Source organism: Rhodoplanes azumiensis (genome assembly GCF_042682915.1).
In the GTDB taxonomy this organism is placed as follows: Bacteria; Pseudomonadota; Alphaproteobacteria; order Rhizobiales; family Xanthobacteraceae; genus Rhodoplanes; species Rhodoplanes azumiensis.
On sequence record NZ_JBHUIW010000027.1, the window covers coordinates 1 to 55,894 of the forward strand.

Below are 55,894 nucleotides of genomic sequence, written 5' to 3' on the forward strand. Positions count from 1 at the left end.
CAGAAATTTCATCCGACACGCAGGCTATGCACCAACGTGAGCGAAAACCGGTCTAGCTGACAGCGATGATCACACCTTCAATCGGCACGAACCAACGTGCCAACGTTTGTAATCGGCGCTGCTTTGCCCTTCCAAAATCACCCCAGACCTCCCCGTGGTGAGGATTCTCGGGAAGTGGATTAAAGCCGACCTTGAAGTTTTCGTTCCGGAGATCACCGACGACGAATTTCACCGAACCGGTCCAACGCGGAGTCGTGACATAGCCATACGGATCGAGGCCGGCAGCCCTTATCGATTCTTCAAGATCTACAGACATCCCGCCATTTGATCCGCCGGATGGCTTGAACGCCAGCGACGAAATTCTCCGCTGTCCCGCCTTGTCAGTAACAATTTGCAATTCCGAGATGCGCCGTATGACCCCGTGGCTTGCATCGATCCCATCGTGATCATGCGGAACCACGTGGCCGTTGTCGTCACGCGGCGGCGGATTCATCGTCACAAGAAGGCTCCGATACTGCAGCTATCCATGCAACCACCGTCGTGAAATCATTAGTAAGAAACAATTCTTCGCCAACGGAACTATTTTCGACGGCCCGCCATGCGACAACGTCGTTCGGGCCTCGAACGTGTAGTTCTATGTCCGTCGAGCCGATATGCCATTCGAGTTGAAGGTCGCCGTCGCTCCCGGGCACGATCTGAGGTGGGGGCGCATTAAAACCGCACGTCGCCTCCAGAAGTCGTAACGCAAAATTCGCCGTCTCGAAGTTCACGGGCCGACCAGCGTAACCATCCCAACCGGGACAGAGAGACGTCAGGCCGTTCAGCCGTTGAACGACCTCGTCGCGCCAGCGCCTGACAGGATCAGTAATCAGCGTCCTGACAGATGCGTTCAAAGAAACGATGGTTGCTGGCGAGCATGCAACGCGCCGGCCCATGGAGGTGTTTGCTTGTGCAACGTTCACCGAACACGTCCCCAGTGATGATGGGCCGAATCAGTGGTGATTTCCGTAAACTGACGAACGATAATCTCTCGTCCACGATTTAAAAAATCAATCGCAGCGGCAATAGAATGCCCCTCCGGAGCACCCCGCGCTGTCAGTGTGAGCACGACAAAGAGCGCCCCGCTTTCGGTCACAGCCGTGTTCGCTTCGCAGATGAGCCTCCCCTGAGGCCTACCATCCGATCCTCTTATCGTCTTGCGAAATGTCGACGAGAAGTCATCCGGCTGGAACGGCTCTTGATCGATGATCCTCAACCATTCCGACGGGCGCAAATCTGCTTTGTCCACAGCAATTATGCGATTGATGTACGATATTTCACACTGGGTAATGTGAAGTGTCTTCGTATCGAATTTTTCGAAGTATTTCTCAAGAGAGAGAAGCTCGCGCTCGAAATCTGAGACGATCGTCTCGTACCTCGGGTACTGATTGTCTTGCCCCTCGATCTTTCGCCAGTTGTGAAGCAGGCGATCGTTCTGGAACTGAATTAACTGTTCCTTCCGTGGCGCCAAGAACCAGAAGCGATCATGCGACGCTCCCGTCACAATCCCGAAATTGATCCTGCCAGTCTGAGGAAGACCGAAAGTCTCGAACATAGGCGGGATCGGGGGTAACTCCTCTACAAACGGGAACTTGTCTCGAAACAAACTCCACACTTCGCCCGCGAAGATCTGCTGGTATCCTCGCGGCGTATTGTATTGAACGCCAAGAACCACCTCATTCAGAGGTGGGGTTGTAAAGTCTGGAAGATCTTCTGGCCTATTTGACACTTCTTGCTCGCCAGCCGCGATTTAGATGATCGCGTGCTCTGTCATGCGGACCCTCGATGCGACACCACGGCCCCTCACCGCCCCATCAGGCGCTGCCAGGCGGCCTTCAGGTAGCTGGAGAACAGCACCAGGGCGACCGCGACGACGATCACGGGCACCCAGAACAGCGCCAGGCCGAGCGCCACCAGGAGGATCGCGGCGACGATGGCGCCGAGCACCAGCATGCCGATGGCGACCGCGAAGGGGCCGGGCGGCTCGATCTTGGTGTAGCGGGTGCGCCCCTGCTCGTCGACCGTGATGAAGACGGCGCCCGGGAAGCCCTCGGGCTCGGTCTCGGACGCACGCGCGCCGCCGGGGCGGACCGGATCGGGCGCGCCGGGCGGGATGATCTCGGGCTCGGCGCGGGGCCGTTCGACGCGCGGTTGGTCGGGCCGGCCGGGGCGGGGATCGTCGGATCGGAAATCGCTCATGCCGAACCATGTCGGTAACGGCGCGAAGGATCGCCAGTGGCGAAACGCCGCGCAGCGGTAGATTACGGACGGCACTGTCGCGCAGTGCCGCACCAGCCACCAGCCATGACGTCGCTTATGCCCGATCAGCTCCCACCGCGCGCCGCCGGATGGCGGCCCATGGCCGAAGCCGACCTCGCCGCCGTCGTGGCGGTCGCGGCCGAGGTCCACCCCGCTTACCCGGAGGACGAGTCGGTGTTCGCCGAGCGCCTGCGGCTCGCGCCGGACGGCTGCTTCGTGCTCGCCGACCCGGCCGCGACCGACCCCGCCGCGCGCGGGCTCGCCGGCTATCTGGTCAGCCACCCGTGGCACGCCGACACGGCGCCGGCGCTCGACACCCTGCTCGGGAGCCTGCCGGAGCGGCCCGGAACCTGGTACCTGCACGACCTCGCGCTCCTGCCCGCCGCGCGCGGCAGCGGCGCCGGGGCGGCGATCGTCGAGCGGCTCGCCGCGCAAGCGCAGATGCGCGGATTCGCGACCATGTCGCTGGTCGCGGTCGGCGGCTCGTCCGGCTTCTGGAGCCGCCGAGGCTTTTCTGTCGTCACGCACCGGGCGCTCGCCGAGAAGCTGGCGAGCTACGGCGCGACGGCGCAGTTCATGCGGCGGGTTCTGTCGGACGCCCGTCCGGTGGCGTCGCCGCCGCGGGCTCGTACAGAATGTCCCGGCACACGCAGGACAGATCCATCGTGCCGGTGAGCATCATGGTGATGTCGAGCTCGCGGCGGAACAGGTCGAGCACCGTGGCGACGCCGGCCTCGCCCTTTGCGGCGAGCCCGTACAGCCAGGCGCGGCCGATCAGGCAGCCGCGGGCGCCGAGCGCCAGCGCCCGCATCACGTCCTGACCGGAGCGCACGCCGCCGTCGAACAGGATCTCGATGCGGTCGCCGACCGCACGGACGATCTCGGGCAGCGCCGTGACGGTGGCCGGCGCGCCGTCGAGCTGGCGGCCGCCATGGTTCGACACCACGATGGCGTCGGCGCCGATCCGCACCGCCTGCGCGGCGTCGGCCGGATCGAGGATGCCCTTGAGCACCAGCTTGCCGGGCCACAGGTCGCGGATCCACGCCATGTCGTCCCAGTCGAGCGTCTGGTCGAAGTGATTCGACGACCACTCGCCGGCCCCCATCAGGCCGACCTTGTCCTTCAGATAGGCCTCGATGTTGCCGAAGGTCATGCGCTTGCCGCGCAGCACGCCGAGCCCCCAGGCGGGCTTGGTGGCGAGATCGAAGGCGTTGCGCCAGGTGAGGCGCGGCGGCACCGTGAGGCCGTTCTTGAGGTCGGCATGGCGCTGGCCGCGGGTCGGCAGATCGACGGTGACGACCAGCACCGGGCATTCGGCGGCGCGGGCCCGCTCGATCATGGCGCGCGAGAAATCGCGGTCGCGCAGCACGTAGAGCTGGAACCAGAACGGCGCCGTGGTCGCCACCCGCACGTCCTCGATGGTGGCGATCGACATGGTCGACAGGCAGAACGGGATGCCGGCTTTCTCGGCCGCCCGGGCGCCGAGGATCTCGCCGTCGCCGCGGATCAGGCCGGTGAGCCCGGTCGGCGCGATGGCGACCGGCATGGCGGCGGTCTGGCCGACCAGCGTCGTCGCCATCGAGCGGCCCGAGGTGTCGACCAGGACACGCTGGCGGAAGCGGATACGGGCGAGCTCGGCCGCGTTCGCCCGCAGCGTGGTCTCGTCATAGGAGCCACTGTCGACATAGCCGAACAGGGCGCGCGGAATGCGTCGCCGCGCCAGCGTGCGCAGATCGGCCACGCAGGTGATCGGGGGCATCGCGGGCACTCCGGTCGGGCTGCGCAGGGGGTGGGCGCGGCCGGCGGGCCGGATCAGGCGAGGCTGCGGCGGCCCGTGAACTGGCCGGACTTGCGGTAGCGCCACAGATAGGACGGCACCACGGCCGCCATGGTGTGCGGCTCGATGCCGAGCCCGGCGAGCGTGCGGTTCTCGCGGATCGCCGCCTCGGAGACGACGTTGTCGGTCTTCAGGAGCTCGACCTGGTCGGGCGTCAGCGGCGGGGTGGGCAGGATCTGCAGCACCGCGCCGAGCATCTTGGCGGCCCAGAACGGCACCGGCAGCAGCAAGCGCTTGCGCTGGGTGATGTCGAGCACCAGCTGCATCAGCTCCTTGAAGGTCGCGACGTCCGGCCCGCCGATCTCGTAGACGCCGGGCGTGACGTGGCCTGCGACCGCCTTGTGCACGGCCTCGGCGACGTCGCCGCCGTAGACGGGCTGGAAGCGGGTGCGGCCGCCGCCGATCAGCGGCAGGGCCGGGGCGATGCGAGCCATCGCGGCGAAGGTGTTGAAGAAGGCGTCGTCCGGCCCGAAGATCACCGAGGGGCGCAGGATGATCGCGTCCGGCACGGCGGCCCGCACGGCCGCCTCGGCCTGGCCCTTGGTGCGGGCATAGAGGGCGGACGAGTCGGGATCGGCGCCGATCGCCGACACGTGGATCAGCCGCGCGCCCTGCGCGGCGGCAGCGCGCGCCACGTTCGCGGCCCCCTCGACATGCACGGCCTCGAACGACTGCTTGCCGTGCTCGAACAGGATGCCGACCAGGTTGATCACCACGTCGGCGTCGCGCACCGCCGCCTCGACCGATTCGGCGTTGCGCAGATTCGCCTGCACGGCGTGGATCTGGCCGACCCGGCCGAGCGGCTGCAGGTGGCCGGCGAGATCGGGGCGCCGCACCGCGATGCGCATGCGGGCGCGGTCGGGCGCCAGCGCCCGGACCACGTGCCGGCCGAGGAAGCCGGACCCGCCGAAGATGGTGACGAGGCTGTCTGAGCCGGGGGTCGAGCTGGACATCGCCATGGCGGCCGGATCTCCCGAGATTTTCGCCCCGAGCCGGCGCCGGCCCGGAGGGCTTGCGGCGTCATACGGGATGGCGGGCCGGCCGTCCAGGGGAGGCCGTCGCGCCGCGACAACCTCCGACCATGGCCACAGCCCGAGCGTCGGTCCCGCGCCCCTGCGACAGAGGCCGCCCCCGAGCCCGGAAAGCACCCCCGCGAGCCGCTCGACCGTGGCTCGCGAGGAGTCGAACGCGGCGGTCACGACGGCGCGGGCGCCGGAGCCGGGCCGACGCATGCCGCATCTGCAGAGGCCGGCGTCGATTTCCCTCACGGCGCCGTTGACAAGACGGAACCCGCTCCCTTATGTGGGCGCCCTTGGGCCCAGGTGGCGGAATTGGTAGACGCGCTGGTTTCAGGTACCAGTGGTGCAAGCCGTGGAGGTTCGAGTCCTCTCCTGGGCACCAAGCGGCCCCCCGAGCGTCTGATCTCGCGACATCCGTGATCGCTCTGTCTTCGTCGGCCGGCGCTCTGCCGGGCGGTGTCGAGCGGGTTCGGCCGCTCGCGAAGACCCTCGACCTCCCGACTTGACCCGGCCCCGACTGGGTCTCGGCCGGCCGGCGAGTGCCCACCCCGTCGACCACGATCCCCGCGCCGGACAGCGCCATCGGCAGCAGGTCGCGCGATCACATGCACGTCATCCGAGCAGCCGCTGTCCAGATCTGCATACCCTCGGCGAACGGCGATCAGTACGGCTCTCGGCGGTGGATTGATGCCGTGATCGGTCGACGAGGTGCTCCATGGTTTCCCGCAGAGACGCGATGCTGAGCGGACTCTCGCTTCTCGCCGCGAGCGCGTTCGGCGCCCCGGCGCAGGCCTTCGACGGGCCGCTGCGCGACCTGATCTACGACGCCGAGGACTTCAAGATCGCGTCGGACGCCTATGTGTTCGGCTACCCGCTCGTGACCATGGAGATGACGCGGCGGGTGATGACCAACGTGGCGGCGCCGGAGGGCACGCGCGCCCCGATGGGCCAGCTCCTCAAGATGCGGCAATACCCGGACGCGAGCTTCCGGGACGTCACGGCGCCCAACGCCGACACGCTCTACACCACGGCGTGGATCGACGTCGGCGACGAGCCGTGGGTGGTCGAGGTGCCCGACATGAAGGGGCGCTACTTCCTGCTGCCGTTCCTCGGCGACTGGACCGACGTGTTCGCCGTGCCCGGCACCCGCACCACCGGCACGCAGGCGCAGGCCTATCTGATCACCGGCCCGGGCTGGTCCGGACAGGTTCCGGCCGGGCTCACCCAGTTGAAGTCGCCGACCAGCCTGGTCTGGATGCTCGGGCGCATCTACTGCACCGGCACGCCGGAGGATTACGCCGCCGTGCATGCGCTGCAGGATCAGTTCAAGCTCTATCCGCTGTCGGCCCGCGGCAAGCCGTGGACGCCGCCGGCCGGCAAGGTCGATCCGGCGATCGACATGAAGACGCCGGTCCGCGACCAGGTGAACGGCTTGACGGCGGTCGCGTATTTCACGCTGCTCGCCGACCTGATGAAGCGCAATCCGCCCGCCGCCAAGGACGCCCCGGCGCTGGAGCGCTTCCGCCAGATCGGCCTCGTCGCCGGCCAGCCCTTCGATCCGAAGGCCGTCGACCATCGCTGGGACAGGCGGCTGCCGGAATTGTCGTTCGACCGCATCATGCTGCACTTCAAGGTCAGCGGCGGCGACGTCTCCGAGATCAACGGCTGGGGCTTCACGCTCAAGACCGGCACCTACGGCACCGACTACCTGCAACGCGCCCTGATCACGGCGATCGGGCTCGGCGCCAACCGGCCGCAGGACGCCGTCTATCCGACCTCGCTCAAGGACGCGCACGGCAAGGCCTACGAAGGGTCGAGCAGATACGTCCTGCGCTTCGCCAAGGGCGAGCTGCCGCCCGTGAAGGGCTTCTGGTCGCTGACCATGTACGACGACAAGTACTTCTTCGTCGCGAACCCGATCAACCGCTACGCGATGAGCATGCGGACGAACCCCAAGCTCGAGCCGGACGGATCGCTGGTGATCTACGTCCAGACCGAGAGCCCGGGCGCGGACAAGGAGGCGAACTGGCTGCCGGCCCCGAAGGGCAAGTTCTTCCTGATGCTTCGCCTCTACTGGCCGGACGAGAACGCCCCCTCGATCCTCGACGGCTCCTGGGTCATCCCGGCCGTGACCAAGGCGAGCTGATCGAAAGCGGCCGGGGCGCGACGGCGCCTTCCAGGGTGTGCCGTCACCCATCGCCGTGAACGCCGACGGCACCGCTGCGTCGGGCGCCGCGCCGGCGCGCGCCGTCGATCGGGAGGATCGGCTCGCCGCTCCGCTGCCCAAATCGTGGGCGCATCCATAAGCGGAGCCTATGTCAAATGTACAACTTGATATTTTACAGCGTGCCCGGGCGGGCGTAGGCGTGACGGCGAGGGCCGGCCCCCGACGGCCCGAACCGACCGGCTGGCGTGCCCGCCGTCGACCCCGATCGGGCCGCGGCTCGCAGGCCGACCCCAACGCCCGGGATCCCGATCATGCTCGACACCTTGCAGAGCCTCACCCTGGAGCGGGTGCACACGCCCGTCTACGACGAGAGCCCGCGGCCGGACGACTTCGTCGTGACGATCAATCAGCGCCGCGTCGGCCGGGTGATGAGCTCGTTCGCCGACGGCGTGTTCCGGCGCTGGTACTGGTCGATCGACGCCGCCCGGGCGCCGGAGGATCGCGGCGTCGCAATGAGCCTCGACCAGGCCAAGCGCGCGCTGGCGCAGCGCCTCACGGCCACCATGGTGGTCGGGATGCGGCCGCGCCAGGCGGAACGGAGCCTCGGCGCCGGCCGCTGACGGCGCGTGCGGCCGAACGCGACGGGTCGCTTCCCTTCCATGAAACGACGAAGCCGGCGATCCGCCGCGGCTCACCCCGATCGAGGGCCGCGGTGGCGCCGGCTTTCTTCGTGCGGACGATCGTCACGTCGCGATCGTCTGCGGACGATCGCCGTCTGACGATCGACCGGCCGCGTCTCCGCGGCCGGGATTGTCGAGCGGTTCGCCGGACCTGTGCCGTCCGGCGAACCGTTCAGGCGCGGGCGCGCACGCCGCTCTCGCGGCCGCGGACACCCTGGACGCGGCTGGTCACGACGGTCGGGGCGACCGCGGTGCGGACCGTCTCGCGGGCCACCTCGCGCGGCGCCTCGCGGCGGGCCGTCTCGGCGCGGACCGGCTCACGCACGGCGTCGCGGGCGATCTCGCGGACCGGCTCGGTGCGGCTCGGGGTGCTGCGCGCCACGACGCGCTCGACCTGGCGCGGCTGCACGCTGCTGGTGACCGGCGTCACCGGCGCGGTGCGGCCGCTGCGGGGCACCACCGGCGACACCACCGGGGTGGGCGCGGCGCGGCGCGCCTCGCCGCGGCCGACCACCGGGCTCGTGACAGGGGTCGGAGCGGCGCTGCGGGGCTCGACACGGCTCACGACGCTGCCGCGTGGCTCCACGCGGGCGGCGCGGCTCGGCGTCTCGGCCCGCATGAACAGCCCGCGCACCGGCTGGACGGGCTGCGGCTCGGGGATCTTCGGAGCGACCTTGATCGGCTGCGGCAGGCTCTCGGCGGTGACGCGGCCGCGCACCGGGGTCGGACGGGCGACCACCGGGGTGACGCGCGACGTGACGACCGTGACCTCGACCGGGGCGGCGGCCTTCACCGGCGCGGCGGCGTCGTTGGCGGGCTGGGCGATCTCGACGTCGTGCTTCAGCGACTCGATGTAGCCGCCGGCCATCCGGTAGCCGACGAAGCCGATCGCCGCGAACACCAGCACGCTCGCGATCAGGAGCCGCTGCGAGCCTTCCACGAGCGCCGCGTCCGGGGTCGCCGCCATCGCGGCGGTCGAGCCGACGGCGATGCACACGAGCATGACCGCGCCGACGGCGCGCGTCCAGAACGTCCTGTCGAATCCGCGGAAAGCCGATTCAGAGGCCATGGTCCGTCTCCAGCTGGAAAATATGCAGTACGTTACGAGGTCTCGCCCGGTGGACGGAAAAGGCCGACCGGACGCGGAAATCCTGACGAATCACATCAGGAACGATGATTAACACATTCCGATACCGTGCTTAAATTCCGTTGGTTAATGAATCATTAAATTACGCCCGAAGGTGGTAAGGACAGGGGGCTGCAGCGGGGCGCGCATGCGGCGGAGCAGCATTCCGAATTGCCGTGGCGAGTCAGGGCGTAAAGCGCCGCGTTCCGGCGCTTGTCCACAGCCTCGCGGTGCGGTGCGATCGGCGGGCGCGACGCTCGGCCGCGCCCCGCCCGTTACCGGCCCGACCGGCCGCGCGGATCGCGTGACTCAGCCCCGGATCAGCCGCGGATCAGCCGCGGCAGCAGCATCTGGTGCCGCGGGCAGAGCGAGTCGGGGTTCTGGTACGCGGCGCCCGCGAAGGCGGTGAGGTAGCTGCGCAGGCTGGTCAGGTCGACGATCTCGTCGACGAAGCCGTGCTGGGCGCACCAGGCCGGCCGCGACGTCTCGTAGTACTTCCTCGCCATCTCGTTCATCTTGTCGGCGACGGGCTGCAGCGGCTTGCCGGCGTCCTTGTCCTTGACGGCGCGCCGCGCATAGGCCGCGACCGCCGCGGTCTCGCCGTGCATGACGTAGATCTCGGTCGCCGCGGTGCCGAGCGTGAAGGCATTGTGACGGTTGGCGGTCGGCCCGCCCATCACGTAATGCGCGGCAGCCGAGCCCTTGCGCAGCACGACGAGCATCATCGGCACGTCGGTCTGCTGGATCGAGTAGATCAGCGACTGGCCGAGGCCCAAGAGCTCGGCCCGCTCGGCGACGTCGCCGACGTCGATGCCGGTCGTGTCCTGGAACCAGACGACCGGGATGCGGTCGCGGCTGCAGTGAGTCACGAACTCGCTCATCTTGATCAGGCCCTGGCGGTAGAGCTTGCCGCCGATGCCCGGGTAGTCGGCGTATTCCGGGTAGCCCCGCGGAAGCACGCCCTGCCGGTTGCCGATCACGCCGGCGAGGAAGCCGTCGATCTTGACGAGGCCGGTGAAGATCTCGGGGCCGTAGTCGGGCCGGAACTCCATCGTCTCGCTGCCGTCGACCAGCCGCGCCAGGATGTCGTCGAACGAGTAGGTCTCGCCCTGATCGAAGGGGAGCAGGTGATAGAGATCGTCGGCCGGGAACGCGGGCTCGGCCGGCGCCGCGACCCGGAAGAACTCCGGATCGTAGGCCGGCAGCATGCGCATGTACTCCTTGATGCCGTCCAGCACCCCGGTCTCCTCCTCGTAGACGCGGGTGAAGAAGCCGGTGTGCTCGAAATGCGTGGCGACGCTGCCGGGCGGCTTGGTGCGCATCTCGCGTGTCTTGGCGATCAGATCCTCGAGCACGGCGGCGTCGAAGCCGCCCTTCGGGGCCATGCCGGAGACGATGCCGACGCCGCCGACCGCCATGTTGGCGTCCTTGTGGGCGATCAGGATGGTCGGCGAGATCGCCTGATAGCCGCCGCCCGCCGGATTGGTGCCGTAGATGCCGGCGAGCACCGGGATGCCGGTCTGCTCGAGCTCGGCGTGACGATAGAACGGCGTGCCGGAGCCGCGCCGGCCCGCATAGAACTTCTCCTGATCCGGCATCTTCACGCCGCTGCAGTTGACGAGCCACACCAGCGGCACGCGCAGCCGCTTGGCGAGGTCCGTCACCTTCAGGATGTTCTCCGACTGGCCCGGGATCCAGGCGCCGGCCAGCACCTTGTTGTCGAAGCCGATCACCACGGCCCAGCGGCCGGCGATCTTGGCGAGCCCGTCGACCACGTTGGTGGTGCCTTCGGGATTGCTCTCCGGATCGTAGAGGCTGTGCAGCGGATGCCAGGTGCCGGGATCGATCAGGTAGCCGAGGCGCTGCCAGACGGTGAGGCCACCGCGCTTGTTGATCTCCTCGGTCGGGATGCCGACCTCGCGGCGCGCCGCGCGCAGCTTGGCGAGCTCCGCCTCGACGGCTTCGAGCCCGCGCCGGCTGTCCTGCGTCCGCGCGATCCGGTTCTCCTTGAGCGCCTTGCCGAACGCCGGCATCCGCTCGAAATAGGGCCGCATGGTGCACTCCTGGAGATGATCGCCGCCGGACGGCGGGACGAGGCGGGGTTGTCGTGACGAGCAATCGGCCGGCGTCGGAGCAGCGTCAAGAGCGACGCGGCAGGCCGAGCCGACCGCGGACCGACGTCTGCTACTCTGCAGCTTCCTGCGGGACGGCGGCCGACGGCTGGTTGAAGCGCGGCTTGCGCTTCTCCAGAAACGCCTGCATGCCCTCGCGCTGGCCGTCCGTCCCGAACAAGGCATGGAAGGCGCGGCGCTCGAAGCGCAGGCCTTCGGCGAGCGGCAGCTCGTGGGCGCGCTGGACCAGCTCCTTGGCCGTCATCGCGGTCGGCAGCGACATCGCGGCGATCGTCTCGGCCGCCTGCATGGCCACCGTCATCAGGTCGGCGAGCGGTACGACGCGGGAGACGAGCCCGCAACGCTCGGCCTCGGTCGCGTCCATCATCCGGCCGGTGAGCACCAGGTCCATCGCCTTGGCCTTGCCGACGGCGCGCGTCAGGCGCTGGGTGCCGCCCAGACCCGGCACGATGCCGAGCGTGATCTCGGGCTGGCCGAACTTCGCGTTGTCGGCGGCGATCACCAGGTCGCACTGCATGGCGAGCTCGCACCCGCCGCCGAGCGCGAAGCCGGCGACCGCCGCGACGGTCGGCTTGCGCGAGCGGGCGGGGCTGTCCCAGTTCGCCATGTAGTTGGCACTGAAATTGTCGATGAAGGAGCGCGGCGCCATCTCCTTGATGTCCGCACCGGCCGCGAAGGCGCGCTCCGACCCGGTGATCAGCACGCAGCCGACGCCGTCGTCCTGATCGAAGGCCGCGAAGGCGGTCCGCAGCTCCTCGGCGAGTGTCGAGTTCAGGGCGTTCAGCGCCTTCGGCCGGTTCAGCCGGATGACGCCGACGCGCCCCACGGTCTCGACGATCAAGGTCTCGTAGCACGTCATCGGGTCGCTCATCGCTTGGTCCTCGTCGTCCGCGGGCGGAGGCCGGAGCCGGGCCGCCCGCGGGGTACCGTTCGGGGGCAGGGCAGCCGCATCAACACGAGATAGAGCGACGTGGCGTCGGGTTGCGGCCGGTGCGGCGACTGCACCGGCCGCGGCCGCGTTTCCCCCGGGAACGGCCGTTTCATCGTGATCACCTCGCCGGCCTCACTCCGCCGGCACCGGATACATCGCGCCGTCGGTGCCGAGATAGCGGTCGCCGTCGTAGAAGCGCGACGCGCCGGCCTTCTGGAGCACGGCCAGCATGTGGGGCAGCGGCCGGCCCGCGCGGACGAGCCAGTCGATCAGCCGCTGCGCGCCGATGCGGTCGATCAGCTCGAACGGCCCCTTCGCCCAGGCGAAGCCCCAGCGCATGGCGCGATCGACATTGACGATGTCGTCGGAGATCTGCGGCACCAGATCGGCGGCGTAGAGCAGCGTGCCGCCCAGCACGTCGCGCACCAGCGCGCCGTCGGCATCGTCGGCGAAGAACACCGTCTCCAGCGCGGCCGAGGCGCCGTCGAGCTTGATCTTGGTCGACGGCCCCCAGCTCCCGGCTTCGGGATCGAAGACCTCCTTGAGCTTCGCGCCGTCGGCCGCCTTCTGCATCCGATAGAAGCCGCCGCCGCTCTTGCGGCCGAGCTGACCGCGGGCGAGCATCGCGGCCTCGGCGGCCGGCAGCGAGGCGGTGGCGCGGCCGGCGTCGCCCGCGGGCAACGTCCGGGCGAGGTTCTCGGCGATCGAGGAGACGACGTCGAGGCCGATCAGATCGACGAGACCGTAGAGCGCCGTGCCGGGGAAGCCGACCGGGGCGCCGAGCAGCGCGTCGATGCGGTCGATCGAGGTGCCGGCGGCGCGGTGCTTGGCGCCGAGATGCAGGCCCGACAGGATGAAATAGAGGCCGATGCGGTTGCCGATGAAGTTCGGCGTGTCCTTGGCCGTGACCAGCCCCTTCTTCAGCCCGCCGCGCAGGAAGGCGCCGAGCTTGTCACGCGCATCCGCGCGCGTCTCCGGGCCGGTGACGATCTCCAGGAGCCGCATCACCCGCACCGGATTGAAGAAGTGCGTCACCAGCATGTCGCGCCTGAGGCGCTCGGGCTCGCCGGCGACGATGGCCGAGAGCGGGATGCCGGACGTGTTGGTGGAGACGATCGAGCCGTCGCGGCGGACCGGCTCGATCGCCGCGAGCACGGCCTTCTTGGCCGGCAGGCTCTCGATCACGGCCTCGCAGATCCAGTCGCAGGCGGATAGGCGGCCGACGTCCTTGTCCATGGTGCCGACCGCGACCTTGTCGCGGAACAGCGCCTTCTCGGCGTCGTCGGCCGCCAGCGCCTCGACGCGGCCCTTGGCGGCCGCCGCGAAGCCTTCGTTCGCCTCCAGGATCAGCACGTCGCAGCCGGCCGCCGCACAGGCCGCGGCGATGCCGCTGCCCATGGTGCCGCCGCCGATCACCGCCACCGATTTGATATCTTGGCTCATGCTCGTCGTCCGGTTCGCCGGCCGCGGACGGCCGGGGGTCTGGGAACGGAGCCGGGGGTGATCCCCCGGCCCCGCAGCGCGTGTGCGCCGGTTCGGCGCGCCAGTCCAGCGCGTTCTCGGTTCGGTTTTCTACTAGTCCAGAACCTTCTTGGCCTTGTCGGGGGCGATCAGGAGGCCGACGAAGGCCAGGATCGCGATCACCTCGAAATAGACGATGACGGGCGTCGTCGAACCGCCGGCCTGGCCCATCAGCCAGGTCGCGACGAGCGGCGCCATGCCGCCGCCGAAGATGATGCCGAACTGCTTGCCGAGCGACGAGCCGGAGACCCGGATCTCGGTCGGGAACAGCTCCGCCGTGAAGGCCGCCTCGGGCGCGAACATGAGGCCGTGGATCAGGCCGATGGAGACGACGAGGCCGAGGATCAGGAACAGCGGATCCTTCATGGCGAGGATCTGGAAGAAGATCGGGAACCAGATCATCGCCAGCACGACGCCGAGAATCATGAACGGCTTGCGACCGAACTTGTCGCTCCAGAAGGCGATCAGCGGCACCATCAGCATCTCGGCGATGTTGGCGAACATCGGGCCCGACGTGACCTTGGCGGGCGACATGCCGAGCGTCTTCACGGCGTAGCCGATGACGAACACGGTCGACAGATACTGGAACGAGGAGTGGACCATGTTGGCGAGGCAGCCGAGCACGATCGCCTTCTTGTGCGAGCGCAGGGCCTGGAGAATCGGCGCCTTCTGGGTGCCGGCCTGCTCCTGCTTCTTCTTGAGCAGCAGCGATTCGTCGACCGAGTGGCGGATATAGGTGCCGATCACCACCAGCACGAAGCTGAACAGGAACGGAATGCGCCATACCCAGTCGATGAACGTGTCCTTGCCGTAGGCGCCGCTGAGGATCGCGATCAGGCCGGAGGCGACGATGATGCCGATCGGGCCGGAGGCGTTGACCCAGGAGGCGAAGAAGCCGCGCCGCTTCTGCGGGGCGTTCTCCAGCGTCAGCGACACGGCGTTCATGTACTCGCCGCCGAACGCGAAGCCCTGCAGGAAGCGCAGCACGACGAGGGCGATCGGCGCGAACAGGCCGGCCGAATCGTAGCGCGGCAGGCAGCCGATCAGGAAGGAGGCGACACCCATGATGACGAAGGTCATCATCAGCATGGCCTTGCGGCCGATCTTGTCGCCGTAGTGGCCGAACACCATGCCGCCGAGCGGACGCGCCACGAAGCCGACCGCGAAGGTGGCGTAGACGGCCATCATGCTGGCGACCGAGTCCATCTTCGGGAAGAAGAAGTGGTCGAACACCAGCGGCGCCGTGAACGCATAGATGAAGAAGTCGTAGTGCTCGATCGCCGAGCCCAGCGACGACGCGACCACCAGCCGGCGAAAGGCCGGGGTCGTCTTGGCGTCCGCGGCAGGCATGGCTCCGCCGTCCGCGGTCGCGGTTGTCTCAGACATCGCATCTACTCCGGGGTGGGGGTCGGTTAGGTCGTCGTCGGGTGAGGTCTCCGTGATGCACCCGTGGCCGTCGTCATCGCGACGGAGTCTTCTTGCGGTCGAGGAACGCCCGCATGCGGTCGTGCTTGTCCTTGGTCGCGAAGGTGAGCTGGAAACCGGCGCGCTCGCTGCGCAGCCCCGCCTCCAGCGGCACGTTCTGGCTCTCCAGAACCAGCTCCTTGGTCTTGCGCACGGCGATCGGAGCCGCCGACGCGATCAGCCCGGCGAGGCGCAGCGCCTCCGGCATCACGGCGGCGTCGTCGACCAGCCGGCTGACCAGCCCGATGGCGCGAGCCTCCTCGGCGTCGACGATTTCGCCGGTCAGCATCAGCCGCATGGCGTTGAACTTGCCGACCGCGCGCGTCAGGCGCTGCGTCGCGCCGCCGCCCGGCGTGATGCCGATCATCACCTCGGGCTGGCCGAACTTCGCCGAGCGGCCGGCCACGATGATGTCGGCATGCATGGCGAGCTCGCAGCCGCCGCCGAGCGCGAAGCCGTTGACGGCGGCGATCACCGGCAGCGGGCAGTCGGCGATGGCGCCCCACAGTCGTCCCATGTCGCGTCCGATGATCTCGACCGGGTCGGCGTCGACATATTCGGAGAGGTCGGCGCCGGCGCAGAACGCCTTGTCGTCGCCCGTGATCACGATGCAGCGGAGTGCGGTGTCGGCCGTCAGATCCCGGAACGTGGCGGCGAGCGCGCGGCGCAACGCGAGATTGAGTGCGTTTCGCACCTCCGGCCGGTTGATGCGGACGACGGCGATCGCCTCGGACGGCCGTTCGAGGAGCAGCAGGGGCTTTTCCGAATCGGTGGTCATGCGCGCACTCTCACGTCAGCGTCCCTTGAACACCGGGCGGCGCTTCTCGATCAGCGCGGCGACGGCTTCGGCGTGGTCCTCGGTCTGGTGCGACAGCGCCTGATAGGCGGCGGCCATCTCAAGCACCGTGTCGAGGCGGGCGGTCTGGGATTCGCGCAGCAGGCGCTTGGTCCAGCGCAGCGCGTGCGGCGGGTTGGCGGCGATGCGGCCGGCGATCTCGAAGGCGACCGTCATCAGCTGGTCGTGCGGCACGACGCGCGAGACGAGGCCGATCTCGCGCGCCTCGTCGGCGTCGATCGGGTCGCCCGTGAACGCCATCTCGGCGGCCCGCGCGTAGCCGACGACGCGCGGCAGCAGCCACGAGCCGCCGTCGCCCGGCACGATGCCGACCTTGACGAAGCTCTCGGCGAACACGGCGCGGTCGGACGCGATGCGGATGTCGCACATGCAGGCGAGGTCGCAGCCCGCCCCGATCGCCGGGCCGTTGACGGCGGCGATCGCCGGCACGTCGAGCTTCCACATCGCCATCGGGATGCGCTGGATGCCGACCCGGTACTGCTCGGCGATCTGCTGCGGCTCGCCGCCGAACATGCCCTTGCGGCCGTGCATGTCCTGCACGTTGCCGCCGGACGAGAACGCCTTGCCGTCGCCGGTGACGATGACGCAGCGGATGTCGAGATCGTCGTTGGCGATCCGGACCGCGTCCTCGATGGCCTTGTAGAAGCGCTCGCCCGACAGGGCGTTGCGGGTCTTGGGGTCGGCGATCTTCAGGAGCATCACGTGGTTGCTCCGCGAGACCTCGAGCGTCGCAGTCATGGTCGCGCCTTTCGTCGATGCGGTGATATCGTCCATCTTAGTCACTCCGCATCCGCGCGTCCCGGGTGTGTCGGGGCGGCGGGCCGTCGCGTGGGAGACCCGCGGCGGCCCGGCTCCGACACGGCTTCGCTCAGGCGCCGACCATCGCCAGGCCGCCGTTGGCCAGGAGGAACTGGCCGGTCATGTGCTTGGAATCGTCGGCCGCCAGGAACAGGGTCGGGCCGACCATGTCCTCGGGGGTGGCGATGCGGGCGAGCGGGGTCTGCTTCAACACCTCCTCGCGCCGGCCGTTCTTCCAGTCGTGGCGGTTCTTCAGCGCCTCGGTCTCCATGAAGGCGGCGCCGAGCGTGTTGACCCGCACCAGCGGCGCCAGCGCCCTCGCGTAGGACTTGGTCAGGCCGATGACGCCGTACTTCGCCGCGGCGTATTGCGGGGCGCGCGGCGAGCCGGCGATCACCACTTGCGAGCCGATGTTGACGATCGTGCCGCCGCGGCCACTGTCGAGCATGCGCGAGCCGATTTCGTGGATCATGAACATGGTGCCCATGATGTCGACCCGCAGCGTGTGCTCGATCACCTTCTCGTCGAACTCGCGCCACGACTTCTGATCGAGCGCCATGTCGCCGACGTTGTTGACCAGCACGTCGCAGCCGCCGAAGTCGCCGACGCAAGTCTCGGCGATCTTCAGGACGTCGGCATGCGAGCCGATGTCGCCCTTCACGGCGATCGCCTTGCGGCCCTTCGCCTCGATCTGCTTGACCACCTCTTCGGCGCCCTTGGCCGAGGAGTTGTAGTGGACGACGACGTCGGCGCCCTCGTCCGCGAAGGCGAGCGCCAGCACGGCTCCGAAGCCGCGGCCGGAGCCCGTCACGAGCACCTTCTTGTCCTGGAAACGACCCATCTCAGTGTTCCTTCTCGAAGCGTGATCTCCCGGAACCCGGCCGCGTGTGCGGCCGGGCTCGCCTCGTCTGCACGAGGCCGGGGATGATCAGCCGTGGCGTTTCACGATCTCGACGAACTCCGCGTCGGTCAGCAGGCCGCGCTTCTGCAGGGCGAGCTTTTTGACCTCGGCGAGCAGCACCGGAACCTTGTCGTCGCCGACCTTCAGGCCGAGCTCCTCGCTCTTCAGCGTGATCGACGCGGCACCGCTCTTCTTGCCGAGCACGATGCCGCGCGGCGTGTCGAGCAGCGAGGCCGCGTAGGGCTCGATGGCGTGCGGCAGGTGGAACTGCGCCGCCACCGCGCCGGTCTCGCGCACGAACAGGTTCTCGCCGACCACCGGTTTCCACGGCTCGAGCCCGTAACGGGCGATCTGCCGCAGTCGCTCCGAGGCCTTGCGGACCTTGGTGAGGTCGAGGCCGGTGTCGATGCCGTAGAGCAGTTCGAGCGCCAGCGCGATCTCCGGGATGTTGGCGTTGCCGCCCCGCTCGCCGATGCCGTCCACGGTGCCGTGGATCCACGCCGCGCCGGCGTCGATCGCCGCCACGGCGCTCGCCGTGGCGAGACCGAAGTCGTTGTGACCGTGCCAGTGGATCGGCACGTTCGGCCCGACCCATTCGCGCGACTTGCCGATCAGGAACGTCACCGCCTCGGGGGTGGCGATGCCGAGCGTGTCGACGACCGCGATCTCCTTGGCACCGACGTCGAGCGCGGTCTTGTAGACGTGCTCGAAGAAGCCGAGATCGGCGCGCGTGGAATCGACGCCGAAGAAGCAGACATGGATGCCGTTCTCGGTGGCGAACTTCACCGCGGTCTTGATCCGCTCGAGCACCTTCTCGCGGGTGACCTCGAGCGCCGCGAGCTTGGGGTCGGAGATCGGCGCCTCGATGACGCAGTATTTCAGGCCGAGCTCGATGACAGCCGCCACGTCGTCCACGAGAGCGCGGGAAAAACCCCACACCTCCGCCTTCAAGCCGGCCTTGGCGATCGCTCGGATCGCCTCCTTGTCCTCGTCCGAGACGCGCGGGAAGCCCGCCTCGATGCGGCCGACGCCGAGGCCGTCGACCATCTTCGCGATCTCGAGCTTCTGCTCGGGATCGAAGGCGGCGCCCACCGCCTGCTCGCCGTCACGCAGCGTCGTGTCGTAGAACTTCGCGGCGCGCTTCGAGCGGCCCGCGAGGGCCACCTCGTTCAGCGTGCCGGACCAGACCTTGGTGCGATCGATCATGACCGGTCCTCAGAAGCCCTGCCACGCCGGCGCGTCGACCCCGTAGGCCTCCTTCCAGGAGATCACCTTGTTGCGGAGCACGCCGATCTTCTCGATCTCGGCCTCCATCACGTCGCCCGGCTTGAGATACCAAGCCTCCGGATCGGCGCTGAACGCCGCCACGCCCGACACCGTGCCGGTGGTGAGGATGTCGCCGGCGTTGTAGCCGAGCGGCGAGAACTTGGAGAGGAGCTGCGGGATCGTCACCGACATGTGGCTCGAATTGGAGATCTGACGCTTCTCGCCGTTCACCCGCAGCTCGAGGTTCAGATTGTACGGATCCGGAATCTCGTCCGGCGTCACGATCCACGGGCCGAACGGGCAGAAGGTGTCGATCGACTTCGAGAAGCAGAAGTTCGCCGATTCCATCTCGCGGCGCTGGATGTCGCGCGCCGTGATGTCGTTGAAGATCACGTAGCCGCCGATGTAGTCGGAGGCTTCCTTCTCGGTGAAGAACTTGCCCGGCTTGGCGAGCAGGACGCACAGCTCCAGCTCGTAGTCGAGACACTTCGTCAGATGCTCCGGATAGACGACCGGGTCATCCGGGCCGATGATCGCGTCGACGTTCTGGAAGAACACGATCCACGGCTTGATCGCGGCGACCCAGTTGGAGCGGTCGCCCTCGTGGGCGTGCTCGGCGTAGTTGCCGGCCGTGTGGAAGATCTTCTTCGGCTGGATCGGCGCGCACAGCTTGACGTCGGCGAGCTTGAAGCGGCGCTTGGTCAGGCGCTTCTCGGCCTGGTCCTTCACCGGGGCGCCGAGCTCGAACAGCGTGCGCATGTCCGGCACGTCGATCACGACGACCTCGTCGCCGTCGACGGCGCCGACCAGCTGCTCGGTCCCGACCTTGAATGTGGCTAGCTTCATGCCTCGTCTCCTGATGCAGGCGTTTCCGGTGGTCCCCGACCCGCGACCGGGGGTGGTCGCGGCAGCGGCCGGGTCGCCGGCCTCGGTCGGTGATGCCGAACGATGAGAACGCTCGTGATCACGACCTCGAACCGGAGGTCGTCGTCGGGCCGGAGAGTGGAGCGGGCGGTGAGCGAGGTCCAATATGGAGTTTTGGGAACGCTATCGGACCCGATTATGCGTATGGGCACGATTACGGACGCGACGGGCGGCGCAGCACGACCGGCCGCGGCGACGGATCGGCCGAAGGCGGCGGCACCAGGCGCCGGAGCAGTCGGAATTCACGGCCGAATTCCGTCGTTCCTTCAACGATTTCCGGTACCCGGGCAGACGTCGTGGGCGTCCGTTCCGGCGGGTCGGACGGGGCGGCGAGCCCGGTTTGCGGTGCAGCATACCGAAGCCGTCGTCCATGCGCGTCGTGCGCAGCCGGACCGGCATTCCGGCAAGGCGCGCCCACCGGCGGGCGATTCGGCGGGACGCGCCGCTACCCCCTCGCTGGTTCGCGGTCCGGGCGGTGCCGCCACCTTCCGTGCCCGGGACGAAGCGTATAGGCTCCGCCCCGCATCGGGCGGCCCGGGCCTCGCCGCCGACAGGATCGACCCCACGATGAAGATCGAACCGCGCCGCCTTCTGGAGCTTCTCGCCGTGGCGCGGCACGGCTCGATCAGCGGGGCGGCCGAAGCCGTCAACATGTCCCAGCCGGCATTGTCGCAGAGCATCGCCCTGCTCGAGCGCCAGGTCGGGGTCAAGGTGCTGGAGCGCGGCCGCCAAGGCGCGCGGCTCAACGACTTCGGCGACGCGCTGGTGTTCTACGCCCAGGCGCTCGAATCGCTGCTCGGCCGCGCCGGCGAGGAGATCCGCATGCGCTCGCTGGGGCTCGAGGGCACGCTCGCCCTCGGCATCACCCCGGTGACGGCCGTCGACCTGGTGCCGCGCTGCCTCGAGCTCTTGATGCGCGAGAGCCCGAACATCGCCATCAAGGTGATCGACGGGCTCGACCAGGAGATCACCGAGATGCTGCGCACCCGCCAGCTCGACGTGCTGGTGCGCCGGCTCGGCATCGCCCCGCAATACACCGACATCGAGGAAGAGCCGCTGTTCGGCGTCGACTGGTCACTGATCGCGGCGCCCGGCCATCCGCTGGCGGAGCGCAGCTCGGTGCGGCTGAGCGAGCTCGCCGACGTGCAGTGGGTGCTGCCGGCCGGCGGCAGCGCCTTCCGCCAGCAGATGGAGCTGGTGTTCGCCTCGGTCGGCCAGACCTGGCCGGTGCGCGGCATCAGCACCAACTCGATCCTCGCCATCAAGTCGATCGTGATGAACTCGGCCTGCGTGTCGGTGATCTCGCCGCGGCTCGTCGAGGTCGAGGCGGCGGCGGGCCGCCTGAAGGTGATCCCGCTCGCGGACGTCGGCCCGCCCCGCCCGGTCGGCCTCGTCTGGCGGCGCGGCGAGAAGCTGTCGCCGGTCGCGGCGCGCTTCGCCAAGATCATCCGCACGCTCGCCCAGGAGGAGACCGAGCTGCGCCGTGCAGCCGTCGCGACCGAGCCGTGAGCCGGACCGGCGGCCCGCGCCGCGCCAAACTCACATCAGGCAGACCGTGCCGGTGCCCATGAGGCCGATGGCGCGGGCGGCGCCGCGGCTGAGGTCGATGTGGAGGCCCGGCGTGTAGGGGCCGCGGTCGTTGACCACCACCTCGACGGCCCGGCCGGTGCGCGGATTTTTCACCGTCAGCTTGGTCCCGAACGGCAGCGTGCGATGCGCCGCCGTGAAGCCGTCCGGATCGAAGCGCTGGCCGCTCGCCGTCTTGGTGCCCTGCCAGTAATAGGCCGAGCGCACCAGCTTGCCGCCGCCGCAGCGCGGATCGCCGGTGTCGCCGGCCGGCCGGGCGCGCGGCAGCGGGACGTCCGGCGGCGTCAGCGAGGCGAGCGTGAAGCCGGGCTTCGCGGCGCCGGGTTGCGCCGGGCCAGTTTGCGCCGGGCCGGCCTGAAGGTCGAGGGAGTTCGCCGGACCGGGTGCCGGAGACGACGCTTGCCCGCCGGATCGCGCCGCGGACGCGGCGAGCGCCGTGACGGGGCGCGGGCGCGGCATCGGCACGACGACCGGCAAGCCCTCGCTCGGCGTCGCCGAGGCGACCCGGGTCGCGGTCGGACCGGTGGTTCTGGAGGCCGTCCGGGCCGTGCGGTCGGCACTCTCGGTCGCTGCGGCCCCCGGCAGCACCACGCCGGCGAGCCCGACCCACAGCCCGGCGCCGCCCAGGATCCCCATCAGTGGCGCCCGGAGCCACGCTCCACCCGACGGCGACCTTCCAAAGACGATCACGCCACGCAACGCGAACGCGCGCATGCTGTCCCCCACCGGCGAAAACGCACCGGCCCCCGTTCGACTCGACCGACCGAAAAGGCCGGCCGCTCCGGCGGCCGAACCGCGGCCGCTCCCCCATGGCGTCGCCGCGCCTTGCTGGCGCGCCGTTGACCGGCATCGAGCGTGTGCTACACAGGTGGCCGAATTGAGGCTGAAAATCCTTGTCGGTCAGGCCATTGGTCCATCAGTCCAGCGGCCCGTCGACAGCCGGCCTCGCGCAGTCCCGGCGCCGCGCCGTCACGACGCCGGCCGGCTGCGGCCTCAGACACCGCGGCCCGTGGCTGTCATCGCGTCGGCGCGACCCAGCCCGCGAGCAACCGGACGACCGCGCGCAACCGGACTGGAACGACCATGACGATCCGCCTGCATCGCGGCGACCTTCCGGACCTCGCCCGCTACACCGGCGCGGTCGCCATCGACACCGAGACGATGGGCCTGAACCCGGCCCGAGACAGGCTGTGCGTGGTCCAGCTCTCCCCCGGCGACGGCACGGCCGACGTCGTCCAGATTCCGCGCGACAACCCGAACGCGCCCAATCTCGCGGCGCTGCTCGCCGACCGGCAGCGGCTGAAGATCTTCCACTTCGCCCGCTTCGACCTCGCCGTCCTCTACAAGAGCCTGGGCGTGATGCCGGGCCCCGTCTGGTGCACCAAGATCGCCTCGCGGCTGACCCGCACCTACACGGACCGCCATGGCCTCAAGGATCTCGTGAAGGACGTGCTCGGCCTCGATGTCTCGAAGCAGCAGCAGTCTTCCGACTGGGGCGCGGACGAGCTCAGCGAGGCGCAGATCGCCTATGCGGCGTCCGACGTCCTCCACCTGCACGCCCTCAAGGCCCGGCTCGAGGAGATGCTGGCGCGCGAGAACCGCACCGACCTCGCCACCGCCTGCTTCGGATTCCTGCCGGTGCGGGCGATTCTCGACCTCGCCGGCTGGTCCGAGGAGGACATCTTCGCCCATTCGTGAGAGCCGGCTCGTGCCGGCATGCCGGGCCCGATCGGACGCGGTATGCCGGTGACCGCCGTGGGACGGCCATATTCGCGGGTGACCCTGTCCGGCTCGTGATCGCCCGGACGAGCCTCCTGGGTTACAGGAACTGGGTTCCGGAGCGAGACGCTGGGGATGAACCGCCTGACCGCCGTGCCCGCACCCTACCGAGACGGCCCGCACCGGGCCGGCGCCCTCGACGGCGTGCCGGCGCGCGACCCGTCGGGCCGAGATTCGGGCCGAGATCTGTCGGGCCGGGACGCGTCGGGCCGCGGCGCGGTCGCGCGTGACGCGACGGCGCGCGAGGCGACCTCGCGCGAGGCCTCGCGGGCGCGCCTGCTGCCCAAGAACGACGCCGACCGCCGGTTCCGCCGGGCGGCCCGGCACAGCCGGATGATCCGCCTGCTGCGGATCGCGATTCCGGCCGGCATCGTGGCCGCCGGCGGCGTGCTGGTGATCGCCGTGTTCTTCAACCCGCTCAAGCCGACCGAGACGGCGATCGATCCCGGCAAGCTGGTCGTCAGCGGCTCGAAGATCACCATGGAGCTGCCGCGCCTCGCCGGCTTCACGGCCGACCAGAAGCCCTACGCCCTCACGGCGCGCGCCGCCGCCCAGGATCTGAGCCGGCCGGACCTGCTCGAGCTCACCGATCTGCGCGCCCAGGTCGACACCGACGACCAGGGCGCCGTGACCGTGACGGCCGTGAACGGCCTCTACAACTCCAAGCAGGACAACCTGAAGCTGACCGAGAACATCGTCGTGCGCACCGGCAAGGGCTTCGAGGCGAAGCTCCAGGAGGCCGTGCTGGACGTCAAGAAGGGCACCATCGTCTCCGAGGCGCCCGTCACGGTGACGCTGCCGAACGGCACCGTCGACGCCAACCGGCTCGACATCTCGGATGGCGGCTCGGTGGTTCGGTTCAGCAAGGGCGTGCTGACGGTTCTGACCATCGGGGCCGACCTCTCGACCGTGGGCTCGTCGAGCCCGGCGCCGCCGGCCGGGCCCCAGGCGAACGCCGCCCCGGCCTCACCCGCCGTCACCGGACGCAGCGGCGCCCGCGCGGGGACGCGATGACGCGGCGCCCGCACGGCCGATCCCTGACCCGGGCGCTCCGTATCAGCCTGGCGGCCGCGGCGTTCGTGGCCGCCTCGGCCGCCGCGACGCTGACCACGACGATGCTGGCGGCCGCGCCGGCGGCGGCGCAAGCGGGCGGCTCCAACACCCCGAACGCCCTGCAGGGCTTCGCCCAGAACCGCGATCAGCCGGTGAAGATCGAATCGGCCTCGCTCGAGGTGCGCGACAAGGAGAAGACGGCGACCTTCGCGGGCGATGTGCATCTGGTGCAGGGCGACGTGACGCTGAAGTGCCGGACCCTCGTCGTCTTCTACGAGCCCGATGCCGGCAAGCAGGACCAGAAGGGCGACGCCAAGCCGGCCGCCAAGCCCGCGCCGGCGCCCGCCAACAGCGCCATGGCCGGCGGTGGCGGCTCGCAACAGATCAAGCGCATCGAGGCGCGCGGCAACGTCGTGGTCACCCAGAAGGACCAGGTGGCGATCGGCGACAACGGCATCTTCGACATGAAGTCGAACACCGTCACACTGCTCGGCAACGTCGTCATCTCGCAGGGGCCGAACGCCGTGAAGGGCGACCGGCTGGTGGTCGACATGACCACAGGCGTGTCGCGCGTCGAATGCGGCAAGCCCGGCGGCCAGTGCCGCGTGCAGGCCGTGCTGATGCCGGGCAGCCAGCCGAGCGCCGGCGGCGCCACCGGAGCGGCCGCCGCGCCGGCCCCGTCGCCCGGCGGGCGCGATGCCGCCCGCGAGCCGTCGCGGCAGCGACCCGGCCCGAGCGGCCTCTACTAGGCGCGGCGTCGTGCGAGCATCACCCCCGATGGTTCGGACGCCCGGCCGGGCCGAGACCCGTGGCCGCGTTTGCGCTGGCCGTGCAACCCGCTATGGTCCCGGCGCGGACGCGGAGGGGACCCTCGTCCCGATGATGGGCTCCGAGTCGTCGAGGCACGCGTGGCCGGTTTTTTTGGCAGGTTCAAACCGAGGCCCCCGAAACAGTCGTCGCGGGGACGCGACATCACGCGCGCCGGCTGGAGCGACGAGCCGCCCCCCTCCGGACAGCAGCCGATGAGCCTCGATTCCCGCTACGACGGCTATCACGACGACGGCCAGGCGGCCGCCGAGTGGCAGCGCGAGCAGCAGAGACGCGACCACGAGGCGCGCCAGGCGGCGGCGCACGGGTACCTCGCCGTGCACGGCATCGAGAAGACCTTCGTCGGCCGCAAGGTGGTGAAGGGGGTCAGCCTCTATGTCCGGCGCGGCGAGGCGGTCGGCCTGCTCGGGCCGAACGGCGCCGGCAAGACGACCGTGTTCTACATGATCACCGGGCTGATCCGGGCGGATCGCGGCCGCATCGAGCTCGACGGCTACGACGTGACGGCGCTGCCGATGTATCAGCGCGCCCGGCTCGGCATCGGCTACCTGGCGCAGGAGCCGTCGATCTTCCGCGGCCTCAACGTCGAGGACAACATCCGGGCCGTGCTGGAGATCGTCGAGCCGAGCAAGAAGCAGCGCGAGCGCGACCTCGACTCGTTGCTGGAAGAGTTCAACATCACGCGGCTGCGCAAGTCGCCGTCGATCGCGCTGTCGGGCGGCGAGCGCCGCCGCGTCGAGATCGCCCGGGCGCTCGCCAGCCGGCCGAGCTACATGCTGCTCGACGAGCCGTTCGCCGGCATCGACCCGATTGCGGTGGGCGACATCCAGGCGCTGGTCCGCCACCTCACCCAGCGCGGCATCGGCGTGCTGATCACCGACCACAACGTCCGCGAGACCCTCGGCCTCACCGACCGCGCCTACATCATCTACTCGGGCGAGGTGCTGACCGAGGGCGCCACCGAGGACATCGTCAACAATCCCGACGTCCGCCGCCTCTATCTCGGCGAGAGCTTCCGGATGTGACGGCTTTCGGCGAGGCTCGGCGTCGCGCCGACTCGTTGATCACGAAATCGTGATACGAAAGCTGCGGTTCCGTCCCCGCCGGAGTCGCGCATCCGGACCGGGGGCACCCCGGCCAGCCCGATCGCGGTCCGACGAAAATCCGAAATTCCACGCAAAGATTCGGATGTACAGGCGCCGACAGATTGGATAAGCAAGAACCGGACCACATCCGGGGCTTTTCAACGACCGGACCGACACGACATCCGGGATTTCCATGGCGCTCTCGCAACGGCTGCAGCTTCGACAGACCCAGTCGCTGGTGATGACCCCGCAGCTGCTGCAGGCCATCAAGCTGCTGCAGCTCTCGCATCTCGACCTCTCCGCCTATGTCGAGGGCGAGCTCGAGCGCAATCCCCTGCTGGAGCGCGACAGTGGCGACGAGCCGGGCGTCCCCGAGCCGAACGGCGCCGACGCGGCCCCCGCCGTGGCCGAAGCGCCGGCCGGGCCGCGCGACGCCGCCGAGGAGTGGATGGCGGACGCCGCCGACACCAGCCGTTCGTCGATCGAGGACCGGCTCGGCGGCACCGCGCTCGACAACGTCTTTCCCGACGAGTCCGGCCCCGGCCTGTCGCGCCTCGCCGAGGAGCGCCCAGCCGGCTACTCGGAATGGTCGGCGGTCGGCAACGGCGGCCGCGACGACGACGACTACAATCTCGAGGCCTTCGTGGCGGCCGAGCCGACGCTCGCCGACCATCTCGCCGAGCAGCTCGCGCTCGCCGTGACCGACCCGGCCGAGCGGATGATCGGCCAGTACCTCTTGGACATGGTCAACGAGGCCGGGTATCTGGCCGGCGACCCGGCCGAGGTCGCCGAGAAGCTCGGCTGCCCGCCCGAGCGCGTCGAGGCCGTGCTCGCCACGCTGCAGACCTTCAACCCGTCCGGCGTGTGCGCCCGCAACCTCGCCGAATGCCTGGCGATCCAGCTGCGCGAGAACGACCGCTTCGATCCCGCCATGCAGGCGCTGGTCGCCAATCTCGACCTGCTGGCGAAGCGCGACATCGCCGGCCTCAAGCGCAAATGCGGCGTGTCGGACGAGGACATCGCCGACATGATCGCCGAGATCAGGCGGCTCGACCCGAAGCCCGGCTTGCGCTTCGGCACGACGACGGTGCAGCCCGTGGTGCCGGACGTGTTCGTCCGCCAGGCACCGGACGGCAGCTTCATCATCGAATTGAACTCCGACACGCTGCCCAAGGTGCTGGTCAACCAGACCTACTACGCGCGCGTCGCCGGCCGGGCCAAGAAGGACACCGAGAAGTCCTACCTGTCCGACTGCCTGCAGAGCGCCGCCTGGCTGGTGCGCGCCCTCGACCAGCGCGCCAAGACGATCCTCAAGGTGGCGAGCGAGATCGTCCGCCAGCAGGACGCCTTCCTGACCCACGGCGTCGAGCATCTGCGGCCGCTCAACCTGAAGACCGTCGCCGACGCGATCAGCATGCACGAGTCGACCGTCTCGCGCGTCACCGCCAACAAGTACATGGCGACCCCGCGCGGCACCTTCGAGCTGAAGTTCTTCTTCACCTCGGCGATCGCCGCCGCCGACGGCGGCGAGGCGCATTCGGCCGAGGCCGTGCGCCACCGCATCAAGCAGCTCATCGACGCCGAGACGCCCGACGACGTGCTCTCCGACGACACCATCGTCGAGAAGCTGCGCGCCGCCGGCATCGACATCGCGCGCCGCACCGTCGCCAAGTACCGCGAGGCGATGCGCATCCCCTCCTCGGTCCAGCGCCGCCGCGACAAGCAGATGAAGGCCGCGGTGGTGTAGGGCGCGCGGACCTAGGCGGTCCGCGGGGCTGATCCGGCGCAAACAAGATCCGAGCCCGCGCTATCCGCGCACCGACGGCCCAGCTAGTCTCCACGGCAGACACACATGCCGGGAGTCGCGAAAGATGCTCAGCCATGTCACGGTCGGCACCGTCGACGTTGTTCGCGCGACGGCGTTCTACGATCCGGTGCTGGCGACGCTCGGGCTCGTGCGGGTGAAGACCTTCAAGATCGGCGCCGGCTACGCGCCGGAGGGTTTTTCGGGCATCGAGCCGCCGTTCTGGATCCTGCGGCCGCAAAACCGGCAGCCGCCGAGTCCCGGCAACGGCTGCATGGTGGCGTTCGAGGCGAAGACCCGGGCCGCGGTCGACGCGTTTCACGCGGCGCTGCTGGCCCATGGCGGCACCGACGAGGGCGCCCCGGGCCTGCGGGCCCACTACCACCCGACCTTCTACGGCGCCTATGGCCGCGACCCCGAGGGCAACAAGCTCTGCTGCGTCTGCCATCGGCGGGAGCCCGCGCCCGATACGGAGTGAGCCGGCGCCTGCACCGGGTGCGGGCAGGGCGGTGCAATTCGGCCACATGGGTTGAAAATTCGTCGACGGCCTCGACCCGGCCATCCTGGCGAGCCATTCCGGCCCCATGATCGGGCGGCCGGAGCGATACGCGCGCCGGCCCGACCTTGCCGTTCAACCCGGGGAGCGATCGCGCGGTGCGACTCGCCTTCTTCGCCATATCGGTGATCCTGCACGCCCTGGTCGGGGTGATGGCGGGCTTGCCGGGGCGTGGGTTGGCAGACGCGCCGCCGCCCATCACGGTCGAGCTGGTGCGGCCCGAGGAGGCGCCGGAGCCGCCGAAACCCGACGCGCCGGCCCCGCAACAGGCCGAGACGCCGGCCGAAACGCCGACCCGGCAGGCCAAGGCGGAACCGCAGCCCGAGCCTCAAAAACCGGCCGAGCCACAGAAAGAGCCGCCGCAACAAGCGCCGCAGCAGCCGCCCGAGCCGACCGCCGCGCCCGAGCGCAAGCCCGATCCGGCGACCGGTCCAAAGCTCGCCTCCGCCGATCCGACCCGCGCCGATCCGACCGGCGCCGATCCGACCCGCGCCGTGGCGACCGCCGAGCCCGCGAGCACCGAATCCGACGGCGAGGGGTCGGGGAGCTGGTTCGACTCGCCGCTGATGAACGTCTCGGTCGGCTACCAGACGACCGAGCGCAAGGCGACGCTGACCGAGGCCGAGATCGCCGCCTTCAAGGCGCATCTGCAGGCGTGCTGGCAGCCGCCGGCCGCCCTCGCCGGCGCCCCGGCCAGCCTCAAGGTGGTGCTGCGTGTCGCCTTCCAGCCGAACGGCACGCTCGCGGGCGATCCGACGCTGCTCGCCGCTCCGGCCTCGGCCAAGGGCCCCGTGCTGATGCAGACCGCCATGGCGGCGCTCGCTCGCTGCCAGGCCACCGGCGTGCTGCCGGCCGGCAAGTACAAGGAGTGGAAGCTCCTCGACCTCGCCTTCTCGCCGGCCGGGCTGACCGGATTGCCGAAGCTGTAGGTAGACAGCACATCGACCGGGCGTGTCATTCCGGGGCGCGGACCGTGAGGTCCGCGAACCCAGAATCGAGCGACGGGCTCGGAACGAATGGCTGGATTCCGGGTTCGCGCCTCCGGCGCCCCCCACAACGACCGCGAACCATCACCCGGACGGGGTGTCCTCCTCCCCGGGCGGGACGGCGAGCACCGAGCGGTTGATCGGGAAGCGGTCGGCGAGCAGGGCCGCCTCGAAGCGGCCGGCATACTCGGACCACGAGATGCCCTGCTGGTAGCGGATCGCCGCCTCGTGCTGGCGCCGCCACAGCGCGTCGTCGGTGAGCAGCGCGATGGTGCGCTCGGCGAAGCGGTCCGGATCGGCCTCGTGATATCCGGTGATGCCGTCGAGCACGCGCTCCGGCACGGCGGCGACCGGCGCCACCACGGCCGGCACGCCGAGCGCCTGCGCCTCGGCGACCGAGAGGCAGAAGGCCTCGACCTTGTGGCCGAGATAGACGAGCACGCGGGCGGCGCGCATCGCCTCGATCAGCCCCTCGCGGGTCGCGGTCGGATGCACCCGCACCGAGGCGCGCAACTGCGGCGACGGGTCGGCCGGCAGCAGCGAGCCCCCCCACACGTCCCAGGCGTCGCGCCCGGCCGGAATGTCGTGCACGCCGTAGCAGTCGAGCACCGCGTCGGGCAGCCGCGGCAGCACCTTCTCGGCCCAGATCTCGACGAGGCGCCTGAGGTTGCGCTGCGGATTGGAGGCGAAGATGGCGCGCCGCGGCGGCGGCGCGGCGAGCGGCGCGCGGCCGCGCACGTCCTCGGGCAGCCCGAGCGGGATGAGGATCTGCGGATCGCGGCGCGGCAGGACCGGCGACCAGATGTTCACCTGGTGCAGGCTCTGCAGCACCGGCACCGGGCGATACCACCAGACGCGGCCGAGCTGCTTGTAGTGCTTGAGATGGTTGGGCTGCCACAGCACCCAGATGGCGCGTCGCTTCGGCCGCTTCACGAAGCGCAGCAGCCGCGGATGCTGGCAGGCGACATAGAGATCGCAAGACTCCGGCCGGGCGCCGGCGATCGGCCGCCACATGACGCCGTGGTCCTCCACGGGCGTCGTGCAGTTGGTGTAGACCGTCACGGCGTGGCGGCGGCGCGCCAGCTCGCGCGCCAGGCGAATGACCGACGACTCGGTGCCGCCGAGCGGCTGCGTCTCCAGATGCGTGCCGTCGTATCGGCGCGTCGTGTCGGCGATGATGATCTCGGCCATGGGGCTCGACGGCTTTTTCGTTCGCGGGGTCCGGGTCGGACCGTCGTCATAGCGCAAACCGCCGTCGGGACAAACGCACCGCACACCCGGCCCGCGGTCGCGGGCTTGCGCGCCGCCGGCCGTGCCCGCACACTTCGGGCACGATGCGCAACGTCCGGATCCGACCATGCACACCCGTTCGTTGAAGGCCTGGCAGCACGACCACGTGTTTCTCGGCGAGAGCCACGACGCCAACGAGCGCCGCACCTGGGCCGTGGTGGCGCTCACCGGCGCCATGATGGTGGCCGAGATCGTCGGCGGCACGCTGTTCGGCTCGATGGCCGTGGTGGCGGACGGCTGGCACATGGCGACCCATGCCGGGGCGCTCGCGATCGCCGCGGTCGCCTACCGGGTGGCGCGCAAGAACGCGGCGAATCCCGGCTTCACGTTCGGCACCGGCAAGATCGGCGAGCTCGCCGGCTTCGCCAGCGCCGTGGTGATGGCGATGGTCGCGCTGCTGGTCGCGTGGGAGTCGGTCGAGCGGTTGATCAGGCCGGTCGAGATCGCCTTCGGCCAGGCGATCGGCCTCGCCGTGGTCGGCCTCGCCGTCAATCTCGTCAGCGCCTGGCTGCTGTTCGACCCGCACCATCATCGTCACGATCACGGCTTTGCCGGACACGCCGGCGCGCACGACGATCATGATCATGATCATGACCACGACCATCACGACGGTGATCATGATCACGGCCACGCGCACCACACCGACAACAATCTGCGCGCCGCCTACTTCCATGTGCTGGCCGATGCGCTGACCTCTGTGCTGGCCGTCGTGGCGCTGCTCGCCGCGCGCTATCTCGGCTGGACCGTGATGGACCCGCTGATGGGGATCGTCGGCGCCGTGCTGATCACGCAGTGGTCGGTCGGCCTCCTGCGCGCCGCCGGCGGCGTGCTGGTCGATCGCGTGCCGGACGCCCGTCTGGTGAAGACCATTCGTGACAAGCTCGAGGTCGGTGACGACCGCGTCAGCGACCTGCATGTCTGGCGGGTCGGGCCGGGCCACCTGGCCGTGATCGCCGCGGTCGTCAGCGACGATCCGCAGCCACCGGCGCACTACAAGGCGCGGCTCGCCGGTCTCACGGTCCTGTCGCACGTCACCATCGAGGTGCACGGCTGCGACGCGCACGATCACGACGTCGGCGAGACGGTGCGCCGCCTCAGCGCGGCCGCCTGATCCGCACGTAGAGGGCGCCGGCGCCGCCGTGGCCGACCGCGGCGTCGAAGCCGGCCACGCAGGCGCGGAACTCCGGGAGCTGGAGCCACTGCGGAACTTGGCGACGCAGGATGCCGCGGCCCTGACCGGGCCCGAATCCCTGGCCGGATCCCTCGCCGTCGCCGCCCTTGCCGGTGATCACCAGCACGTGGCGGCAGCCCTGGCCCTGGGCCCGCATCAGGAAGCCGCGCAGCGCCGCATGCGCCTCGCTCTGGGTCATGCCGTGCAGATCGATGCGGGCCTCGATCTCGGTGGTCCCGCGCGCCAGCCGTCGCGTGTCGCGCCGGCCGATCGGAGCGAGTGGCGGCGGTTTCGGCACCGCGTGAGCGCCCGGCCTTCCTGTCGAAGCGGCGTTCGACGCACCGGATTTCGCTCGGGGCGCGGGGCGCGGCTCGGGCGTCGCCGGCGCCGCCGTCTCGGCGGGCAGCGGCGCCACCGAGGCACGGGCCGGATGCAGCGGCCGCACCGAACGGACGACACCCGACCACAGCCGGTGCTCCTCGTCGCTGAGCTTGCGCACCATGACGGCCCCGCAGGCTCAGCGTCGCTGCGCGCGTCGGCCGCCGCGCGGCTCGCCGCGTGACGGCTTCCGCTTGGCGGCCGGCTTCTCCGGCAGCGGCGGCGGGCGCAGCCGCGGCAGCGGCAGCGCGGCGGCGCGCGCGACCGGATCGAGCTCGCGCGGCACCAGCAGAGCGAAGCGCCCGGGCGCGCGGATGCGGCCGGCGATCCGCCCGGCGTCGTCGCCGGAGCCGAAATAGAGATCGGCGCGTGCCGGCCCGGTGATGGCCGAGCCGGTGTCCTGGGCGATCATGGTGCGGCGGAACGGGTCGTTCGTGCGGTTGCCGATGATCGGCAGCTCGGCCGAGATGAAGAACGGCGTGCCGTAGACGTGCAGCACGCGATCGACCGCGATCGAGCGCCCGTCGGTGAGCGGAATGCCCTGGCCGCCGAGCGGCCCCTGGGTCACGTCGAGCCCGACGATGCGGAAGAACACGAAGGCGCGGTTCTGCCGACGCACCTCGGTCGCCTCGTCGGGGTTGGCGCGCATCCAGTCGCGGATGCGCGCCATCGACATCTCCTCGCGCGGGATGTGGCCACGCTCGATCAGCACGCGGCCGACCGGCGTGTAGGGAAAGCCGTTGTGGCCGTCGTAATTGACGCGCAGGAGCGTGCCGTCCTCCAGCCGCACCCGGGCCGAGCCCTGGATCTGGATGGTGAGGAGATCGGCCGGATCCTTCAGCCAGGCGAGCTCCAGGTGCCGGCCGGAGAGCGCCCCGTCCTCGATCTCGCCGCGGTCGTAATACGGCACGCTCGATCCGTCGGGGAGGACGCGGAACGCCTGGCCGCGGTTCGGGAACGGCTGGCCCGGCTTGGCGCCGGGCGCCACGAGGTCGGGCGGCCGGCGATACATCGGCACCTTGAAGATCTGCGTCGGGAAGCGCGAGCCGTCGACGATCGGCTCGTAATAGCCGGTGAGGAAGCCGGCCGGCTCGCCGATCCGACTGATGCGCAACGGCCGGAAATTCTGCTCGAAGAATTTTCGCGCCGCCTCGGAGCTTCCGGAGGTCGCACCGGGACGGTGGGCCACGGCCCGGCGGCACGGCCCCATCAGGGCGCGGCGCATCGGGCGCGGGTCGGCGGCGGGATCGCCGCGCAGCAGCGGCCGGCAGCTCGCCTTGAAGGTGGCGAGCGCGGCGGCCTGGTCGTCCTCGGTCCAGCCGGGAAGATCGGAAAAGTCGATCGGCTCGAGCTGCGCGTCCTCGACGACCAGCGGCATCTCGGGCGGCGGGCGGCCGTGGCCGCGAGTCTCGGGATCGTCTCGGCGGGCCGCCGGAGCGGCCGAGACGACGTCACCTGCCAGGCCGAGCGCACAGAGAAGCGCGACACCCAACGCGCGACCTCGACCGCACCGGATGCGGAGACGACGGGGCAAGAAGGCGACGGCGGTCATGGGGCGCCGTCGCGGCCGTCAATGGCCGGCCTCGGTGGCGACCAGCTTCCAGTTCGGATCGCGCGAGGAGACGTCGCGCGCGAAGGTCCACACGTCGGTGACCTCGGTGACCTTCTCGTCGGAGCCGTCGACCACGGCACCGGCACGGTCGCGCGTCACCGAGATGAGCTGCGAGACGAAGCGCAGCGTCACCTGGGCGATGCGGCCGCGCAGCTCGGCCGCGGAGATCTCGGCCGTGTCGATCGACACGAAGCGGGTCTCGGCGGTCTCGCCGCGGCTCTCGCGGTCCTTGATGGCCGCCTCGAAGCCGTCGAACACCTCCTTGGAGAGGAGGTTGCGCAGCGAGCGGCGATCCCCCTCGGCGAAGGCGGTGACGATCATCTCGTAGGCGGCGCGGGCGCCGGTGAGGAAGTGTTGCGGGTCGAAGCTGGTGTCGGCGGCAGCGATGGCGGCGAGCCCGGCGGCGACCGGCGAGCCCGGCGCCGCGATGCCCTTGAGACGGTCGGGCGACACCGCGACCGGTGCCTCGGCGGCCTCGATGGGCCGGGGTGCCGTCGGCGCGTCGCTGCGGGTCGGCAGGGTCACCACCTTGTCGTTGGTGTTGGCGCTGCTGCGGGTGGCGTCACGCGGGGCGGCCGCGTCGCGCGTCGAGAACGGGTCGTAGGGCGGCCGCTCGCGGCCGGTCCGCTGCCCCAATACGCTGCGCAGCCGCAGAAAGATGAACACGGCGAGCGCGAGAAAAATGATGGTATAGATGTCAAACACGTCTCGCACGCTCTCGCAGACGTTGCAGGGACTCGTAAGGACGGCGTGTGGCTAACAAGGGGTCGACCGGGCGAGTTCCGACCGGGTGGATGTCGAACGCGCGGGTGCCGACGCCCTGGCTGCCACGATCCGGGTTGCCATGATCTAGGTACGCTCGCGTTGCCGGTCCAGGGGCGGCACGGAAACCCGCCGCCGGTCCGGGGTTGTGGTTACCGGGTCGGAGACCGTCGAGCGGACGGCCTCTCCGGCCAGGTTGCTCTTCGGGTTGCTCTTCGGCGTCATGCGCCGCAGCGTATCGTCGACCCACGGGCATACCTCGGATTTGTGACTGCTTCCGGGTGCAAGATCAATGAAAATCGGCAAGTGGTTGGTGGCCGGCCTGGTGCTTCTCCCGCTCGCGGAGCTGATCGCCTTCCTGATCGTTTCGGCGTTCTTCGGCGTCTCCGGCGCGGCCGTGCTGCTGATCGCCGGCTCGGGGGCCGGGATCTTGATCCTGTATCGGAGAGGACCACGGTGGCTGCAGGATGTCCGCGACCTGCTGTCGGGGCGATTTGCCGCGCAGGGCAGCGAGCGGACCGTGCCGGCCATCCCGGCGCTCGCCGCCGTGCTGCTCGCGATCCCGGGCTTCCTCACCGACCTCGCCGCCCTCCTGGTGCTGGTTCCGTCGGTGCGGACCCGGCTCGACACCCTGCTCGGCACCGGCGGGCCACCGGGCGCGCCCGGCCCCGCCTTCACGCGCCGACGCCATCCGGGCGCCGGACCCGTCGTCGACCTCGCGCCGGACGAGTGGGAGGTGCTGCCCGAGCCGAAGCGGCGCCGCCGCAAGCGCCCCCACACGGAAGGCTGAACACGGCGGAAGACCGAACACTGTATCAGGATGATGACCGAAACCCGTCCGACGGCCGCGTCCCGGACCCGCCGGAGCCCGGCTTGTCGGGTCCGGCGGGCTGTGTTAGCCACGCGCCACCCGCCGGAACCGCCGGCGGCGACGGATTTTCGGCTCGAGGTCACGCGGGCGCCTGCTCGCGGTCAGGAGAGGTCATGGCCACCACCAACGGCGGCGACGCGGCCGCCCCGCAGGCGCAGCCCCAGGGGCCGTCGCTCAACGTGCTCGCGCAATACGTGAAGGATTTCTCGTTCGAGAATCCGAACGCGCCGCGCAGCCTCATGCAGCAGGGGCAACCGCCGCAGATCAGCGTGCAGGTCAACGTCAACACCACCCCGATGTCGAACACCGACTACGAGGTGGAGCTGAAGCTCGACGGCAAGGCCGAGGTCGGCGGCAACACGCTGTTCGGCTTCGAGCTCGTCTATGGCGGCGTGTTCCGGCTGCAGAACATCCCGCAGGACAACCTGCCGCCGCTCCTGATGATCGAGTGCCCGCGGCTCCTGTTCCCGTTCGCCCGCGAGATCGTCGCCAATGCGGTGATCAACGGCGGCTTCCCGCCTTTGCTGCTCGACCCGATCGACTTCGTCGGCCTGTTCCAGCAGCGCGTCGCGAACCTCCAGGCTCAGCAGGCCAGCGCCCAGGCCTGATCGCGCCGATCTTCGGCGTTCGAGCTTCGATGCCCGGCCTCGTGCCGGGCATCGTTGTCTGGTGGGGACGTTGCGCCGGGACTTGGCGCCCCGTCCTCATCCGGCCGCGCGCGTCTCCTCGGCCGCCTCCTCGGCCGCCGGCTCGGGGGCGGGCTCGGGGGCCGGCAGATAGTCCTTCCAGATCGCCTGGTCGCCGAGCGTGCCGACGAAGGCGCGGTGGGCGACGAGCTCGGCCGCGTCGAGGCGGGGCGCGAGCGGGGTCGGACGGGCGCGGACCTGCCGCACCGTCTCGCCGACCTCGACCGAGGCGACATCGGCACTGACGAGATCGAGCGAGACCTGCCGGGCCTCGATCAGCTCGAGATAGACCTCGGCCAGAAGCTCGGAATCGAGCAACGCGCCGTGCTTGACGCGGCGTGACGTGTCGATGCGGTAGCGCGCGCACAGATCGTCGAGCTTGTTCGAGGCGCCCGGGAATTTCCGCCGTGCGAGTTGCAGCGTGTCGACGATGCGGGTGCGCGGCAGGGCCGCGATGCCGCACCGCTCCAGCTCGGCATTGATGAAGCCGAGGTCGAACATCCCGTTGTGGGCGATCAGCGGCGCGTCGCCGATGAACGCGACGAACTCGTCGACGATGTCGGCGAACAGCGGCTTGTCGGCCAGAAACTCGGCCGACAGCCCGTGCACGGCGAACGCCTCGGCCGGCATGTCGCGCTGCGGGTTGAGGTATTTGTGGAACGTCCGGCCGGACGGCAGGCGGTTGACCAGCTCGATGCAGCCGATCTCGACCAGGCGGTCGCCCTTGAGGGGGTCGAGGCCGGTGGTCTCGGTGTCGAACACGATCTCGCGGATGGTCATCTGGCCTCGCGCTCACGCCGTCGTCTGGTCGGGCGGTCGCGATCGCGGTGCCCGACTGGGGAGGGCGGCCAGAATGGCACGGACTTGGGCGCGGGCGGAATCGAAGCCGCCGGAGCTGTCCACGACAAAATCGGCGCGCCGACGCTTCTCGGCGTCCGGCATCTGCTTGGCGAGGATGGCGGCGAACTTCTCCGCCGTCATGCCGGGCCGGCGCAGCACGCGGGCGCGTTGAAGGTCGGCCGGTGCCGAGACGACGACGACGTGATCGACGCGGGCGTCGCCGCCGGTCTCGAACAGCAGCGGAATGTCGAGCACCGCGACAGGCACGCCGGCAGCTCGCGCTTCGGCGAGGAACGCCTCCTCCTCGCGGCGGACCAGCGGGTGGACGATCGCCTCCAGCGTCTTCAGGGCGGCGGGATCGTTCAGCACGCGGGCCGCGAGCCTCGTTCGGTCGATCCGGCCGTCGACCGTGACGCCCGGAAACGCCGCCTCGACCGGCGCCACCGCGTCGCTTTCGTAGAGCCGATGGACCGCCGCGTCGGCGTCGTGCACGGGTACGCCCGCTTCGGCGAACATGCGGGCCGTCACCGACTTGCCCATGCCCACCGATCCGGTCAGCCCGATGATGCGCATCGTCGCGGTCATCGTCGCCCTCTTGGCCGCCCGTTGGCCGCCCCTTGGCCGGCTCGTCCGGCGCCGCCTCATCCGGCCAGGCAGCCCTCGCGGCGCAGGAAGGCGAGCAGAGCGAACAGCGGCAAGCCCAGAATGGTGAAATGGTCGCCGTCGATCCGCTCGAAAAGATGACTCCCCAACCCTTCGAGCTGATAGGCGCCGACGCTGGTCGTCACCGCGTCGCCCGCCGTGTCCAGATAGGCGTCGAGGAAGCGATCGGTGAGCCGCCGCATGGTGAGCCGCGCCGTCTCGACATGGCTGAAGATCACCCGCCCGTCCTTGGCGACGGCCACGGCCGAATGAAGCGCGTGGGTCTGGCCGCCGAGCGCCTTGAGCTGCTCGCGCGCGGTGTCGCGGCTGTCCGGCTTGTTGAAGCGGCGGTCACCGAGCGCCAGCGTCTGGTCGGCGCCGATCACGTAATGGCCGGGGAAGCGGGCCACGGCGACGCGGGCCTTCTCGCGCGCCAGCAGCAGCGCCGCCTGATCGGGCGCCACCGGGCCGCCGCGCGTCTCCACGGCGCGCTCGTCGATGTCGGCGTCCGTCACCTCGAGCGGAAAGCCGGCGGCCGCCAGGATGGCGCGTCGCACCGCGCTCTTCGAAGCGATCACCAGCGGTGTCGGGGAAAGCCAGAGCATCACGCGTCGTCCGTTACTCGCTGCCGAGCTGGCGGCGGCGCTCGGCGAGCAACGCCATCACGGCAGCGGCCGTCTCCTCGATCGAGCGACGCGTCACGTCGATCAGCGGCCAGCCGTTGCGGGCGCATAGGCGGCGCGAATAGGTGATCTCCTCGGAGACCGCCTCCTGGTCGATATATTGGTCGTCCTCCTGATGGGCCTTGAGGCCGAGCAGGCGATTCTGGCGGATCGCGACGATCCGTTCGGGGCTGGCGAACAGCCCGACCACCAGCGGTTTCTTGAGATCCTCGAGGCCGGGCGGCAGCGGCACGCCCGGCACCAGCGGAATGTTGGCGGTCTTGACGCCACGATTGGCGAGATAGATCGAGGTCGGCGTCTTCGACGTGCGTGACACCCCGACCAGCACGACCTCGGCGCGCTCCAGGTCGTCGGCCATCTGCCCGTCGTCGTGCATCATCGTGTAGTTGAGCGCATCGATGCGCTTGAAGTACTCGGCGTCGAGGGCGTGCTGGGCGCCGACCTTGGGGGTGGCTTCGGCGCCGAGATGAGACTCGAACAGCCGCAGCACCGGACCGAGGATCGACAGACAGGGCAGGCCGAGATCCCGGCACGTCGCCTCCAGCCGGTCGATCAGGGCCGCATCGAGCAGCGTGTAGAGGATGACGCCGGGCTCCTGCTCGATCTCGGCGAGCACATGGTCGAGCTGCTTGTTGGTCCGCACCGCCGGATAGACGTGCTCGACCGCCGACACCTGGGTGTACTGCGCCGTGGCGGCGCGCGCCACCGTGATCAGCGTCTCGCCGGTCGAGTCGGACACGAGATGCAGGTGGAAGAAGCTGGTCGGCTTGCTCATCGCGATCCAGGGACGGCGTTCGGGACGACTGTGGACGGCCGGGGAAAACCCCCCTCCGCCGCCACCGCCACCGGGTGGTGCGGCACGTCCCGGCCCGGCCCGGATCACATATTCACAAGACGGGAGAACGAGTCCCGGATTTATACGCCTTCAATGTGGAGAGCGGCAATGGTATCACCCCGGGCGGTCGATCGCACGGCCCAAGCCCCTCTGCGACAAAGACTCCCGGCGCTCGGCCGCGGGGTTGCCTCCGGACCCGGAACGGTGGATGACGGTGTGGACGAGGGTGGATGCCGTGTGGACACCCGAGTCGTGAGTCTTTTCCAGCCCCCAATAGACTCAACAATGAAGATTCACTTAATCTTTTGAATGAGCAGATGACCAGGCCCGATATGCCCAGCTCCGTCTCGACGACGACCCCGACCCGTAAGCTTCTCGACGTGTTGGCCGGCAAGAGGCAGGCGGTGCCTCCGGTCTGGATGATGCGTCAGGCCGGACGATACCTGCCCGAGTACCGGGCGACGCGCGAGCAGGCGGGGAGCTTCCTCGACCTCTGCTACAACCCGACGCTCGCCGCCGAGGTGACGTTCCAGCCGATCCGGCGCTTCGGTTTCGATGCGGCGATCCTGTTCTCCGACATCCTGGTGGTGCCGCACGCGCTCGGCCAGACGGTGCGATTCACGGCGGGCGAAGGCCCGCAGCTGGAGCCGGTGGTGACCGCCGAGACCGTCGGGCAGTATGCCGGCGCCTTCGACAAGACGAAGCTCGCCGCCGTGTTCGAGGCCGTCAAGCTGATCCGGGCCGGATTGCCGGCCGAGACGACCTTCCTGGGCTTCTGCGGCGCGCCGTGGACGGTCGCGACATACATGGTGGCCGGGCAAGGCACCCCGGATCAGGGGCCGGCACGGCTCCTCGCCTATCGGGATCCGAAGACCATGCAGACCCTGATCGACAGCCTGGTCGAGGCGTCGATCACCTACCTCGTCGAGCAGTTCCGCTGCGGTGTCGACGCCGTGCAGGTGTTCGACACCTGGGGCGGCATCCTGCCGCCCGCCGAGTTCGACCGCTGGGTGATCGATCCGGCGAAGCGCATCGTCGATGGTGTGCGGGCGCAGGTGCCGGGGGCGAAGATCATCGCCTTCCCGCGTGGGGCCGGAACTCAGCTCGAGCGCTTCGTCGACCGCGTGCCGGTCGACGCCGTCGGGCTCGACTGGACCATGGACCTTCGGTTCGCGCGCGAGCGCATCCAGAGTCGGGTGGCCGTGCAGGGCAATCTCGACCCGCTGCTGCTGGTCGCCGGCGGCGATGCGCTCGACCGCGGCGTCGATGCCGTCATGGAGGCGTTCCGAGACGGTCCGTTCATCTTCAATCTCGGCCACGGCATCACGCCGGAGGCGCCGATCGAGAACGTCGAGCGCATGCTGGCGCGGGTGCGCGGCCGTTGACCGACGGCGCCGGTCCGCGACGGGGCGAGCTCGCCTCGCCGAGCCGGCGCGTCCTTCGCGCCGTGATCGGGCTGTTGATCCCGGTCGCGGCTGCGGTCGGCCTGATCCTCCTGGTGCCGATCGATCTCTACGACTGGATGAAGGCGGCCCATCTCGTCACCGTGACGGCCTGGGTGGCCGGAATGCTGGCGCTGCCGCCGCTGTTCGCCCTGCATGTCGGGGCAGGGCCGGGTCCGGTGGCCGACATGCTCGGGCTGATCGAGCACCGCCTCATCCGGCATCTCGTCAATCCGGCCATGGTGGCGACATGGGGGTTCGGCGGCTGGCTGGTGTGGGAGGGCGGCTGGATCGCCAGCGGCTGGTTCCATGGCAAGCTCGCGCTCGTCATCCTGTTGTCGGCCGTGCACGGTAGCGTCTCGGCCGAGACCCGCCGGCTGGCCCGCCCCGGCGGCCTGGAAAAGGCCCGCAGCCGGCGCGGATTCTACATGGTTCTCAACGCCGTGGGGGTGTCGTCGGGGGTCGGGACCGTGATTCTGGTGATCGTGAAGCCCTTCTGAACGGCAACCTGCACGTCGTTTCACCAGGCAACGCTCTTGCGTGCCTCGCCCTCTTTACCTATGTTGGCGCCATCTCCCCGAACGCAGGCAGATGCAATCGATCAAGGCCCCCCGGGGCCGAAGCGCAGCATCGGGGCCCAGAGGCCTAAGCCCGTCTGCCCAAAGACCTGCGACATCTCCCTTCCAGCGACGAGCGGAATTGACCCGCCGATCCACAGGACAACCCGCATGCGGGAAATGAAGCTTCAGGATCTCAAGTCGAAGAGTCCGACCGAATTGCTGGCGTTCGCCGACGAGCACGAGGTCGAGAACGCCTCGACCATGCGCAAGCAAGAGCTGATGTTCGCCATCCTCAAGCAGCTCGCGCAGAAGGACGTCGAGATCATTGGTGAAGGCGTCGTCGAGGTGCTGCAGGACGGCTTCGGCTTTCTGCGCTCCCCGGAGGCCAATTATCTTCCCGGCCCGGACGACATCTACGTCTCTCCCTCGCAGATCCGCCGGTTCGGCCTGCGGACCGGCGACACCATCGAAGGTCAGATCAGGAGCCCGAAGGAAGGCGAACGCTACTTCGCGCTGCTCAAGGTCAACACGATCAATTTCGAGGATCCGGAGAAGGCGCGGCACAAGATCAACTTCGACAATCTGACGCCGCTCTATCCGGACGAGCGGCTGAAGATGGAGGTCGAGGATCCGACCAAGAAGGATCTGTCGGCCCGCGTCATCGACATCGTCGCGCCGATCGGCAAGGGTCAGCGCGCCCTGATCGTGTCACCGCCGCGCACCGGCAAGACGGTGCTCCTGCAGAACATCGCCCACGCCATCACGGCGAATCATCCCGAGTGCTATCTGATCGTTCTGCTGATCGACGAGCGCCCGGAAGAAGTGACCGACATGCAGCGTTCGGTGAAGGGCGAGGTGATCTCCTCGACCTTCGACGAGCCGGCCTCGCGTCACGTCCAGGTCGCCGAGATGGTGATCGAGAAGGCCAAGCGTCTGGTCGAGCATCAGCGCGACGTGGTGATCCTGCTCGATTCGATCACCCGCCTCGGCCGCGCCTACAACACCGTCGTTCCGTCCTCCGGCAAGGTGCTGACCGGCGGTGTCGACGCCAACGCTCTGCAGCGGCCGAAACGCTTCTTCGGCGCGGCACGCAACATCGAGGAGGGCGGCTCGCTGACCATCATCGCGACCGCGCTGATCGAGACCGGCAGCCGGATGGACGAGGTGATCTTCGAGGAGTTCAAAGGCACGGGTAACTCGGAGATCATTCTCGACCGCAAGGTCGCCGACAAGCGCACCTTCCCGGCCATCGACATCACGCGCTCGGGCACCCGCAAGGAAGAGCTGCTCACCGATAACCAGACGCTCAAGAAGATCTACGTCCTGCGCCGCATCCTCAATCCGATGGGCACCATGGACGCGATCGACTTCCTGCTCGACAAGCTGCGCAACACCAAGACCAACGGCGAGTTCTTCGACTCGATGAACACCTGAGGCGATGCGCGAGGTTCCGCAGCGGCTGGCCATCGGCGAGGCGCGCTGGCCCGAGGACCGAGCGCTGGTGGAGCGCCTGTTCCACGACTACGTCGCCTGGTCGGGCGACGCCTCGTCCCCCGAGACGATGGAGCGCGAAGCGTCCCGGCTGCCCGGGCGCTACGCCCGCCCGCACGGCTGCGTGCTGATCGCCCATGCCGGGCCGGATCCCGTCGGGGTCGCGGCCTATCGTCGGCGACGCAGCGGCGTCTGCGAGCTGACGCGGCTGTTCGTCCGTCCGGCGTTCCGCGGGCTGCGCATCGCCGAGGAGCTGGTGGCCGGCTTGGTGGACGCGGCGTCCGACGCCGGCTACCACGCCATGGTGCTGGAGGTCGGCGAGTCGATGACCATCGCCCGCGAGCTCTACGCTCTGTCCGGCTTCGTGCCGGACCGAAGCGGAGCGCCGTCGCGGCCCGGGCTCGTGGTGCTGCGACGCGTGCTCGGCCGGACCGGCCGGTCGGGCTGAGCGGGGCGGGGCCGTGTCACCTCAGGTGCGAGGCCGGGCGGTCGCCAGAACGCCCTGCAAGGCCTCGGGCGTCAGCACCGGACGGGAGCAGCGGCCGGCGAAGCACACGAAAGCGGCAGCCCCGGCGACCGTGGCGAATTTCTCTCTTGCCGGATGATTTGTCCTGAGACGGGATCCGTCACCGGCTTGGAGGAGAATACGCTCTGTGAACGGGAAGCGCTGCGCTGCACCAATGAGGGCAGCATTGTGCGGGGCTTGGCCGACCACCACGATCTCTGCTGCGCGAAGACGCAAGTCGAGGGCGTTCAGCAATCCCATATGGCCGAACAGGTTCGCGGCCGCGATGGGCAGGAGTCCGGCGAACAGCCGGTCGGCCCGCTCCCGAAAGGAGTCGTCGCCGGTCAGCACCGCGAGGCGCACGAGATTCTGAGCCGCAAGCCCGGTGTGGTTCGGGATGGCGTCGTCCTGGGTCGACGTCGGTCGGACGATCAGCCCCTCGGCATCGTCTGCCGTGAGGAAATAGCCGCCGGTGTCGGGATCGGCGTGGTGTTTTTCCAGCGCGGACTGCCAAGTCACGCCTTTGTCGAGGACATCCGGCTCGCCGGTGGCCTCGTGCAGGGCCAGGGCGGCGCGGATCATGGCGGCATGGTCGGAGGCCAGTCCGGGGAAGAGCAGGCGGCCGTCACGCCAGGAATGGCCGAGCCGACCGTCGCGGGTCATCGTCGCGGCGATGACGTCGAAGGCGCGGCGGGCGAGGGCGATCCAGCCCGGCTCGTCCAGGAGCGCGCCGGCATTGGCGAGCGCCGCGATGATCAGGCCGTTCCAGTCGGCCAGGATCTTGTCGTCGAGACCCGGCCGGACGCGACGTTCACGCGCTTTTAAGACGCGTTGACGCATTGCAAAAAGGCGACGTTCGAGATCGCCATCCAACGGACGCAAGGCAAAGTCCCGTCCGGTCCGGGTGCGGGCGTGCTCGTCGAGCAGCGCGAGGCGGTTCAGGATCGAGTGCCCTTCGAAGTTGCCGGCCGGGGTGACGTCGTAGATCCGAGCGAACAGCTCGGCGTCGTCACGGCCGACCGCAGCCGCGATCTCGTCCGGTCGCCAGACGTAGAACTTGCCCTCTTCGCCTTCGGAATCGGCGTCGAGCGAGGCCGCGAAGGCGCCCTCCGGCGTCGCCATCTCGCGCACCAGCCAGCCGACCGTCTCGGCCGCCCGTTGGCGGAACAGGGGATGGCCGGTACGGGCATGGGCGAGCGCCAACAGCTCGAGCAGCTGGGCGTTGTCGTAGAGCATCTTCTCGAAATGCGGCACCAGCCACCGATCGTCGACCGAGTAGCGCGAGAAGCCGCCGCCGAGATGGTCGTAGATGCCGCCCTCGCACATCCGCTCCAGCGACAGATTCACCAGATCGAAATAGACGTTGGTGCGGTGCAGCAGGTCTGCGCCGGTGTCGACCCGCTGGCCGGCCCGCCACAGCAGCTCGAGCAAGGCGGGTTGTGGGAACTTTGGTGCACCGCGAAGACCGCCATTGCCGATGTCGATCAGCCCGGCGACTTGGCGAGCGACCTGGTCGAGCTCCGCGACCCCGAGCGTCACGGCGGCGTCGGCGCGGGCGCGGGCCGCCAGGCGCCCCATCAGGGCCTTGCGATTGTGGTCGATGCGCTCCGGCTCCTCCCGAAACAGCCGTGCAACTTCCTGCAAGACTTCGGGAAAACCGGGACGCCCGTAGCGTGAGGCGGGGGGAAAGTAGGTGCCGCCCCACACCGGCTCGCCATCCGGGGTGAGGAACATGGTCAGCGGCCAGCCGCCCTGCTCGCCGAGATGGTGCAGTGCACCCATGTAGATCTGGTCGATGTCGGGTCGCTCCTCGCGGTCGACCTTGATGTTCACGAACAGGTCGTTCATCAGCGCCGCGATCGCCGGGTTCTCGAAGCTCTCGTGCGCCATCACGTGGCACCAGTGGCAGGCCGCGTAGCCGACCGAGAGGAGGATCGGCTTGCCGGTCCGCTTCGCCTCCGAAAGAGCCTCCGAACCCCACGGCCACCAGTCGACCGGATTGTGCCGGTGCTGCAGCAGATAGGGGCTGGTCTCGTGGGCCAGGCGGTTCTCACGCGCTTCGTGCGCGGTGCGGTCTGAGGCAGGGGTGTCCATCGGGGCTCCGGGGGTTTTCGGCATAGTGGCGAAGAACCGCCGAGCCGGCGAGGGGTGCCGGTGCCGCGGGGAAAGGAACCGATAAGGGTCAGTCGGCGAGACCGAGGAAGGTGGCGAGCGCCTGGTTCAGGGTGACCAGGCTCGAGCGGTCGAGACGACCGATCCGGTATCCGAGCTTCGTGGTCGGCACGGTGACGATCTTGTCGACCATGGCCCAGGAGTCGACGAGCAGGCCTGAGTCAGCCGATGCGGCGACTTTGAAGCGGACAAAGGTGAGGGGAGCGTCCGAGCGCGTGAGGGGACAGATGGTGACGGATGCGGTTCGGTCGAAGCGGTCGCTCTGGACGATGATGGCGGGTCGGGGCTTGCCGGTGTAACCGGTCCCGGCCGCGACGGTCCAGATGTCGCCCCGCCTCACCGGGCCGTCTCGGGACGGCGCCACCAGTCATCCTCGGGATCGGTCGGGGTTCCGCAGTCGTCGGAATCCGGGTCCGCGAGCCACGACACGGCGTCGACGAAGGCCTGGTCCTCTGCTTCTGTCGGATGGGCCGCGAGCGCGGCGGATTCGGCGCGGGCGCGGGTCGTGAAGACCTCGGCGCGCGTGTCCGGAACCCAAAGCTGGACGAGTCGGTATCCCTTCGCACGCATGCGGCGGCGGTGTGCTCCGACCTTTTCGCGGGATGACGGCGGGTTGCCGGGCGCGGAGGCGGGTTCGGCGGTCCGAACAGACTTGCGGCGGAGCTCGGAGTCGCGCTTCGTCGGGGTTCTGGGCACGCCGGGACTCCTCGGTTACATGTAACTTTACCCGAACGGGGCGAGGGACGCAAAAGGCGAGCGAAGGATGCAGAGCCATGACACCGTCTTCGCCCTCTCCTCGGGCCGGCCGCCGGCGGCGATCGCCGTCGTGCGGGTCTCGGGGCCGCAGACAGCCGACGCGCTCGCGGCGCTGATCGGGCGGGTGCCCAAGGCCCGGCATGCGACGCTCGCCACGGTGCGGGAGCCGGCGAGCCGGGAGGCGATCGATCAGGCCGTGGTGCTGTGGTTTCCGGGACCGGGCAGCGAGACGGGCGAGGATACGGCGGAATTCCAGCTCCATGGCGGCCGCGCCGTGATCGCCGCCGTGCTGAAGGCGCTCGCGTCCGTCCCGGGCTGCCGTATGGCGGAGCCCGGCGAGTTCACGCGGCGGGCGTTCCACAAGGGCAAGCTCGACTTGACCCGGGTCGAAGGGCTCGCCGACCTGATCGCGGCCGACACCGACGCGCAACGCCGGCAGGCGCTGAGCCACCTCAAAGGTCTGCTCGGGGACCGGGCGGAGGGATGGCGGCGCCGGCTGATCGAGGCACAGGCCCTGGTCGAGGCCGGTCTCGACTTTTCGGACGAGGGGGATGTGCCGGCCGGACTGCTGGCGCCGGCGCTGGCGCAGGTGACGGTGTTGCGCGACGAGATTCGTCGCGCACTGGAGGACGGGGGGCGGGGCGAGCGGTTGCGCGATGGATTCGTCGTCGCGATCGCGGGGCCGCCCAATGCGGGCAAGTCGAGCCTGCTGAACCGGATCGTCCGCCGCGAAGCGGCGATCGTGTCGCCGATCCCGGGCACGACCCGGGATGTCGTCGAAGTGCATCTCGACCTCCGCGGGCAGCCCGTGACACTGCTCGACACCGCAGGGCTGCGCGACACCGACGATCCGGTCGAGCAGGAGGGGGTTCGGCGGGCGCGTGAGCGGGCGGGCGGGGCCGATCTGGTGCTGTGGGTGCAGGACGCGCAGGATCGTACAGAAGTCCCACCCGAGGATATTCGGCATCGCGCCTGGACGGTATCGACCAAGATCGATCTGGCCGGCGCAAGAGGGCCGGCCGAATCCAGGATCGCCGGGAGGCAGTTCTTCACCTCTGCGGTTACGGGCGACGGGATTCCCGAGCTGCTGGCGGCCCTTCAAGCCGAGGCCGAAGCGCAAGTCGGGGTCGGCGAGCCGGCTTTGGTCGTCCGGGCTCGGCATCGGGTGGCCTTGGAGGAGACCGCCGCGGCGCTCGACCGGGCGCTCGCGCAGCGAACCGGCAGCGACGAGCTGGTGGCCGAGGATCTGCGCCTTGCGGCGCGGTCGCTCGGGCGGCTGGTCGGTCGGGTCGACGTCGAGGACATCCTCGACGTCATCTTTCGTGATTTCTGCATCGGCAAATGATAGATGCGCGGGACGGCGCCGCATTTTAGCCGCCGGGTTTCGCGTGTTTCACGTGAAACACCGCCCTCAACCCCCGACCCGACCATGGAAACACGCTTCGACGTCATCGTGATCGGAGGCGGACATGCCGGCTGCGAGGCGGCCGCGGCCGCCGCCCGCATGGGCGCCCGCACGGCGCTGGTGACCCATCGGTTCGCGACCATCGGGGCCATGTCGTGCAATCCGGCCATCGGCGGGCTCGGCAAGGGCCATCTGGTCCGTGAGGTCGATGCGCTCGACGGCCTGATGGGTCGTGTCGCCGACCAGGGCGGGATACAGTTCCGGGTTCTGAACCGCCGCAAGGGACCGGCCGTGCGCGGCCCGCGCTGTCAGGCCGACCGCGCGCTCTATGCGGCCGCCATGCAGGTCGCGATCCGGGCGACCAGAAACCTCTCGGTCATCGAGGGCGAGGCCGATGATCTCCTGGTCCGCGACGGCCGGGTGATCGGGGTCCGCCTGGCCGATGGGCGGGAATTCGGCGCCGGGGCCGTGGTCGTGACCACCGGCACGTTCCTGCGCGGCCTCGTTCATATCGGCGAACGGACCATTCCGGCAGGGCGCGTCGGCGAGGCGCCGGCGCTCGGCCTGTCCGGGGCGCTCGAACGCGCCGGGTTGACGCTCGGGCGCCTCAAGACCGGCACGCCGCCGCGACTCGACGGCCGCACGATCGACTGGGCCGCGTTGGAGCGCCAGCCCGGCGACGATCCGGCGGAGCCGTTCTCCGTGCTCACGGACCGGATCGACACGCCCCAGATCGAATGCGGGATCACCCGCACCGTGGACGCGACGCATGCGGTGATCCGGGCCAACGTCCATCGCTCGCCGATGTATTCCGGGCAGATCGCCAGCCGTGGCCCGCGCTACTGCCCGTCGATCGAGGACAAGATCGTCCGGTTCGGCGAACGGGACGGGCACCAGATCTTCCTGGAGCCGGAGGGGCTCGACACCGACACGGTCTATCCGAACGGGATCTCCACGTCGCTGCCCGAGGAGATCCAGGCGGCGCTCGTCGCGACCATTCCCGGGTTGGAGCGAGCCGTCATCACGCGGCCCGGCTACGCGATCGAGTACGACCACGTCGACCCGCGCGAGCTGACGCCGGCGCTGGAGACCCAGCGCCTCGCCGGGCTTTTTCTCGCCGGGCAGATCAACGGTACGACGGGTTACGAGGAGGCGGCGGGTCAGGGCCTCGTCGCCGGGCTCAACGCCGCGGCGCGGGCGGGCGGTGGCGCCGCGATCGTGTTCGACCGTGCCGAGAGCTATCTCGGCGTGATGATCGACGACCTGGTCACCCGCGGGGTGTCCGAGCCGTACCGGATGTTCACGTCGCGGGCCGAGTACCGGTTGACGCTGCGGGCAGACAATGCGGACCAGCGCCTCACCGACCGCGGGATCGCGCTCGGATGCGTCGGGCCCGAGCGCACGGCCCGGCATCGCGCCAAGATGGCGGCGCTGGACGCCGCGCGCGACCTTGCGCGATCCCTGTCGGTCACGCCGACCGAGGCCGCGCGGCACGGTCTGGCCCTGCGCAAGGACGGTCAGCGCCGCAGCGCCTTCGATCTGTTGTCCTACCCGGAGATCGGGCTCGCCGACGTCGCCCGGATCTGGCCCGCGCTTTCCGCGCTCGCTCCTGCGATCGGCGAGCAGTTGGAGATCGACGCCAAATATGCCGTCTATCTCGATCGCCAGACCGCCGACATCGCAGCGTTCCGGCGTGACGAGGGCGTTTCGATCCCGCCCGACCTCGACTACGCGGCCGTGACCGGGCTTTCGAACGAGGTCCGGACGAAGTTCTCGGCCGCACGTCCCGCGACCCTCGGCCAGGCCGGCCGCATCGACGGCGTCACGCCGGCGGCCCTGATGCTGCTCGCGGCCCATCTCCGGCGGCCCGGCCGCGGACGGACCGGGACGGGGCAGGGGTGATGCCCGTTTCCGCCGAGCACACCATCAATCCTCGTGGTGAGGAGCGGCCGAAGACCGCGTCTCGAACCATAAGGCCATCGTGGGTCGTCTGTGCTGGATCGGCTCCCCATCCGAGGGGCTGTCGACCCTGGCCTCGTGGTTCGAGGTCCGCTGCGCGGGCGCCTCACCATGAGCGGTCAGGCCCGCGCCCGTGGGGACGCCGGTGCGGGCCCGCTTTCTCCCGTCACTTCGAGGGGCTCGACCGCAGGTCGAGCCTCGAAGGGCGACGGCCCCGGCAAGCAGCTCGTGGGCACGGTCCATGAAACCTGCCAAGACGCTCCCGGCCATCGACCCGGCCGATCGCGCCGCCGCTCTCGCGCTGACGCCCGTTTCACGTGAAACAGCGGCGCGACTCGATCGCTTCGTCGAGTTGCTGCTCGCCCGGCAGGCCATCATGAACCTGATGGCGCCGTCGACGATCCCGACCCTGTGGACCCGGCACATCGCCGACTCGCTGCAGCTTCTTCGCCTGATCCGACCGGATGCCCGGATCTTCGTCGACCTCGGATCGGGCGGGGGCTTCCCCGGCCTGGTGCTCGCCTGCGCCCTCGCGGATCGCGCGGGCGCTGCCTTTCACCTGGTCGAGGCGACGCGGAAGAAGGCGGCCTTCCTGCGCGACGTCGCCGCGGATCTCGAACTTCCGGTCACGGTCCACGCCGAACGGATCGAGGACTTCGATCGAAAAAAGCCGGTCGTCCCCGATATCACCACGGCGCGGGCGCTCGCGCCGCTTCCGGTTTTGCTCGGCTACGTTTATCCTTTGTTGACCAAGACAGGGTGCGCCTTGCTCGCCAAGGGTCAAGATGTAGAGGCCGAATTGACCCAGGCATCTAAATCTTGGAGGATCACGGCCGACCTCGTTCCGAGCGTGACCAGCCCGGAGGGTCGGATCGTCGTCGTCCGCGGCCTCGAGCGCGCTCGATGACCCGACCGATGGACCCGCCCCGTTGCCGCCGCACGGCCCGTGCCGGCGCTCGACCGGTCCGAACCGAAAGCCACTGACATGTCCGACCAACGTCCCGGCGACGCGATGCCGATCCCGCATGCGGGTCCGCCGCCGCGCCCGCGTGTGCTCGCCATCGCCAACCAGAAGGGCGGGGTCGGCAAGACCACCACGGCCATCAATCTCGGCACCGCCCTCGCCGCCACGGGCGAGGAGGTGCTGGTCATCGACCTCGATCCGCAGGGCAACGCCTCGACCGGGCTCGGCATCGACCACAAGAGCCGCGAGGTCTCGACCTACGACGTGCTGGCCGGCGGCGCGACCTTGCGCGAGATCGTGCGGCCGACCGCGGTGCCGCGCCTCGCGATCGCGCCCTCGACCCTCGACCTCGCCGGCCTCGAGCTGGAGATCGGCCAGGAGCGCGACCGCTCGTTCCGGCTGCGCGAGGCGATCACGGCCCTCAACGCGGATCCGACCGAGCCGCCCTACACCTATGTGCTGGTCGACTGCCCGCCCTCGCTCAACCTGCTCACCATCAACGCCATGGCGGCGGCGGACGCGATCCTGGTGCCGCTGCAGTGCGAGTTCTTCGCCCTCGAAGGTCTGTCGCAGCTCCTCAAGACGGTCGAGCAGGTGCGCTCCGCCCTCAACCCCGCGCTGACCATCCACGGCATCGTGCTGACCATGTACGACGCCCGCAACAATCTCTCCGGCCAGGTGGTCGAGGACGTGCGCGCCTTCATGGGCGAGAAGGTCTACGACACCGTGATCCCGCGCAACGTGCGGGTGTCGGAGGCGCCGTCCTACGGCAAGCCGGTCCTGGTCTACGATCTCAAATGCGCCGGCAGCGAGGCCTATCTGCGCCTCGCCACCGAGGTGATCCAGCGCGAGAAGGCGCTCGTCCGCCCGCTCGCCGGCTGAGCCGCCGTCTCGTCATTTCACATACAAAGTATATCGAGTACCCCGGGAGACCAGAATGGCCGAAGACGCCCCGCGATCGCGACTGGGACGCGGGCTCGCCGCGCTGATCGGCGACGTCGAGCCGTCACAGGCGGGCGGTCCCGCCGCGGCCCGCGCCCGTCCCGGCGCGCCGGCTGCCGCGGCCGAGCCGCCGCGCCCCGGCCGCAAGGTGCCGATCGCCTTCATCCGGGCGAACCCGAGAAACCCGCGCCGCAGCTTCGCCGAGGCCGAGCTCGCCGAGCTCGCCGACTCGATCAAGGCGCACGGGCTGATCCAGCCGATCGTCGTGCGCGCCGTGAAGGACGCGGCCGACGCCTACGAGATCATCGCCGGCGAACGCCGCTGGCGCGCCGCGCAGCGCGCCGCCCTGCACGAGGTACCGGTCGTCGTCCTCGACGTGACCGACGGCGAGGCGCTCGAGCTCGCCATCATCGAGAACGTGCAACGCGCCGATCTCGACCCGATGGAAGAGGCGGCCGGCTATCAGGCGCTGATCGACAACTACGGCTACGTCCAGGACGACGTGGCGAAGACGGTCGGCAAGAGCCGCAGCCACGTCGCCAACACGCTGCGACTCCTGAAGCTGCCGGAGTCCGTCAAGGCGCTGGTCTCGGCCGGCGAGCTCACCGCCGGCCACGCCAAGATGCTGGTCGGCGAGCCGGACGCCGAGGCGCTGGCGAAGCGGATCGTCGCGCAGGGCCTCAACGTGCGCCAGGTCGAGGCGCTGGTCCGCAAGGACACCGGCGGGCCCCGCCCGGGGCCGAAGCCGAAGACGCCGGCGAAGCCCAAGGACGCCGACACGCGGGCGTTGGAGAAGCGCCTCTCCGACGCGCTCGGCCTCACCGTGTCGATCGACCACAAGGGCGAGGCCGGCACGCTGCACATCCACTACCGCGACCTCGATCAGCTCGACGACGTGACCCGCCGGCTCGAAGCCGGCTGAGGGTCGGGGCGCGCGATCGAAGCCGAGGCGGCTCCCGTCCGCCCGGCGAAGCGCCGCTCATGATAAATCACATGTGATCGCGCAAATCGCGTATTTCTGATCGCCACAACCGCGATCAAGGCTAAACTGTGGCATCACACGTCGGCGGCGGGGCGGCAAAACGCCGGCCGCGGGCGCGAGGCTATCCCCGCGCAGGGCGGACCGGCTCGGCTGGCCCGGCAGCTCAAGGAGGACAGGGCGATGGGACCGAGGCGAGCCGCATTTCGTCTGATCCTCGTGTTGGCCATCCTGGTCGGCTCGACCGTCTCGGGGCTCGCTCAGCGGCGCGTCGCCCTGGTGATCGGGAATGCCAAGTACAAGTACGAAGCGAGCCTCGAGAATCCCCACAAGGACGCGATCGACATCGCCGGAATCCTCCGTCGTGCGGGCTTCGACCTCGTCGGCGGACGTGCCCTGCTCGATCTCGACAAGAGCCAGATGGAGCGCGCCACGCGAGAATTCGGTGTCGCGGCCCGGGACGCCGACGTCGCGCTCGTCTTCTATTCCGGCCATGGCCTGCAGATCGGCGGGACGAACTATCTGATTCCGACCGACGCCACCGCCGTGACCGAGGCCGATGTCGGCTTGACGATGCTCAGCATCGATCTCGTGATGGGCCAGCTCGAAGCGTCGCGCGCGCAGTTCAAGATGGTGCTGCTCGACGCCTGCCGGACCAATCCCTTCGCCCGCGGGGCGAAAGGCGGCGAGCGTGGTCTCGCCCAGATGCGGGCCCCGCGCGGAACCATCATCGGCTTCGCCACCCAGCCCGGCAATGTCGCGAGCGACGGCGCGCCGGGCGGCAACAGCCCGTACACGTCCGCGCTGCGTGAGCACATGATCCGGCCGGGGCTCGGCCTGTTCGAGCTCCTCAACGATGTCGGGCTCGCGGTGATGCGGGTGACCCGCGAGCGTCAGCAGCCCTGGATGGCCGCGTCACCGATCGAAGGGCGATTCTCCTTCGTCGCCCCGGCCATCATCGCGCCGCCGTCGCCGACCCCGTCTGCCATCTCGCAGAACCCGGTGACGTCCGTGCCGGTCCCGGTCGCTCAAGTCTCGGCGGGCGCGTCCCTCGATCTGATTCAGACGGCCTACAAGGCTCTCGCGGTGAAGAACTACGGGCTCGCCGAGCAGGTGCTGGCCGATGCGGCGCGCGTCGATCCGGCCTCGCCGCTGCCGTTCAGCTATCGCGGCTACACGGCCTTCATGCAGGCCAACGACCAGGTCGACATGGCCCGCCGCAAGCGCGTTCCGGCCGAGCGCGATGCCGCCGTCGCGGCGGCGCTGCGGCTGTACGGAGAGGCCTTTCGTCTGTACGACCGCGCGATCCTGACCGAGCCTCAGTACGCTCCGGTGCGTCGCCATCGCGGCAATGCCATCGTGGCCGTCTACAAGGCGCGACGCTTGGCGGGGATGTCGGTCCCGGCCGACATCCTCGATCGCGCCATCGAGGACTTCCGCGCGGCGGCCGAGCTGGACCCGACCTCGAAGACCAACGCGAACGCGCTCGGCGATGCCCTGCTGCTCGTTCAGCGCCCGCGTGACGCGATCGTCTGGTACGATCGCGCAGTCGCACTCGACCGCAGCTATGCGGCTCCCTACGACGGGCTCTGTCGAGCCCACGTTCAGCTGAACGATTTCGGCACGGCCCGGGACTATGCCCGCAAGGCGGCGCAGCGCGACGATGCCCTGCGTGGCATGGAGTGCCTCGGCCCGCTGGCGAGGGGACGTTAGAAGAGAATGGTCGTGCCTCGACCGGATCGCGACGCGATCCACCGACCGCGCTCGCGTCGGCCCGCGGGCGTCTCCGATCCGCCGGAATACGACGATGGGGTGACGTCGGCGAAGCTCCGAGTGCCCGCCGTCTTCGATTCGGCGTGGGCGCGGCGCTTGTGCCCTTCGCCTCTGCCAGCCCTACGCGTTGACGACGGGACACGCCGCGCCGATGGTCGGCGAGCCCGACGCCCCGGCGCCGACGACGCCGAAGGACACCGGAACCCGCGGGCTGGAGAAGCACAGCTCCGACACGCTCGGCCTTGCCGTCGCGATCGACCACGACGGCGAGACCGGCACGCTCGACATCCACGTCCGCGACATCGATCAGTGCGACGACGCGATCCGCCGGTCGGAAGCCGGCTGACGCGTGTGTCGCCACAGCGTCGGTATCGCGGTGCACCGACACCGAGGCGCGACATCCCGCCGACGGTTCCGCACGACAGTGCCGCTCTCCCGTCCCCGGCGCGCGGGGAGACGTGATCAGCGTCGTCGATCGAGGCTGCGGGATGCTCACGCCGCGCGGACGGCACTCAGGAACTTGCCGACCTCGGTCTTCAGCTTGGTGCTGTCGCCGGAGAGGAGCTGTGCGGCGGACAGCACCTGGCTGGCCGCCGAGCCGGTCTCCTGCGCGCCGACCCGCACGTCGCCGATGTTGGCCGACACCTCGCGGGTGCCGTGCGCGGCCTGCTGGACGTTGCGCGAGATCTCTTGGGTCGCGGCGCCCTGCTCCTCGACGGCGGCCGCGATGGTCGAGGAGATCTCGGACAGCTTTCCGATGGTGCCGGCGATCTCGCGGATCGCCGCGACCGAGCCTTGCGTCGCGCCCTGGATCTCGCCGATCTGCTGGCTGATCACGCCGGTCGCCTTGGCGGTCTCCTGGGCGAGTTGCTTGACCTCTGCGGCGACGACCGCGAAGCCCTTGCCGGCGTCGCCGGCGCGGGCCGCCTCGATGGTCGCGTTGAGGGCGAGCAGGTTGGTCTGGCCCGCGATGGTGTTGATGAGCTCGACGACGTCGCCGATGCGGTTCGCCGCTTCGGCCAGATCCTCGACCTGCTTGTTGGTGGCGTGCGCCTGCTCGACGGCCCCGCGGGCGACGCGCGCCGACTCCTGCACCTGACGGCTGATCTCCTGCACCGAGGACGACATCTCCTCGGTGGCCGAGGCGACCGACTGGACGTTGGAGGACGCGTCCTCGGCGGCGTTCGCGACGGTCGCGCTCAGCGACTGCGCGCGCTGCGCCGTGCCGGTGAGCGCATTGGCGGAGGCCTCCAGCTCGGTCGAGGCCGACGTGACGGTCTCGACGATCTCGCCGATCATCGCCTCGAAGTTCCGCGTGATCCGATCGACGCGCCGGCCGCGCTCGAGCTTCGCCTCGGCATCGGTCGCGGCCGCGGCGTCGGCCGCCTTCTTGTCGATCAGAGCCCGCTTGAAGATCTGCAAGGTCGTGGCGATGCGGCCGATCTCGGTGGCCTCGCCCTGGTGAGGCACCTCGGCGTCGAGATCGCCTCGCGCCAGCGCCTGCATGGGCGAGATCACCGAGGCGATTCCACGCGACACGTCGAAGACCAGATAGACGGCGAGGCCGATGCCGAGGAG

Annotated in this window: 53 protein-coding genes and 1 tRNA gene (1 of these 54 cut by a window edge); 26 read left to right on the plus strand and 28 right to left on the minus strand. The window is 69.7% G+C overall.

What is annotated here, in order from left to right; genetic code table 11:
* Window positions 1-52: 52 nt before the first annotated feature.
* From ACFSOX_RS19485 to ACFSOX_RS19495, 3 genes are all read right to left on the minus strand, one after another.
* On the minus strand, window positions 53-499 hold the full coding sequence (locus ACFSOX_RS19485) for a hypothetical protein (RefSeq protein ID WP_378479487.1): 447 nt from the start codon (window positions 497-499) through the stop codon (window positions 53-55).
* Between the two features lie 459 nt (window positions 500-958).
* On the minus strand, window positions 959-1,768 hold the full coding sequence (locus ACFSOX_RS19490; protein ID WP_378479488.1) for a TIGR04255 family protein: 810 nt from the start codon (window positions 1,766-1,768) through the stop codon (window positions 959-961).
* 74 nt (window positions 1,769-1,842) lie between these two features.
* Window positions 1,843-2,238, minus strand: coding sequence for a hypothetical protein (locus tag ACFSOX_RS19495; protein WP_378479489.1), 396 nt, complete (start codon window positions 2,236-2,238; stop codon window positions 1,843-1,845).
* A gap of 159 nt (window positions 2,239-2,397) precedes the next feature.
* On the opposite strand from ACFSOX_RS19495, the gene ACFSOX_RS19500 reads away from it, so the two are divergent.
* Window positions 2,398-2,973, plus strand: coding sequence for a GNAT family N-acetyltransferase (locus tag ACFSOX_RS19500; RefSeq protein WP_378479490.1), 576 nt, complete (start codon window positions 2,398-2,400; stop codon window positions 2,971-2,973).
* On the opposite strand, the gene ACFSOX_RS19505 is transcribed toward ACFSOX_RS19500, so the two are convergent.
* Both ACFSOX_RS19505 and ACFSOX_RS19510 read right to left on the minus strand, forming a co-directional pair.
* A complete protein-coding gene (locus tag ACFSOX_RS19505) occupies window positions 2,873-4,057 on the minus strand; it encodes an alpha-hydroxy acid oxidase (protein WP_378479491.1) in 1,185 nt (394 codons plus the stop codon). The genes ACFSOX_RS19500 and ACFSOX_RS19505 overlap by 101 nt on opposite strands.
* 53 nt (window positions 4,058-4,110) lie before the next feature.
* Window positions 4,111-5,094 carry a complex I NDUFA9 subunit family protein gene (locus ACFSOX_RS19510; protein ID WP_378479492.1) on the minus strand — a complete coding sequence of 328 codons (984 nt, stop codon included), beginning with the start codon at window positions 5,092-5,094 and terminating at the stop codon, window positions 4,111-4,113.
* Window positions 5,095-5,451: 357 nt separating this feature from the next.
* Here ACFSOX_RS19510 and ACFSOX_RS19515 point away from each other — a divergent pair.
* The 3 genes from ACFSOX_RS19515 to ACFSOX_RS19525 all read left to right on the plus strand — a co-directional run bounded on the left by ACFSOX_RS19515 (window position 5,452) and on the right by ACFSOX_RS19525 (window position 7,941).
* A tRNA-Leu gene (locus tag ACFSOX_RS19515) sits at window positions 5,452-5,536 on the plus strand.
* 333 nt (window positions 5,537-5,869) lie between these two features.
* On the plus strand, window positions 5,870-7,300 hold the full coding sequence (locus ACFSOX_RS19520) for a DUF1254 domain-containing protein (protein WP_378479493.1): 1,431 nt from the start codon (window positions 5,870-5,872) through the stop codon (window positions 7,298-7,300).
* A gap of 332 nt (window positions 7,301-7,632) precedes the next feature.
* The gene (locus ACFSOX_RS19525; RefSeq protein WP_378479494.1) at window positions 7,633-7,941 is read left to right on the plus strand and encodes a hypothetical protein; all 309 of its coding nucleotides are present in this window, start codon (window positions 7,633-7,635) and stop codon (window positions 7,939-7,941) included.
* A 232-nt stretch (window positions 7,942-8,173) separates the two neighbouring features.
* Here the strand turns inward: ACFSOX_RS19525 and ACFSOX_RS19530 are convergent, their stop codons facing one another.
* The 10 genes from ACFSOX_RS19530 to ACFSOX_RS19575 form a co-directional block, all read right to left on the minus strand.
* On the minus strand, window positions 8,174-9,070 hold the full coding sequence (locus tag ACFSOX_RS19530) for a hypothetical protein (protein ID WP_378479495.1): 897 nt from the start codon (window positions 9,068-9,070) through the stop codon (window positions 8,174-8,176).
* Between the two features lie 377 nt (window positions 9,071-9,447).
* Window positions 9,448-11,181, minus strand: coding sequence for an acyl-CoA carboxylase subunit beta (locus tag ACFSOX_RS19535; protein WP_378479496.1), 1,734 nt, complete (start codon window positions 11,179-11,181; stop codon window positions 9,448-9,450).
* Window positions 11,182-11,311: 130 nt separating this feature from the next.
* A complete protein-coding gene (locus ACFSOX_RS19540) occupies window positions 11,312-12,130 on the minus strand; it encodes an enoyl-CoA hydratase (RefSeq protein ID WP_378479497.1) in 819 nt (272 codons plus the stop codon).
* 192 nt (window positions 12,131-12,322) lie between these two features.
* Window positions 12,323-13,633, minus strand: a complete 1,311-nt coding sequence (locus tag ACFSOX_RS19545) for a 3-hydroxyacyl-CoA dehydrogenase family protein (protein ID WP_378479498.1) — start codon at window positions 13,631-13,633, stop codon at window positions 12,323-12,325.
* Window positions 13,634-13,765: 132 nt separating this feature from the next.
* A complete protein-coding gene (locus tag ACFSOX_RS19550; RefSeq protein ID WP_378479499.1) occupies window positions 13,766-15,061 on the minus strand; it encodes an MFS transporter in 1,296 nt (431 codons plus the stop codon).
* Between the two features lie 109 nt (window positions 15,062-15,170).
* On the minus strand, window positions 15,171-15,953 hold the full coding sequence (locus tag ACFSOX_RS19555; protein ID WP_378479500.1) for an enoyl-CoA hydratase-related protein: 783 nt from the start codon (window positions 15,951-15,953) through the stop codon (window positions 15,171-15,173).
* 15 nt (window positions 15,954-15,968) lie between these two features.
* Complete coding sequence (locus ACFSOX_RS19560; RefSeq protein WP_378479501.1) at window positions 15,969-16,805, minus strand: crotonase/enoyl-CoA hydratase family protein; 837 nt, start codon at window positions 16,803-16,805, stop codon at window positions 15,969-15,971.
* A 94-nt stretch (window positions 16,806-16,899) separates the two neighbouring features.
* Window positions 16,900-17,670 (minus strand): SDR family NAD(P)-dependent oxidoreductase, encoded by a 771-nt coding sequence (locus ACFSOX_RS19565; protein WP_378479502.1) that lies wholly within the window; start codon window positions 17,668-17,670, stop codon window positions 16,900-16,902.
* Between the two features lie 87 nt (window positions 17,671-17,757).
* Window positions 17,758-18,936, minus strand: a complete 1,179-nt coding sequence (locus ACFSOX_RS19570) for a hypothetical protein (protein ID WP_378479503.1) — start codon at window positions 18,934-18,936, stop codon at window positions 17,758-17,760.
* A gap of 9 nt (window positions 18,937-18,945) precedes the next feature.
* Entirely contained in the window at window positions 18,946-19,842 is an 897-nt protein-coding gene (locus ACFSOX_RS19575; protein WP_378479504.1) for a fumarylacetoacetate hydrolase family protein, read from the minus strand.
* A gap of 645 nt (window positions 19,843-20,487) precedes the next feature.
* On the opposite strand from ACFSOX_RS19575, the gene ACFSOX_RS19580 reads away from it, so the two are divergent.
* Window positions 20,488-21,429 (plus strand): LysR family transcriptional regulator, encoded by a 942-nt coding sequence (locus tag ACFSOX_RS19580; protein ID WP_378479505.1) that lies wholly within the window; start codon window positions 20,488-20,490, stop codon window positions 21,427-21,429.
* A 30-nt stretch (window positions 21,430-21,459) separates the two neighbouring features.
* Here ACFSOX_RS19580 and ACFSOX_RS19585 read toward each other — a convergent pair whose 3' ends face one another.
* Window positions 21,460-22,143 (minus strand): septal ring lytic transglycosylase RlpA family protein, encoded by a 684-nt coding sequence (locus ACFSOX_RS19585; RefSeq protein ID WP_378479506.1) that lies wholly within the window; start codon window positions 22,141-22,143, stop codon window positions 21,460-21,462.
* 447 nt (window positions 22,144-22,590) lie between these two features.
* Here ACFSOX_RS19585 and ACFSOX_RS19590 point away from each other — a divergent pair, with 447 nt between their 5' ends.
* From ACFSOX_RS19590 to ACFSOX_RS19620, 7 genes are all read left to right on the plus strand, one after another.
* On the plus strand, window positions 22,591-23,205 hold the full coding sequence (locus ACFSOX_RS19590) for a ribonuclease D (RefSeq protein WP_378479507.1): 615 nt from the start codon (window positions 22,591-22,593) through the stop codon (window positions 23,203-23,205).
* 156 nt (window positions 23,206-23,361) lie between these two features.
* Window positions 23,362-24,300: an LPS export ABC transporter periplasmic protein LptC gene (gene lptC / locus ACFSOX_RS19595; RefSeq protein WP_378479508.1), complete on the plus strand. Its 939-nt coding sequence runs from the start codon at window positions 23,362-23,364 to the stop codon at window positions 24,298-24,300.
* Window positions 24,297-25,088, plus strand: coding sequence for an LptA/OstA family protein (locus ACFSOX_RS19600; protein WP_378479509.1), 792 nt, complete (start codon window positions 24,297-24,299; stop codon window positions 25,086-25,088). The genes lptC and ACFSOX_RS19600 overlap by 4 nt, the downstream gene beginning before the upstream one ends.
* A gap of 159 nt (window positions 25,089-25,247) precedes the next feature.
* Window positions 25,248-26,192, plus strand: a complete 945-nt coding sequence (gene lptB, locus ACFSOX_RS19605; RefSeq protein WP_378479510.1) for an LPS export ABC transporter ATP-binding protein — start codon at window positions 25,248-25,250, stop codon at window positions 26,190-26,192.
* 253 nt (window positions 26,193-26,445) lie between these two features.
* The gene (gene rpoN, locus ACFSOX_RS19610) at window positions 26,446-27,999 is read left to right on the plus strand and encodes an RNA polymerase factor sigma-54 (protein WP_378479511.1); all 1,554 of its coding nucleotides are present in this window, start codon (window positions 26,446-26,448) and stop codon (window positions 27,997-27,999) included.
* A 124-nt stretch (window positions 28,000-28,123) separates the two neighbouring features.
* Window positions 28,124-28,534: a VOC family protein gene (locus ACFSOX_RS19615; protein WP_378479512.1), complete on the plus strand. Its 411-nt coding sequence runs from the start codon at window positions 28,124-28,126 to the stop codon at window positions 28,532-28,534.
* A 176-nt stretch (window positions 28,535-28,710) separates the two neighbouring features.
* Window positions 28,711-29,541 carry a hypothetical protein gene (locus tag ACFSOX_RS19620; protein ID WP_378479513.1) on the plus strand — a complete coding sequence of 277 codons (831 nt, stop codon included), beginning with the start codon at window positions 28,711-28,713 and terminating at the stop codon, window positions 29,539-29,541.
* Between the two features lie 141 nt (window positions 29,542-29,682).
* Here ACFSOX_RS19620 and ACFSOX_RS19625 read toward each other — a convergent pair whose 3' ends face one another.
* Window positions 29,683-30,789, minus strand: coding sequence for a glycosyltransferase (locus tag ACFSOX_RS19625; protein WP_378479514.1), 1,107 nt, complete (start codon window positions 30,787-30,789; stop codon window positions 29,683-29,685).
* 166 nt (window positions 30,790-30,955) lie between these two features.
* Between ACFSOX_RS19625 and dmeF the strand changes: the two genes are divergently transcribed.
* Window positions 30,956-31,999, plus strand: coding sequence for a CDF family Co(II)/Ni(II) efflux transporter DmeF (dmeF, locus tag ACFSOX_RS19630; RefSeq protein ID WP_378479515.1), 1,044 nt, complete (start codon window positions 30,956-30,958; stop codon window positions 31,997-31,999).
* On the opposite strand, the gene ACFSOX_RS19635 is transcribed toward dmeF, so the two are convergent.
* The 3 genes from ACFSOX_RS19635 to ACFSOX_RS19645 all read right to left on the minus strand — a co-directional run bounded on the left by ACFSOX_RS19635 (window position 31,983) and on the right by ACFSOX_RS19645 (window position 34,754).
* Complete coding sequence (locus ACFSOX_RS19635; RefSeq protein WP_378479516.1) at window positions 31,983-32,561, minus strand: Smr/MutS family protein; 579 nt, start codon at window positions 32,559-32,561, stop codon at window positions 31,983-31,985. The genes dmeF and ACFSOX_RS19635 overlap by 17 nt on opposite strands.
* 15 nt (window positions 32,562-32,576) lie before the next feature.
* Window positions 32,577-33,929 (minus strand): murein transglycosylase A, encoded by a 1,353-nt coding sequence (mltA, locus tag ACFSOX_RS19640; RefSeq protein WP_378479517.1) that lies wholly within the window; start codon window positions 33,927-33,929, stop codon window positions 32,577-32,579.
* A 78-nt stretch (window positions 33,930-34,007) separates the two neighbouring features.
* On the minus strand, window positions 34,008-34,754 hold the full coding sequence (locus ACFSOX_RS19645; protein WP_378479518.1) for a Tim44/TimA family putative adaptor protein: 747 nt from the start codon (window positions 34,752-34,754) through the stop codon (window positions 34,008-34,010).
* Between the two features lie 349 nt (window positions 34,755-35,103).
* Here ACFSOX_RS19645 and ACFSOX_RS19650 point away from each other — a divergent pair, with 349 nt between their 5' ends.
* A complete protein-coding gene (locus ACFSOX_RS19650; protein WP_378479519.1) occupies window positions 35,104-35,601 on the plus strand; it encodes an FxsA family protein in 498 nt (165 codons plus the stop codon).
* A gap of 194 nt (window positions 35,602-35,795) precedes the next feature.
* Complete coding sequence (gene secB / locus ACFSOX_RS19655) at window positions 35,796-36,290, plus strand: protein-export chaperone SecB (protein WP_378479520.1); 495 nt, start codon at window positions 35,796-35,798, stop codon at window positions 36,288-36,290.
* Between the two features lie 96 nt (window positions 36,291-36,386).
* Here secB and dnaQ read toward each other — a convergent pair whose 3' ends face one another.
* From dnaQ to ACFSOX_RS19675, 4 genes are all read right to left on the minus strand, one after another.
* Window positions 36,387-37,142 carry a DNA polymerase III subunit epsilon gene (gene dnaQ, locus ACFSOX_RS19660; RefSeq protein WP_378479560.1) on the minus strand — a complete coding sequence of 252 codons (756 nt, stop codon included), beginning with the start codon at window positions 37,140-37,142 and terminating at the stop codon, window positions 36,387-36,389.
* An 18-nt stretch (window positions 37,143-37,160) separates the two neighbouring features.
* Window positions 37,161-37,781, minus strand: coding sequence for a dephospho-CoA kinase (gene coaE / locus ACFSOX_RS19665; protein ID WP_378479561.1), 621 nt, complete (start codon window positions 37,779-37,781; stop codon window positions 37,161-37,163).
* 68 nt (window positions 37,782-37,849) lie between these two features.
* Window positions 37,850-38,455, minus strand: coding sequence for a Maf family protein (locus ACFSOX_RS19670; protein ID WP_378479521.1), 606 nt, complete (start codon window positions 38,453-38,455; stop codon window positions 37,850-37,852).
* Between the two features lie 13 nt (window positions 38,456-38,468).
* A complete protein-coding gene (locus tag ACFSOX_RS19675) occupies window positions 38,469-39,308 on the minus strand; it encodes a pyruvate, water dikinase regulatory protein (RefSeq protein WP_378479522.1) in 840 nt (279 codons plus the stop codon).
* A 377-nt stretch (window positions 39,309-39,685) separates the two neighbouring features.
* Here ACFSOX_RS19675 and hemE point away from each other — a divergent pair, with 377 nt between their 5' ends.
* The 4 genes from hemE to ACFSOX_RS19695 all read left to right on the plus strand — a co-directional run bounded on the left by hemE (window position 39,686) and on the right by ACFSOX_RS19695 (window position 43,309).
* Window positions 39,686-40,753 (plus strand): uroporphyrinogen decarboxylase, encoded by a 1,068-nt coding sequence (hemE, locus tag ACFSOX_RS19680; RefSeq protein WP_378479523.1) that lies wholly within the window; start codon window positions 39,686-39,688, stop codon window positions 40,751-40,753.
* Window positions 40,750-41,310 (plus strand): CopD family protein, encoded by a 561-nt coding sequence (locus ACFSOX_RS19685; protein WP_378479524.1) that lies wholly within the window; start codon window positions 40,750-40,752, stop codon window positions 41,308-41,310. The genes hemE and ACFSOX_RS19685 overlap by 4 nt, the downstream gene beginning before the upstream one ends.
* Before the next feature lie 228 nt (window positions 41,311-41,538).
* Complete coding sequence (rho, locus tag ACFSOX_RS19690; RefSeq protein ID WP_378479525.1) at window positions 41,539-42,804, plus strand: transcription termination factor Rho; 1,266 nt, start codon at window positions 41,539-41,541, stop codon at window positions 42,802-42,804.
* Window positions 42,805-42,808: 4 nt separating this feature from the next.
* Entirely contained in the window at window positions 42,809-43,309 is a 501-nt protein-coding gene (locus tag ACFSOX_RS19695) for a GNAT family N-acetyltransferase (protein ID WP_378479526.1), read from the plus strand.
* Window positions 43,310-43,330: 21 nt separating this feature from the next.
* Here the strand turns inward: ACFSOX_RS19695 and ACFSOX_RS19700 are convergent, their stop codons facing one another.
* The 3 genes from ACFSOX_RS19700 to ACFSOX_RS19710 all read right to left on the minus strand — a co-directional run bounded on the left by ACFSOX_RS19700 (window position 43,331) and on the right by ACFSOX_RS19710 (window position 46,234).
* On the minus strand, window positions 43,331-45,460 hold the full coding sequence (locus tag ACFSOX_RS19700) for a thioredoxin domain-containing protein (protein ID WP_378479527.1): 2,130 nt from the start codon (window positions 45,458-45,460) through the stop codon (window positions 43,331-43,333).
* Window positions 45,461-45,548: 88 nt separating this feature from the next.
* Complete coding sequence (locus ACFSOX_RS19705) at window positions 45,549-45,902, minus strand: type II toxin-antitoxin system PemK/MazF family toxin (protein ID WP_378479528.1); 354 nt, start codon at window positions 45,900-45,902, stop codon at window positions 45,549-45,551.
* Complete coding sequence (locus ACFSOX_RS19710) at window positions 45,875-46,234, minus strand: antitoxin MazE-like protein (RefSeq protein ID WP_378479529.1); 360 nt, start codon at window positions 46,232-46,234, stop codon at window positions 45,875-45,877. The genes ACFSOX_RS19705 and ACFSOX_RS19710 overlap by 28 nt, the downstream gene beginning before the upstream one ends.
* Window positions 46,235-46,301: 67 nt before the next feature.
* On the opposite strand from ACFSOX_RS19710, the gene mnmE reads away from it, so the two are divergent.
* From mnmE to ACFSOX_RS19745, 7 genes are all read left to right on the plus strand, one after another.
* Window positions 46,302-47,639 (plus strand): tRNA uridine-5-carboxymethylaminomethyl(34) synthesis GTPase MnmE, encoded by a 1,338-nt coding sequence (gene mnmE, locus ACFSOX_RS19715; protein ID WP_378479530.1) that lies wholly within the window; start codon window positions 46,302-46,304, stop codon window positions 47,637-47,639.
* Window positions 47,640-47,723: 84 nt separating this feature from the next.
* Window positions 47,724-49,601, plus strand: a complete 1,878-nt coding sequence (mnmG, locus tag ACFSOX_RS19720; RefSeq protein ID WP_378479531.1) for a tRNA uridine-5-carboxymethylaminomethyl(34) synthesis enzyme MnmG — start codon at window positions 47,724-47,726, stop codon at window positions 49,599-49,601.
* 298 nt (window positions 49,602-49,899) lie between these two features.
* On the plus strand, window positions 49,900-50,565 hold the full coding sequence (rsmG, locus tag ACFSOX_RS19725; protein ID WP_378479562.1) for a 16S rRNA (guanine(527)-N(7))-methyltransferase RsmG: 666 nt from the start codon (window positions 49,900-49,902) through the stop codon (window positions 50,563-50,565).
* A 78-nt stretch (window positions 50,566-50,643) separates the two neighbouring features.
* The gene (locus tag ACFSOX_RS19730) at window positions 50,644-51,504 is read left to right on the plus strand and encodes a ParA family protein (protein ID WP_378479532.1); all 861 of its coding nucleotides are present in this window, start codon (window positions 50,644-50,646) and stop codon (window positions 51,502-51,504) included.
* A gap of 55 nt (window positions 51,505-51,559) precedes the next feature.
* Complete coding sequence (locus tag ACFSOX_RS19735; RefSeq protein ID WP_378479533.1) at window positions 51,560-52,486, plus strand: ParB/RepB/Spo0J family partition protein; 927 nt, start codon at window positions 51,560-51,562, stop codon at window positions 52,484-52,486.
* Window positions 52,487-52,726: 240 nt separating this feature from the next.
* Window positions 52,727-54,256 (plus strand): caspase family protein, encoded by a 1,530-nt coding sequence (locus ACFSOX_RS19740; protein WP_378479534.1) that lies wholly within the window; start codon window positions 52,727-52,729, stop codon window positions 54,254-54,256.
* Between the two features lie 211 nt (window positions 54,257-54,467).
* Window positions 54,468-54,662, plus strand: a complete 195-nt coding sequence (locus ACFSOX_RS19745) for a hypothetical protein (RefSeq protein WP_378479535.1) — start codon at window positions 54,468-54,470, stop codon at window positions 54,660-54,662.
* Between the two features lie 146 nt (window positions 54,663-54,808).
* Here the strand turns inward: ACFSOX_RS19745 and ACFSOX_RS19750 are convergent, their stop codons facing one another.
* Window positions 54,809-55,894, minus strand: the 3' portion of a protein-coding gene (locus ACFSOX_RS19750; RefSeq protein WP_378479536.1) for a methyl-accepting chemotaxis protein. It continues 606 nt past the right edge of the window; the window shows 1,086 of its 1,692 coding nt (coding positions 607-1,692); its start codon lies off the right edge, out of view; it ends in the stop codon at window positions 54,809-54,811.

Bases quoted from the DNA above. Each gene is read 5' to 3' on its own strand.
- ACFSOX_RS19500 (WP_378479490.1), top strand. From the start codon at position 2,398: ATGGCCGAAGCCGACCTCGCCGCCGTCGTGGCGGTCGCGGCCGAGGTC.
- ACFSOX_RS19535 (WP_378479496.1), bottom strand. From the start codon at position 11,181: ATGCGGCCCTATTTCGAGCGGATGCCGGCGTTCGGCAAGGCGCTCAAG.
- ACFSOX_RS19740 (WP_378479534.1), top strand. From the start codon at position 52,727: ATGGGACCGAGGCGAGCCGCATTTCGTCTGATCCTCGTGTTGGCCATC.
- ACFSOX_RS19555 (WP_378479500.1), bottom strand. From the start codon at position 15,953: ATGACCACCGATTCGGAAAAGCCCCTGCTGCTCCTCGAACGGCCGTCC.
- ACFSOX_RS19560 (WP_378479501.1), bottom strand. From the start codon at position 16,805: ATGGACGATATCACCGCATCGACGAAAGGCGCGACCATGACTGCGACG.
- ACFSOX_RS19650 (WP_378479519.1), top strand. From the start codon at position 35,104: ATGAAAATCGGCAAGTGGTTGGTGGCCGGCCTGGTGCTTCTCCCGCTC.
- rho (WP_378479525.1), top strand. From the start codon at position 41,539: ATGCGGGAAATGAAGCTTCAGGATCTCAAGTCGAAGAGTCCGACCGAA.
- ACFSOX_RS19545 (WP_378479498.1), bottom strand. From the start codon at position 13,633: ATGAGCCAAGATATCAAATCGGTGGCGGTGATCGGCGGCGGCACCATG.
- ACFSOX_RS19565 (WP_378479502.1), bottom strand. From the start codon at position 17,670: ATGGGTCGTTTCCAGGACAAGAAGGTGCTCGTGACGGGCTCCGGCCGC.
- ACFSOX_RS19580 (WP_378479505.1), top strand. From the start codon at position 20,488: ATGAAGATCGAACCGCGCCGCCTTCTGGAGCTTCTCGCCGTGGCGCGG.
- ACFSOX_RS19525 (WP_378479494.1), top strand. From the start codon at position 7,633: ATGCTCGACACCTTGCAGAGCCTCACCCTGGAGCGGGTGCACACGCCC.
- ACFSOX_RS19600 (WP_378479509.1), top strand. From the start codon at position 24,297: ATGACGCGGCGCCCGCACGGCCGATCCCTGACCCGGGCGCTCCGTATC.
- lptC (WP_378479508.1), top strand. From the start codon at position 23,362: ATGAACCGCCTGACCGCCGTGCCCGCACCCTACCGAGACGGCCCGCAC.
- ACFSOX_RS19540 (WP_378479497.1), bottom strand. From the start codon at position 12,130: ATGAGCGACCCGATGACGTGCTACGAGACCTTGATCGTCGAGACCGTG.
- rpoN (WP_378479511.1), top strand. From the start codon at position 26,446: ATGGCGCTCTCGCAACGGCTGCAGCTTCGACAGACCCAGTCGCTGGTG.
- ACFSOX_RS19670 (WP_378479521.1), bottom strand. From the start codon at position 38,455: ATGCTCTGGCTTTCCCCGACACCGCTGGTGATCGCTTCGAAGAGCGCG.
- dmeF (WP_378479515.1), top strand. From the start codon at position 30,956: ATGCACACCCGTTCGTTGAAGGCCTGGCAGCACGACCACGTGTTTCTC.
- hemE (WP_378479523.1), top strand. From the start codon at position 39,686: ATGACCAGGCCCGATATGCCCAGCTCCGTCTCGACGACGACCCCGACC.
- ACFSOX_RS19745 (WP_378479535.1), top strand. From the start codon at position 54,468: ATGGTCGGCGAGCCCGACGCCCCGGCGCCGACGACGCCGAAGGACACC.
- ACFSOX_RS19550 (WP_378479499.1), bottom strand. From the start codon at position 15,061: ATGCCTGCCGCGGACGCCAAGACGACCCCGGCCTTTCGCCGGCTGGTG.
- ACFSOX_RS19590 (WP_378479507.1), top strand. From the start codon at position 22,591: ATGACGATCCGCCTGCATCGCGGCGACCTTCCGGACCTCGCCCGCTAC.
- ACFSOX_RS19735 (WP_378479533.1), top strand. From the start codon at position 51,560: ATGGCCGAAGACGCCCCGCGATCGCGACTGGGACGCGGGCTCGCCGCG.
- secB (WP_378479520.1), top strand. From the start codon at position 35,796: ATGGCCACCACCAACGGCGGCGACGCGGCCGCCCCGCAGGCGCAGCCC.
- ACFSOX_RS19585 (WP_378479506.1), bottom strand. From the start codon at position 22,143: ATGGGGATCCTGGGCGGCGCCGGGCTGTGGGTCGGGCTCGCCGGCGTG.
- rsmG (WP_378479562.1), top strand. From the start codon at position 49,900: ATGAAACCTGCCAAGACGCTCCCGGCCATCGACCCGGCCGATCGCGCC.
- mnmG (WP_378479531.1), top strand. From the start codon at position 47,724: ATGGAAACACGCTTCGACGTCATCGTGATCGGAGGCGGACATGCCGGC.
- ACFSOX_RS19520 (WP_378479493.1), top strand. From the start codon at position 5,870: ATGGTTTCCCGCAGAGACGCGATGCTGAGCGGACTCTCGCTTCTCGCC.
- ACFSOX_RS19635 (WP_378479516.1), bottom strand. From the start codon at position 32,561: ATGGTGCGCAAGCTCAGCGACGAGGAGCACCGGCTGTGGTCGGGTGTC.
- ACFSOX_RS19615 (WP_378479512.1), top strand. From the start codon at position 28,124: ATGCTCAGCCATGTCACGGTCGGCACCGTCGACGTTGTTCGCGCGACG.
- ACFSOX_RS19570 (WP_378479503.1), bottom strand. From the start codon at position 18,936: ATGATCGATCGCACCAAGGTCTGGTCCGGCACGCTGAACGAGGTGGCC.
- ACFSOX_RS19730 (WP_378479532.1), top strand. From the start codon at position 50,644: ATGTCCGACCAACGTCCCGGCGACGCGATGCCGATCCCGCATGCGGGT.
- ACFSOX_RS19700 (WP_378479527.1), bottom strand. From the start codon at position 45,460: ATGGACACCCCTGCCTCAGACCGCACCGCGCACGAAGCGCGTGAGAAC.
- ACFSOX_RS19505 (WP_378479491.1), bottom strand. From the start codon at position 4,057: ATGCCCCCGATCACCTGCGTGGCCGATCTGCGCACGCTGGCGCGGCGA.
- ACFSOX_RS19510 (WP_378479492.1), bottom strand. From the start codon at position 5,094: ATGGCGATGTCCAGCTCGACCCCCGGCTCAGACAGCCTCGTCACCATC.
- ACFSOX_RS19495 (WP_378479489.1), bottom strand. From the start codon at position 2,238: ATGAGCGATTTCCGATCCGACGATCCCCGCCCCGGCCGGCCCGACCAA.
- ACFSOX_RS19530 (WP_378479495.1), bottom strand. From the start codon at position 9,070: ATGGCCTCTGAATCGGCTTTCCGCGGATTCGACAGGACGTTCTGGACG.
- ACFSOX_RS19695 (WP_378479526.1), top strand. From the start codon at position 42,809: ATGCGCGAGGTTCCGCAGCGGCTGGCCATCGGCGAGGCGCGCTGGCCC.
- ACFSOX_RS19675 (WP_378479522.1), bottom strand. From the start codon at position 39,308: ATGAGCAAGCCGACCAGCTTCTTCCACCTGCATCTCGTGTCCGACTCG.
- ACFSOX_RS19625 (WP_378479514.1), bottom strand. From the start codon at position 30,789: ATGGCCGAGATCATCATCGCCGACACGACGCGCCGATACGACGGCACG.
- mnmE (WP_378479530.1), top strand. From the start codon at position 46,302: ATGCAGAGCCATGACACCGTCTTCGCCCTCTCCTCGGGCCGGCCGCCG.
- ACFSOX_RS19575 (WP_378479504.1), bottom strand. From the start codon at position 19,842: ATGAAGCTAGCCACATTCAAGGTCGGGACCGAGCAGCTGGTCGGCGCC.
- coaE (WP_378479561.1), bottom strand. From the start codon at position 37,781: ATGCGCATCATCGGGCTGACCGGATCGGTGGGCATGGGCAAGTCGGTG.